Annotated in this window: 45 protein-coding genes; 24 read left to right on the top strand and 21 right to left on the bottom strand. The window is 33.2% G+C overall.

The window, feature by feature from the left end; all coding sequences use genetic code 11:
* Positions 1-42: 42 nt before the first annotated feature.
* From SD960_RS22605 to SD960_RS22640, 8 genes are all read right to left on the bottom strand, one after another.
* Entirely contained in the window at positions 43-780 is a 738-nt protein-coding gene (locus SD960_RS22605) for a DUF2490 domain-containing protein (RefSeq protein ID WP_318806128.1), read from the bottom strand.
* Positions 781-951: 171 nt separating this feature from the next.
* Entirely contained in the window at positions 952-3,501 is a 2,550-nt protein-coding gene (locus SD960_RS22610; protein WP_318806129.1) for a TonB-dependent receptor, read from the bottom strand.
* 244 nt (positions 3,502-3,745) lie between these two features.
* On the bottom strand, positions 3,746-4,159 hold the full coding sequence (locus SD960_RS22615) for an RrF2 family transcriptional regulator (protein WP_042563962.1): 414 nt from the start codon (positions 4,157-4,159) through the stop codon (positions 3,746-3,748).
* 109 nt (positions 4,160-4,268) lie between these two features.
* Positions 4,269-5,105: a TPM domain-containing protein gene (locus SD960_RS22620; RefSeq protein WP_318806180.1), complete on the bottom strand. Its 837-nt coding sequence runs from the start codon at positions 5,103-5,105 to the stop codon at positions 4,269-4,271.
* A gap of 3 nt (positions 5,106-5,108) precedes the next feature.
* A complete protein-coding gene (locus SD960_RS22625; protein ID WP_318806131.1) occupies positions 5,109-5,546 on the bottom strand; it encodes a TPM domain-containing protein in 438 nt (145 codons plus the stop codon).
* A gap of 86 nt (positions 5,547-5,632) precedes the next feature.
* Positions 5,633-6,214: a LemA family protein gene (locus SD960_RS22630; RefSeq protein WP_318806132.1), complete on the bottom strand. Its 582-nt coding sequence runs from the start codon at positions 6,212-6,214 to the stop codon at positions 5,633-5,635.
* A 45-nt stretch (positions 6,215-6,259) separates the two neighbouring features.
* Complete coding sequence (locus SD960_RS22635; protein WP_042563965.1) at positions 6,260-6,592, bottom strand: MerR family transcriptional regulator; 333 nt, start codon at positions 6,590-6,592, stop codon at positions 6,260-6,262.
* A 47-nt stretch (positions 6,593-6,639) separates the two neighbouring features.
* Entirely contained in the window at positions 6,640-7,617 is a 978-nt protein-coding gene (locus tag SD960_RS22640) for a M23 family metallopeptidase (protein ID WP_318806133.1), read from the bottom strand.
* A 246-nt stretch (positions 7,618-7,863) separates the two neighbouring features.
* On the opposite strand from SD960_RS22640, the gene alaS reads away from it, so the two are divergent.
* Both alaS and SD960_RS22650 read left to right on the top strand, forming a co-directional pair.
* Positions 7,864-10,500: an alanine--tRNA ligase gene (gene alaS, locus SD960_RS22645; RefSeq protein WP_318806134.1), complete on the top strand. Its 2,637-nt coding sequence runs from the start codon at positions 7,864-7,866 to the stop codon at positions 10,498-10,500.
* 261 nt (positions 10,501-10,761) lie between these two features.
* Positions 10,762-11,139, top strand: coding sequence for a GxxExxY protein (locus tag SD960_RS22650; protein WP_318806135.1), 378 nt, complete (start codon positions 10,762-10,764; stop codon positions 11,137-11,139).
* A 67-nt stretch (positions 11,140-11,206) separates the two neighbouring features.
* Here the strand turns inward: SD960_RS22650 and SD960_RS22655 are convergent, their stop codons facing one another.
* On the bottom strand, positions 11,207-12,952 hold the full coding sequence (locus SD960_RS22655) for an ABC transporter ATP-binding protein (protein WP_318806136.1): 1,746 nt from the start codon (positions 12,950-12,952) through the stop codon (positions 11,207-11,209).
* A gap of 149 nt (positions 12,953-13,101) precedes the next feature.
* Here SD960_RS22655 and SD960_RS22660 point away from each other — a divergent pair, with 149 nt between their 5' ends.
* From SD960_RS22660 to SD960_RS22680, 5 genes are all read left to right on the top strand, one after another.
* Positions 13,102-13,905, top strand: a complete 804-nt coding sequence (locus tag SD960_RS22660) for a hypothetical protein (RefSeq protein WP_318806137.1) — start codon at positions 13,102-13,104, stop codon at positions 13,903-13,905.
* Between the two features lie 94 nt (positions 13,906-13,999).
* Complete coding sequence (locus tag SD960_RS22665) at positions 14,000-14,959, top strand: GSCFA domain-containing protein (protein WP_318806138.1); 960 nt, start codon at positions 14,000-14,002, stop codon at positions 14,957-14,959.
* 172 nt (positions 14,960-15,131) lie between these two features.
* The gene (locus SD960_RS22670) at positions 15,132-20,234 is read left to right on the top strand and encodes a translocation/assembly module TamB domain-containing protein (RefSeq protein WP_318806139.1); all 5,103 of its coding nucleotides are present in this window, start codon (positions 15,132-15,134) and stop codon (positions 20,232-20,234) included.
* Positions 20,218-22,533, top strand: a complete 2,316-nt coding sequence (locus SD960_RS22675; protein WP_318806141.1) for a BamA/TamA family outer membrane protein — start codon at positions 20,218-20,220, stop codon at positions 22,531-22,533. The genes SD960_RS22670 and SD960_RS22675 overlap by 17 nt, the downstream gene beginning before the upstream one ends.
* Before the next feature lie 179 nt (positions 22,534-22,712).
* On the top strand, positions 22,713-23,342 hold the full coding sequence (locus SD960_RS22680; protein ID WP_318806143.1) for a DUF4230 domain-containing protein: 630 nt from the start codon (positions 22,713-22,715) through the stop codon (positions 23,340-23,342).
* 219 nt (positions 23,343-23,561) lie between these two features.
* On the opposite strand, the gene SD960_RS22685 is transcribed toward SD960_RS22680, so the two are convergent.
* The 3 genes from SD960_RS22685 to SD960_RS22695 form a co-directional block, all read right to left on the bottom strand.
* Positions 23,562-25,328, bottom strand: a complete 1,767-nt coding sequence (locus SD960_RS22685; protein ID WP_318806144.1) for an aromatic amino acid hydroxylase — start codon at positions 25,326-25,328, stop codon at positions 23,562-23,564.
* A gap of 129 nt (positions 25,329-25,457) precedes the next feature.
* The gene (locus tag SD960_RS22690) at positions 25,458-25,901 is read right to left on the bottom strand and encodes a hypothetical protein (protein WP_318806145.1); all 444 of its coding nucleotides are present in this window, start codon (positions 25,899-25,901) and stop codon (positions 25,458-25,460) included.
* Positions 25,902-25,991: 90 nt separating this feature from the next.
* Entirely contained in the window at positions 25,992-26,387 is a 396-nt protein-coding gene (locus tag SD960_RS22695; protein ID WP_318806146.1) for a group III truncated hemoglobin, read from the bottom strand.
* A 394-nt stretch (positions 26,388-26,781) separates the two neighbouring features.
* On the opposite strand from SD960_RS22695, the gene SD960_RS22700 reads away from it, so the two are divergent.
* Positions 26,782-28,920 carry an RICIN domain-containing protein gene (locus tag SD960_RS22700; protein ID WP_318806147.1) on the top strand — a complete coding sequence of 713 codons (2,139 nt, stop codon included), beginning with the start codon at positions 26,782-26,784 and terminating at the stop codon, positions 28,918-28,920.
* A gap of 83 nt (positions 28,921-29,003) precedes the next feature.
* Here SD960_RS22700 and ilvA read toward each other — a convergent pair whose 3' ends face one another.
* The 4 genes from ilvA to SD960_RS22720 form a co-directional block, all read right to left on the bottom strand.
* Positions 29,004-30,248: a threonine ammonia-lyase IlvA gene (ilvA, locus tag SD960_RS22705; RefSeq protein WP_318806148.1), complete on the bottom strand. Its 1,245-nt coding sequence runs from the start codon at positions 30,246-30,248 to the stop codon at positions 29,004-29,006.
* Positions 30,249-30,607: 359 nt separating this feature from the next.
* On the bottom strand, positions 30,608-31,147 hold the full coding sequence (locus SD960_RS22710; protein WP_318806149.1) for a DUF4136 domain-containing protein: 540 nt from the start codon (positions 31,145-31,147) through the stop codon (positions 30,608-30,610).
* Positions 31,148-31,274: 127 nt separating this feature from the next.
* Positions 31,275-33,251 carry a urocanate hydratase gene (locus SD960_RS22715; RefSeq protein ID WP_318806150.1) on the bottom strand — a complete coding sequence of 659 codons (1,977 nt, stop codon included), beginning with the start codon at positions 33,249-33,251 and terminating at the stop codon, positions 31,275-31,277.
* Between the two features lie 568 nt (positions 33,252-33,819).
* Positions 33,820-34,002 (bottom strand): DUF5522 domain-containing protein, encoded by a 183-nt coding sequence (locus SD960_RS22720; RefSeq protein ID WP_318806152.1) that lies wholly within the window; start codon positions 34,000-34,002, stop codon positions 33,820-33,822.
* A gap of 112 nt (positions 34,003-34,114) precedes the next feature.
* On the opposite strand from SD960_RS22720, the gene SD960_RS22725 reads away from it, so the two are divergent.
* The 4 genes from SD960_RS22725 to hemL all read left to right on the top strand — a co-directional run bounded on the left by SD960_RS22725 (position 34,115) and on the right by hemL (position 37,620).
* Positions 34,115-34,450: a hypothetical protein gene (locus tag SD960_RS22725; RefSeq protein WP_318806153.1), complete on the top strand. Its 336-nt coding sequence runs from the start codon at positions 34,115-34,117 to the stop codon at positions 34,448-34,450.
* Positions 34,451-34,457: 7 nt separating this feature from the next.
* Positions 34,458-35,354: a 1-aminocyclopropane-1-carboxylate deaminase/D-cysteine desulfhydrase gene (locus SD960_RS22730; protein ID WP_318806154.1), complete on the top strand. Its 897-nt coding sequence runs from the start codon at positions 34,458-34,460 to the stop codon at positions 35,352-35,354.
* Positions 35,347-36,249 (top strand): glucosaminidase domain-containing protein, encoded by a 903-nt coding sequence (locus SD960_RS22735; RefSeq protein WP_318806155.1) that lies wholly within the window; start codon positions 35,347-35,349, stop codon positions 36,247-36,249. Before SD960_RS22730 ends, SD960_RS22735 begins: the two co-directional genes overlap by 8 nt.
* Positions 36,250-36,333: 84 nt before the next feature.
* Positions 36,334-37,620 (top strand): glutamate-1-semialdehyde 2,1-aminomutase, encoded by a 1,287-nt coding sequence (hemL, locus tag SD960_RS22740; RefSeq protein WP_318806157.1) that lies wholly within the window; start codon positions 36,334-36,336, stop codon positions 37,618-37,620.
* Between the two features lie 45 nt (positions 37,621-37,665).
* On the opposite strand, the gene SD960_RS22745 is transcribed toward hemL, so the two are convergent.
* Together SD960_RS22745 and SD960_RS22750 are read right to left on the bottom strand one after the other, a co-directional pair.
* The gene (locus tag SD960_RS22745) at positions 37,666-38,415 is read right to left on the bottom strand and encodes a hypothetical protein (RefSeq protein WP_318806158.1); all 750 of its coding nucleotides are present in this window, start codon (positions 38,413-38,415) and stop codon (positions 37,666-37,668) included.
* Positions 38,416-38,578: 163 nt separating this feature from the next.
* Positions 38,579-39,004, bottom strand: coding sequence for a hypothetical protein (locus SD960_RS22750; protein WP_318806159.1), 426 nt, complete (start codon positions 39,002-39,004; stop codon positions 38,579-38,581).
* A 185-nt stretch (positions 39,005-39,189) separates the two neighbouring features.
* On the opposite strand from SD960_RS22750, the gene SD960_RS22755 reads away from it, so the two are divergent.
* Both SD960_RS22755 and SD960_RS22760 read left to right on the top strand, forming a co-directional pair.
* Positions 39,190-40,215, top strand: a complete 1,026-nt coding sequence (locus tag SD960_RS22755) for a 2-hydroxyacid dehydrogenase (protein WP_318806161.1) — start codon at positions 39,190-39,192, stop codon at positions 40,213-40,215.
* 67 nt (positions 40,216-40,282) lie between these two features.
* The gene (locus SD960_RS22760) at positions 40,283-40,885 is read left to right on the top strand and encodes a hypothetical protein (RefSeq protein WP_318806162.1); all 603 of its coding nucleotides are present in this window, start codon (positions 40,283-40,285) and stop codon (positions 40,883-40,885) included.
* Between the two features lie 8 nt (positions 40,886-40,893).
* Here SD960_RS22760 and SD960_RS22765 read toward each other — a convergent pair whose 3' ends face one another.
* Both SD960_RS22765 and lysS read right to left on the bottom strand, forming a co-directional pair.
* On the bottom strand, positions 40,894-41,322 hold the full coding sequence (locus SD960_RS22765; RefSeq protein WP_318806164.1) for a hypothetical protein: 429 nt from the start codon (positions 41,320-41,322) through the stop codon (positions 40,894-40,896).
* 109 nt (positions 41,323-41,431) lie between these two features.
* Positions 41,432-43,135, bottom strand: a complete 1,704-nt coding sequence (gene lysS / locus SD960_RS22770; protein ID WP_318806165.1) for a lysine--tRNA ligase — start codon at positions 43,133-43,135, stop codon at positions 41,432-41,434.
* Positions 43,136-43,565: 430 nt separating this feature from the next.
* Here lysS and SD960_RS22775 point away from each other — a divergent pair, with 430 nt between their 5' ends.
* From SD960_RS22775 to SD960_RS22800, 6 genes are all read left to right on the top strand, one after another.
* On the top strand, positions 43,566-44,291 hold the full coding sequence (locus SD960_RS22775; RefSeq protein ID WP_318806166.1) for a hypothetical protein: 726 nt from the start codon (positions 43,566-43,568) through the stop codon (positions 44,289-44,291).
* A gap of 67 nt (positions 44,292-44,358) precedes the next feature.
* Positions 44,359-45,111 carry a hypothetical protein gene (locus tag SD960_RS22780; RefSeq protein WP_318806167.1) on the top strand — a complete coding sequence of 251 codons (753 nt, stop codon included), beginning with the start codon at positions 44,359-44,361 and terminating at the stop codon, positions 45,109-45,111.
* 66 nt (positions 45,112-45,177) lie between these two features.
* On the top strand, positions 45,178-45,933 hold the full coding sequence (locus SD960_RS22785) for a hypothetical protein (protein ID WP_318806169.1): 756 nt from the start codon (positions 45,178-45,180) through the stop codon (positions 45,931-45,933).
* A gap of 5 nt (positions 45,934-45,938) precedes the next feature.
* Positions 45,939-46,640, top strand: a complete 702-nt coding sequence (gene lipB, locus SD960_RS22790; protein ID WP_318806170.1) for a lipoyl(octanoyl) transferase LipB — start codon at positions 45,939-45,941, stop codon at positions 46,638-46,640.
* 20 nt (positions 46,641-46,660) lie between these two features.
* Positions 46,661-47,482 (top strand): AraC family transcriptional regulator, encoded by an 822-nt coding sequence (locus SD960_RS22795; protein WP_318806172.1) that lies wholly within the window; start codon positions 46,661-46,663, stop codon positions 47,480-47,482.
* A 77-nt stretch (positions 47,483-47,559) separates the two neighbouring features.
* A complete protein-coding gene (locus tag SD960_RS22800; protein ID WP_318806174.1) occupies positions 47,560-48,141 on the top strand; it encodes an NAD(P)H-dependent oxidoreductase in 582 nt (193 codons plus the stop codon).
* 5 nt (positions 48,142-48,146) lie between these two features.
* On the opposite strand, the gene SD960_RS22805 is transcribed toward SD960_RS22800, so the two are convergent.
* Positions 48,147-48,806 carry a ribonuclease HII gene (locus SD960_RS22805; protein WP_318806175.1) on the bottom strand — a complete coding sequence of 220 codons (660 nt, stop codon included), beginning with the start codon at positions 48,804-48,806 and terminating at the stop codon, positions 48,147-48,149.
* Positions 48,807-48,976: 170 nt separating this feature from the next.
* Between SD960_RS22805 and SD960_RS22810 the strand changes: the two genes are divergently transcribed.
* The 4 genes from SD960_RS22810 (at position 48,977) to SD960_RS22825 (ending at position 54,260) form a co-directional block, all read left to right on the top strand.
* Positions 48,977-50,944 carry a putative porin gene (locus tag SD960_RS22810; protein WP_413230387.1) on the top strand — a complete coding sequence of 656 codons (1,968 nt, stop codon included), beginning with the start codon at positions 48,977-48,979 and terminating at the stop codon, positions 50,942-50,944.
* A gap of 48 nt (positions 50,945-50,992) precedes the next feature.
* Entirely contained in the window at positions 50,993-52,354 is a 1,362-nt protein-coding gene (locus tag SD960_RS22815; RefSeq protein ID WP_318806178.1) for a pyridoxal-phosphate dependent enzyme, read from the top strand.
* A 77-nt stretch (positions 52,355-52,431) separates the two neighbouring features.
* On the top strand, positions 52,432-52,914 hold the full coding sequence (locus SD960_RS22820) for a 3'-5' exonuclease (protein ID WP_318806181.1): 483 nt from the start codon (positions 52,432-52,434) through the stop codon (positions 52,912-52,914).
* 74 nt (positions 52,915-52,988) lie between these two features.
* Positions 52,989-54,260: a DUF2851 family protein gene (locus SD960_RS22825; RefSeq protein ID WP_318806179.1), complete on the top strand. Its 1,272-nt coding sequence runs from the start codon at positions 52,989-52,991 to the stop codon at positions 54,258-54,260.
* The last annotated feature ends 198 nt before the right edge of the window (positions 54,261-54,458 follow it).

The raw sequence follows: 54,458 nt of genomic DNA on the forward strand, positions 1-54,458 counted from the left end.
CTAAAATCTAAAATCTAAAATCTAAAATCTAAAATCTAAAATCTAAAATTTCCTGTCAATTCTATGATAAATAGTAAAACGAATAATATCCCGATCATAAAAATCGACGCCGCTGGCACGTCGTTGAAGACTTTTTAGATATCCCAATTCCAAACCAATATTGGGATTGAAATGATAACGTAGAGCCGTGTAAATTCTGTTTTGATCGAAAGTGTTTCTTTTATTGTCTTTTCCGAAATTGAATAAAACTTCATCAGAAATAGTACCTTTTAAACTTCGTTTTTCTTTTTTCCAAAGATCAAAAGTCGATTGCAATCGGTATCTGAACCTTAAAGCAAAAGAAAAATCATTAAGTAATTCAGTTTTAGTTGCTTTTTGTATAAATCGTTCTTCTAATTGAAAACGATTGTGAAAAGTGATTTTTGCAATATCATTAATTAAAGTAATGTCCTGCTGGGCGCGATATTCAGGAATTGAATAATCAGGATCAACGTGCGGATCTTGAGTATTGACATTAAAATAAGCAAATCCTCCACCCAAATCTACAAGTTTTGTGGCGCGATATCTTCCCTGAACTCTTAAAACAAAAAGATTTTCTTGAACAGGATTTATAAAACTGCGATTATCAAATTCAGAATGCAGCGCCCATTTTTGAGTTAAAGGCAAAATATTATAATACCGAATCCAGGTCAGTGTTTGCTGATCAAAATTTCTTTTGGTTTGAGCAAAACCAATTTGAGAAAAAAGACTTAAAAAGAAAAATATCCTGAGGATCTTCATTTATATAAATTCAGGCTGCGAATATATGTAAATGAGAATTGATTTATGAGGTAACAATTTGATTTTTAAATTGGTTTTCTTTTCAATTTTGTGATTTTGTAAAATTGGAACATAAAAAAAGCGAGATAAATTTAAAATCTATCTCGCTTCAACTATCTAAATTAACTCAATTTATAGTGAATATTTTAAAGTAACACCATACGTTCTCTGGTCACCCAATACCGCTGCGTATTGTCCTGTATTTCCACCTGCTGGTAATAATTGTTCGTAATAATCTTTGTTTAAAAGGTTACGGCCCCAGAAATGAACAGATAATCCCTGCGATGCACGGAAACCTAAACGAGCATTAAAAATAGCATATCCCGGAACTACTAAATATTTTGAAGCAGAAGGGCTTGATGAGAACTCAGAACGGGCATAAGAATCTACTGCTAAGAATACTTTTCCTGCATTCCCAAAGAATTTTGCATTATCAGAAAGTTCGCCACCTAAAGATCCTGCCCATCTTGAAGCACCAGGTAAAGTTGATCCGGATACATCTTTAAAGGATACTGGAGCTCCGGTTTCTTCTAATGGAAGCGGTGCATTGGTAAATTTTACATATTTACCATCTGTATAAGTTGCTGCTCCATTTATCGTTAAATGTTGACTTACAACAAAACTAGCATCAAGTTCAACACCTTGTACACGTACTTTATCAGCATTAGCAAGATATCCACGATTTACACCCAATTCAGCTGCCTGAACGTTGGTTTGGAAATCTTTAATTTCTGTTTGAAAGAATGTTAAGTTGAAAATTGAATTTCTAAAAGGAGAAGTTTTTACACCCACCTCATAATGATTTACTTTTTCTGGTTTGATTACCGCAAGATCAAGCAAAGGTTCTCCTGCAGAATTTGTTGGAAGTCCGGCAACGTTTACACCAACTGGTTTGTAACTTTTTGCATAAGTTGCATAAGCATTAATTTTATCCGATGCTTTGTAAGATACGGTTATGTTTCCTGAAAAATCGGTGTTGTCTGTGCTTGAATCAAAAGCCTGATCAGAGTAAACTTGTTTTTTTAAAGCAAGTAATGCAGGATCTGTAGTTTGTAAACCTCCATAAGTTGTACGGGCATAGTGAGCATCTTTTTTATCAAAATTATATCTCACACCTGGTAAAACGTGTAAACGGTCTGTAATAGCCCAGTCAATCTGACCAAATACTGCGGCACTTGACGCTCTGATATTGGCATCTGTTTTAATTCCGTATCCTTCAAAAAGTCCCGGAGTTTTCCATAACGCACTTGTTGAACTTTGTGCAAATCTCCATTGTGCATCTCCAGACTCTTCAGTACCATCTGTTTGAGAGGTTTGATCGATAAAAAATACACCAGCAACACCACTTATTCTTGAGGTTAACTGACCTGCGTAACGAACTTCCTGTGTAATTTGAGTTTGTCTTGTAGGGTTTTGAGATTTTGCTAATACTTGTAATCCTGTAAAATCCCTGTCGTTTGACGGATCCCAATTCCAGAATCTCCATGCTGTTGTTGAAGTAAGAGTTCCGCCTCCAATTTTGGTATCAATATTAAGAGATATTCCTCCCATGTCCTGATTAGAACGCCATGGGGTATCCTGGTCAATTTTACGATCAAATGCATTTCTGCTTGGCAATTGATAATTCAAATCGGCAATAATAGCGTCAAACTGGCGGTAAGCAGCTCTTTGTGTTGGCGCAACGCCCGCAACTACCTGAGCATATCCGTCAGGGCGTTGTGTCGTAATATCAGCAGCCAATACAATATTTGTATTTACTGTTGGAGTCCAAAGCAATTGTCCTCTAATTCCCTGATTGTTTAATGTATTAGTAGCTCTTCCTGTGGCAACATTATCAATTAAACCATCACGTTGAGTTCCTGAAAAAGATAAACGACCAGCTACTTTTTTACCTAAAGCTCCTGTAACAGATGCTTTGGCCTGAAGGAAAGAGTAGTTTCCATAACTCACTTCAAAATCGGCCCCGGAAGTAAAACTTGGTTTACGGGTTGTAATATTAAATGCTCCCGAAGTAGTGTTTTTTCCAAACAAAGATCCTTGTGGTCCACGCAAAACTTCAATTTGCTCAACATCGATAAAATCAAGTGTTGTTGCCGCCGGACGTGCATAATAAACACCATCTACGTAAAAACCAACACCAGGATCGATTCCGTCATTTGTTAATCCGAAAGGAGATCCAAGACTACGAATGTTAATTCCCGTATTTCTTGGGTTTGAAGAGTATAATTGAACAGAAGGAACTAATTCTTTAATACGGTTTACGTTAAAAGCTCCGGTTTGTTCTGCTTGTTTTCCTGTAATAACAGAAACCGCAATTGGTACGTCCTGAACTTTTTCGATACGACGTCTTGAAGAAACAACCACTTCAATAAGTTCATTTTCTTCACGAATAACTAATTGTAAAGGCGCTGTTGGTAATGCTGTAATTTCTATTTCTGTAGTTTTATAGCCTACGTACTGAACTAAAAGTGTAATAGGAAGTTTTCCTTTTGAATCTATGCTGAATTTTCCGTTTTGATCTGTAGTAGTGCTCGAAGTTGTTCCTTTTATAACAACATTTGCAGCTTCTAGCGGAATGTTTTCGTTTGTGTTAACAATACCTTCAATATTTTGTGCGTAAGATGTTGTGAAGGCGAAAAGTAAAAAAATGCTTGTAAGTGATATTTTATATATAGTTTTCATTTTATATTAAGTATATGTGATTAGTAGAGTTTAAAATAAATTTTTTTTAGCAACACATACACATCATACAAGAAATACTTTTCACCATTGTGAATGAACTATAATTATTTTGCAAAAGATTTTTTGATACATCTGTTGGACTGGAATGTACTTTCATAGGGTTAAAATTTTGGATCGATTTGTTAACTTTTTTTGCAAATATATGTAAATTCTATAGATTTACTAGGAATTAGAAAATATTTTTTTATTTCTTTACTAATGAAGCTATTGTGATCCCTTCCATTGCTTTCAAAGTTTTATCTCTAATAAGCACTAAACCGTGATGTAAGCTGCATTCTGACTCGGTTTTGCAATCAGAACAGGGTTCGTAAAAGTTTAAGGAAGCGCAAGGCAAAAGTGCAATTGCACCATCAAATAAACGGTGAATTTCTGCCAGAGTAATTTCATTTTTTGATTTTATCAGATAATATCCACCAAATTTTCCCTGCTTACTGCTCACAAAACGTCCGCGTTTTAGATCCAATAAAATTTGCTCTAAAAACTTTTTAGGAATGTTAGCTCCCTCAGCAATTTCCACAGTTCTGGAAATGTGATTTTCGTCTTGTTCTGCTAAATAAAGTAAGGCCTTAAGGGCGTATTTTGCTTTATGTGATAACATCTATATTTAGTTATGAATTATAAATTATGAATTATGAATTTTAAACTGAGAGCTAATTTTCAGCATAAAATTTGAAACTTGAAACCTGAAACAAAAGAAACAAAATTAGTTACCAGCTTCCGCTAGAGCCTCCACCAGAGAATCCGCCGCCGCCAAAACCTCCGCCGAAGCCACCGCCTCCGCCGCCAAAACCACCACCTGATGATCCTCCGCCGAAACCGCCAAATCCTCCGCTGCTTCTGCCTAGGCTGCTTAAAAGAATTACATCCATTAAACTAGGTCCGCCGCCGTTATTATTGCCCGAATTTCCTCCTCCGCCTTTATTTCTGAACATCAAAATTAATACAATTACGACAATAACAATAAAAGGAAGTATCGGGAAATTTTTTCCTTTAGAAGCTTGTTTTCTTTCGCCTTTAAATTTTCCTTTAAAAACGTCAATTATAGCATCCGTTCCTTTGTCAAGACCATTGTAAAAGCTCCCGGCTTTAAATTCGGGAATAATAATGTTTCTGATGATTGTTCCTCCAATTCCGGCCGTTAAACGATCTTCAACTCCGTATCCTGGATTAATAGCAATTTTTTTCTCGTTTTTGGCCAATAAAATAATAACACCATTATCATCTTGTTTTGTTCCGCCAATTCCCCAGGTTTGTCCCCATTTTGTGGCTAGCTGGCTTACATCTTCACCTTTTAAACTTTCGATTGTAATAACGACAATTTGAGTTGTGGTAGAATCTGAATAGCGAATTAATTTTTCTTCAAGCTGCGTTTTTTCTGATGCACTTAAAATATTTGCATAATCGTAAACTGAAGTCTGAAAACTTGGTTTTTCGGGAATAGTAAATTGAGCAAAAATACTATTGCAGACAAAAAACGCGATAAATAAAAAAGTAAACTGAAAAATTCCGTTGGAATTTAAAATTGTATTGTTGGAATTTTTCATCATTTAACCTTTTGAAATTTCGTTTGATAATTCGTTTGTGTCACCTTCAGACCACGGGAAGTTCTTTTTTAATTGTTCGCCGGCGTTCAAAATACCGTCGACAATTCCTTGTTTAAAATTTCCTGCTTTAAATTGTTCCACCATTTTATCTTTGGTACAATCCCAAAAATCTGCTGCAACAACATCATTAATGCCTTTATCTCCGCAAATAGCAAAGCTTTTATCTTCGATGGCAAAATAAAATAAAACACCGTTTTGAAGTTGGGTTTCATCCATTTTTAATTCATGAAAAACTTCTAAAGCCCTGTCAAAAGGAACTTTAGAAGTTGTTTTTTCTATATGTACTCTTATTTCGCCAGAAGTATTTTTTTCGGCCACGCGAATAGCTTCAACAATTTCTTGTTCTTCTTCTTTGGATAAAAAATCTTCTACTTTTGACATTGGGAGTATTTTAGAGTTTAGATTTGAGAAATTAGATTTTTAGACTAATCTTAGATTCTAAGAGTCTGATAATCTAAAGTCTAATTTTAAAATTTTACTTCAACTGGTTTATCTGCTCCTGTAGAAGCTTCAAAATATGGTTTTTCTTTATAATCTAAGAACCATTTGTTTGGAATAGAAAGAATGTAACCATTGTATTCCTGAACTGTCTCATTAAAACGAGTTCTTGCAGTCAAAATTTGGTTTTCAGTACTTGCCAATTCATCTTGTAATTTCAAGAAGTTTTCATTTGCTTTTAATGTAGGATATTGCTCTACAGAAACTAACAATCTTGACAAAGATGAAGAAACACCACTTTGTGCCTGGTTAAATTCTTTTAATTGTTCCGGAGTTACATTACTTGGATCAACCGTAACAGAAGTTGCTTTTGCACGAGCTTCGATAACAGCCGTTAAAGTTGATTTCTCAAAATCAGCAGCACCTTTTACTGTATTTACTAAGTTTCCAATAAGATCGTTTCTTCTTTGGTAAGCTGTTTGTACATTTCCCCATTCCTTATTAACGGCCTGATTGTATTTTAATCCGGTATTTTTAATTCCAATTGACCAAAATGCAACAATAGCGATAAGCGCTACAATAATTATTACGGGGATTAACCATTTTTTCATGTTTGTTCTGATTTAAGTTTTTATTTCTAGTTTTTGATATTATTGTTATAATTCGTTTTTAATTTCTGTTAATTGTGTTTTTATGGTCTCTAATTTACGTATTATTTCGAATTTATCTAATGTTTTCTTTTGTCCTTCCTTCAAATGCGTTTTGGCACCTTCAAGCGTAAAACCACGTTCTTTAACCAGATGATAAATCAATTGCAGGTTGGTAACATCTTCTGGCGTAAACATTCTGTTGCCTTTGGCATTTTTTTTAGGTTTCAAAATGTCAAATTCGCTGTCCCAAAAACGTATCAAAGACGCGTTGACATTAAAAGCCTTGGCAACTTCGCCAATGCTGTAATATCTTTTATCTTTAGAAAGTTCAATGTGCATGATTCTTATTTTTCTTATTTATTCCAAAATTACTACTTTTTATAGTATTAATCTAATGACTGGTTTTCCTGATTTGCCATATGGGAAATTGCAACGTATTCAACAGCCGAAATATTTCCGTAATAAAAATTAAGCGGATTCACGACTTTTCCATCTTTATGCACTTCATAATGACAATGTGGACCTTCAGATCTTCCCGTACTTCCCACATATCCAATTACATCGCCTCTTTTTACATGTTGCCCGGCTCTACAATTGTATTTGCTTAAATGCGCATACAAACTTTCATATCCAAAACCATGCCTGATCACAACATGATTTCCAAATCCCGAAGCTGCATCATCGGCTCTTGCTACAACACCATCACCCGTTGCATAGACAGGAGTGCCCGAAGGAGCGGTAAAGTCCATTCCGTTGTGCATTTTTCTCACTTTCGTGAAAGGATCAATTCTATATCCAAAACCTGACGCGACACGTCTTAAATTTTCATTTTGAACTGGCTGAATGGCAGGAATTGCCAGTAACAGGTTTCCTTTTACACTCGCGAGTTTCAAAATTTCGTCTAATGATTTTGACTGAATAGCCAATTGTTTTGAAAGTTTATCAATTCGTTTTGTTGTATTTAACACCAATTGGGAATTGTTGTAGCCTTCTAAATCCTTATATCTGTTAATATCTCTAAAACCCGCTTTTCTAATAGAATCCGGAATTTCAGCTTTATTAAAATAAACTCTGTAAATATTGTTATCCCTGTCTTCAAGCGCCTCGGTGACAGCGTCAATTTCGTCCATTTTTTTATTCAAAATGGCATATTGCAATTTTAAATTTTCAATTTCACGTGCCTGGAAACGATCTTTTGGAGTTTCGAAGTAAGGAGTGTTAATTAAAAGCACAAAAATGAAAAATCCAAACAGCGCCGCAGCCAGCAAAAACAGTAATGCGTAACCGATTTTGATTCTTTTTCTGGTTTTTATTTTCGTATAAGCCAGATTTTCTGAGTCGTAATAATATTTTACTTTCGCCATATTTTAAAATACCCTATTTTTGCAGCTTGTAAAATAGTTTGTCGAACAAATTTAATAAATGTTTCAGTTGTTCACAGCTTTTTTCAAGAATAAAACAATTAGATAATTGATTCAATTAGATAATTAGATAATGAATCAATTGGGTAGTTTATTGTTTGAACCTGTAAGTTTAATTTAAAATTATCTAATTATCTAATTGCCAAATTATCTAATTACCACATTATCAAATTGTCACATTAATAAAATATGAAATCACAAGACGTACGTAAACAATTTCTAGACTTTTTTAAGAGCAACGGACATTTAATTGTTCCTTCTGCTCCAATCGTTCTTAAGGACGATCCAACTCTTATGTTCAATAACTCGGGAATGGCCCAGTTTAAAGAATATTTTTTAGGAAACGGAACGCCAAAAAGTAAAAGAATAGCCGATACGCAAAAATGTCTTCGTGTTTCAGGGAAACATAATGACCTTGAAGATGTAGGTTTTGACACTTATCACCACACCATGTTTGAGATGTTAGGGAACTGGTCTTTTGGAGATTATTTCAAAAAAGAAGCAATCAACTGGGCATGGCAATTATTGACAGAAGTTTATAAAATCCCAAAAGAAAATCTTTACGTTTCTGTTTTTGAAGGAAGTAAAGAAGATAATGTTCCGTTTGATCAGGAAGCCTGGGATATCTGGAAAACTTTAATCGACGAAGACAGAATTATTCTTGGGAACAAAAAAGATAATTTCTGGGAAATGGGAGATCAGGGACCATGCGGACCTTGTTCTGAAATTCACGTTGATTTACGTCCGGAATCTGAAAAAGCATTGGTTACAGGAAAAAGTCTGGTAAATAACGATCACCCGCAAGTAGTTGAAATCTGGAATAATGTATTCATGGAATTCAACCGTAAAGCTGACGGATCATTAGAGAAGCTTCCTGCACAACACGTAGATACAGGAATGGGATTTGAGCGTTTGTGTATGGCTTTGCAAGGAAAAACATCTAATTATGATACTGATGTTTTTACACCGCTTATTGAAAAAGTAGAGCAAATTACAGGTTTGAAATATACCTCTGATGAAGTAAAAAACATATCAGAAGAACAAAACAAAACCAATATTGCAATTCGTGTAGTTGTAGATCACGTTCGTGCGGTTGCCTTTGCAATTGCAGATGGACAGTTGCCATCAAACACGGGAGCAGGTTACGTAATTCGTAGAATTTTGCGTCGTGCTATTCGTTACGGATTTACATTTTTGGGTACGAAAGAACCTTTTATCAATAAATTGGTAGAAGTTCTGGCCAACCAAATGGGAGAATTTTTTCCTGAAATCAAATCGCAGCAACAATTGGTTACCAATGTAATTCGAGAAGAAGAAGCTTCTTTCTTAAGAACTTTGGATCAGGGATTACAATTGTTAGATAATGTAATTGCACAAACTAAAGGTTCTGAAGTTTCGGGCGCAAAAGCTTTTGAATTGTACGATACTTTTGGTTTTCCTAAAGATTTAACAGCTTTGATTTTAAAAGAAAAAGGAATGTCTTTTAATGAAACTGAATTTGATGCTTCGATGCAGGAACAAAAAAATCGTTCGCGTGCAGCATCAGAAGTTTCTACCGAAGACTGGACGGTTTTGATTCCTGGAAATGTTGAAACTTTCGTAGGTTATGATCAAGTAGAAAATGATGTAAAAATTACAAGAATTCGTAAAGTTGATTCTAAAAAAGATGGAATTTTGTATCAAATTGTTTTAGACAATACACCGTTTTACCCGGAAGGTGGAGGACAAGTTGGCGATAAAGGAACTTTGGTTTCTGCAAACGAAACGATCGAAATCATCGACACAAAAAAAGAAAACAATCTGATTTTGCATTTTGCAAAACAATTGCCTGAAAATATTGAAGCTGGTTTTACAGCAAAAGTAAATAACGATTTAAGAGGTTCAACTTCTAAAAATCACTCTGCTACGCATTTAATGCATTTGGCTTTAAGAAACCTTCTTGGAACTCACGTAGAGCAAAAAGGTTCGTTAGTAAACCCGAACTATTTACGTTTTGACTTTTCGCATTTTTCTAAAGTTTCGGATGAAGAATTACGTCAGGTTGAAGCAAGTGTAAATGCGCAAATTGAAGCACAATTGCAGTTGACAGAATACAGAAATATTCCGATTAAAGAAGCATTAGATAAAGGTGCAATGGCTTTATTTGGTGAGAAATACGGAGATAATGTTCGTATGATTGAATTTGGAGATAGTAAAGAACTTTGCGGTGGAATTCACGTGAAAAACACGGCAGAAATCTGGCATTTCAAAATTATTTCTGAAGGTGCAGTAGCGGCTGGAATTCGTCGTATTGAAGCGATTACAGGTGATGCGGTAAAAGACTTTTACAAAAATCAGGAGAATACGTTATCTGAAATAAAAGAAACATTAAAAAATCCACAGGATATTTTAAAATCAGTAGCTTCTTTACAAGATGATAATGCGAAATTGAAAAAGCAAATCGAGCAATTATTAAAAGAAAAAGTTGGTGCTATAAAAACAGAATTGGAGAAAGATTTCCAAGAAGTAAACGGCGTAAATTTCCTTGCCAAACAAGTTGATTTAAGCATGGCTTCAACTAAAGATTTGGCTTCTGCTTTAGGAAGTTCAAAAGCGGATTCGTTTGTATTTTTAGCTTCAATTGAAGATGGATTGCCAAATATTCACTGTTATATCTCTAAAGAATTGGTAGCAAGCAAAAGCTTAAACGCAAATGCTGTCATCAAAGAATTAGGAAAATACATTGACGGAAATGGAGGAGGACAGCCTTTCTTCGCATCCGGAAAAGGAAAGAATGCAAATGGAGTTGCGGAGGCTTTGGCGCATGCCATTGATTTTGTGAAGTAAGATTTTTTAATCGCGCAAAGACGCAGAGTCGCAAAGTTTTTTAAGCTTTGCGACTTTTTTTTGCAGCGTGATTAAAGTAGCGTTTTTTTAATCGCGCAAAGACGCAGAGTCGCAAAGTTTTTTTATAAGCTTGTGATTTTTGTAAGTATATTTTTTTGAATCTCACAAAAGCGCAAAGAAAATTAAAACTAAACTTTGCGTCTTTACATAATTTTTCTTCTTAAAGTAGGTTTTTTCCTTAAATTTGGCTAAAATTTGAAAATGACAGAAAATGAAATTTCAGCTATCGTAGTCGATATCTGTTACAAAATGCACGTGAAACTTGGACCAGGTTTGTTAGAATCAGTATATGAAGCAATTCTATTCTACGAATTGACTAACAAAGGATTATTCGTCGAAAGACAAAAAATACTTCCCGTTGTTTGGGATGAAATTAAACTTGATATAGGTTTTCGAACCGATTTGATAATTGAAAATAAATTAATTTTAGAAATTAAATCAATTGAAAAAATAACAGAAGTTCATGCAAAACAAATTATGACATACTTGAAAATTACAAAAATGAAATTAGGTTTGTTAATAAATTTTAATGTGCCTTTGATTAAATTTGGTATTACAAGAATCGTTAATAATCTTTAAATTGATAAGTAAAAAGATTTCAATCAACAACTTTGCGACTCTGCGTCTTTGCGAGATTAAAAAAAACTTATTTACGTTCCCCGATTTGCTGGCGCCACATTGCATAATACAACCCTTTTTCAACAATCAAGTCATCATGTTTACCTTGCTCGATAATTTTCCCTTGTTCTAAAACAAATATTTTATCGGCGTGCATTACGGTTGATAAACGGTGCGCAATTAAAACGGTAATTCTGTTTTTATCGGATATATTTCTGATTGTTGCGTTGATTTCTTCTTCGGTGATAGAATCTAATGCAGAAGTTGCTTCATCAAAAATCAACAAATTCGGATTTCTTAAAATAGCTCTGGCGATTGACAAACGTTGTTTTTCTCCACCAGAAACTTTGATTCCACCTTCACCGATTGTGGTGTTTAAACCATCTTCGGCACGTTTTAGTAGTTTTTCACAACTTGCTCTTTTTAGCGCATCATACAATTCTTCATCGGTTGCATTTGGTTTTACAAACAATAAATTTTCACGAATTGTTCCCGAGAATAATTGTGCATCCTGAGTTACAAATCCTAATTGTTTTCTTAGATCTAATAAATCAATATCGGTCGAATCGATTTCATTGTAAAGTATTTCACCTTCTGCGGGGGTGTATAAGCCGACTAATAATTTTACTAAAGTTGTTTTCCCGGAACCGGACGGACCAACAAAAGCCACGGTTTGCCCTTGTTTAATTTCAAAATTAATATTTTCAACAGCTTTGAATTTTGCTGTTTTATGCTGAAAACTTACATTAGAAAAAAGTAAAGATTGAATTGCTCCAACATGTTTAGGATTTTTTGGGCGGAATTCTTTTGGGGCACTTAGTAGAATTTTGAAATTTTCCATTGAAACTTTTGTTTCATTCAAGGCAATGATAAAATTTCCTAATTCTTGTAAAGGTCCAAAAATGAAGAAAGTAAAAAATACCATTGTCAACAAATCGCCTACAATAATTTTTCCTCCAAATAAGAAATAGTATAGAGTAAAAACAACACAAGTTCTTAAAAAGTGAACTGTTGTTCCCTGAATAAAACTCAAACTTCGGATAAAACGGATTTTTTGCAGTTCAAGCTGGAGGATTTTAAACGTATTTAAATTCAAACGTTTTTCTTCCTGATACGTTAAGCCAAGACTTTTTACAAGTTCGATATTTCGTAAACTTTCGGTTGTAGAGCCCGCCAAAGCGTTCGTTTGATTGACGATTTTTTTAGATACAATTTTAATTTTCTTACCTAAATACGAACTAACTAAGGCAATAATTGGAGCTGTTACCAAAAAGATAAGCGAAATACGATAATCAATTCGCGCAACATAAAGAATTACAAATATAAATCCGATAACAGTTTGAAAGATCAAAGAAATAGAAAGCGTAATTAATTTTTCAGAATCAATACGCACTTTGGTCAATTTGCTTAAAGTTTCACCACTTCGCTGATCTTCGAATTCTGCATACGGTAAATCGAGTGATTTTTTAATTCCGTCAGTATACATTTGCGCGCCTGTACGCTGGATAACGACATTGGTAAAATAATCCTGGAAGTTTTTGGTAATTCTGGAAATCATTGCAGCACCAAGCGAAAGTCCTAACCAAAAGGACAAGGATTTAATGAATCCAATTTCGTTTCCTTTGTATTTATGCAGTCCAACACCGCAATCCTGCATTAATTTACCGGTAATAATAGAATCTGATAAGCTGAAACAAATGTTAATGGCAGCCATAATCAAAGCAAAAAACAGGAGCATTTTATGTTTGATTATATAAGAATATAATAATTTCATATATGAATTTAGATTTATGGAAGATGCAAAAGTAGTGAATAGTTTTGCTTTGTAAAGTTGATTTTTAGTTTAAAAAACTATTAAATATTTTCATGTTTTTGATTTTCGATTATATTTGCTCAATTGATACTATATAACCTACTAAAAAAATGAAAAAACTTCTATCTCTTTTTTTTGCTCTTGCATTGGTACTGACATCTTGTTCAAATGATGAAAATTCTTCTCCGGATGATTCTTCTTCGGAAGATAATTCTGTACTACCTAAAACCATTTCTTATACTTATCCTGATATATTTTTGGGTACAAATAGTATTAGTACAAATACCTATAATGGCAACAAAATCATAAGCAGCATTAAAAATGATTCAAAAACAGTATTTACTTATGATGGTGACAAAATCATGAAACAAGAGCAATTTGATATTGATGAATTAGGAAAGGAAATTAAAAGTGCAGAAGTTCAATACACTTATGAAAATGGTAAATTAAAGACCAGAATTTTTAAGGAGGATATTAGTACAGCGTATCCTGATGGAGAGTATATAGAAAAAATAGTTTATGTACATTCTTCAAATCTTATTTCATATATTAATTATAATGTAAATAAAAATACAAAAGAAGAAGTTAAAAACAGTGAAGGAACATTGACTTATAAAGATGGAAATCTTGTCAAAGAAGTTCAAATTTCAGGATCATCAACAAGAACAAGAACATACGAATACGATGCAAAACATAATCCTCTAAAAAACATTTTAGGATTTGACTTATTATTAAATGAGATTAGTGAATTTGGAAAAAATAATGTTATTAAAACAACAAGCATATTAAGTGATTTTCCAACGCCGGCAAACTATATTAGTAATTACATTTATAATGATAATGGCTATCCAACCAAACAAACCTCTTTGAGTGGAGGTGGATCAGTAGAATATGAAATAGAATACACTTACTAATCAAAAAAGTTTATTTCCTACAAGCCGGAAACATTTTGTTTCTGGCTTTTTTTATTGGTAAAAATTGGTGAAATTCGTCTTTAAATAAAAAGCCATGCAATTCAGAACTCAAATCCCGCTTTCTACAACCAATAATCCAATCGATTATAATTCGAAAGTACTTTCTTTTGGTTCTTGTTTTGCCGAAAATATGGCTGATAAATTTGATTATTTTAAATTTCAAAATGAAACAAATCCATTCGGGATTATTTTTAATCCGGTTTCGATAGAAAAAATAATCGAAAGAGCTGTTCTGGAAAAAGTATTTACAGAAAAAGATGTTTTCTTTCACAATGAACGCTGGCATTCTTTTGAGGTGCATTCTGATTTAAGCAATCCAGACCGACAAGAATTACTGGAAACATTAAATAAAGCAATTTCAGAAACGCATAAACAATTAAAAGTAGCGACACATATTATTTTTACTTACGGAACGTCATGGATTTATAGAAACCTGGAAAATGAAGAAATCGTTGCGAATTGTCTTAAAGTCCCTCAAAAACAGTTTTCAAAAGAATTATTATCCGTTGATACAATCGAAAAAAGTATTCAAAACACAATCAATTTAATTCAGAAAATAAATCCAAATATAAACTTCATTTTTACCATCTCACCCGTCCGTCATATTAAAGACGGTTTTGCCGAAAATCAATTAAGTAAATCACATCTGTTTGCAGGACTTCATCAAGTTCTAAAAACTCATAACTCAAAACTCATAACTGCGAACTATTTTCCTTCGTATGAAATTATGATGGACGAACTTCGCGATTATCGTTTTTATGGAGAAGATATGCTGCATCCCAATCAAGTTGCAATTGATTATATCTGGCATAAATTCAGTGAAAACTACATCGCCGAAAAAGCGATTTCGATCATGAATGAAATAGAAGAAATTCAAAAAAGCCTTCGCCACAGAAGCTTTAATCCGGAATCAGAACAGCATCAGAAATTCTTAGCCAAGCTTCAGCAAAGAATAAATGTTCTTGGAGAAAAATTACCACACATTAAATTTTAAGGCCTTCGTGGCAAAATCTAAAAGTAAGAAATTAACTATTTGCCCGTATAATTTTAGAATAATTGCGCATAATTATGTAAATTGTTAAGAATTAAAATTTACAATTTTGTAAGCTGTAGAAATACAATTTTCATGTTAATGCCAATTTTAATCTAAACGTGTTTTACTACGTATGAATAAGAAACCCATTCATTTTCTTAAAAAAACACTACGTGTACTACTCTGGTGCGTGGGCTCTATAGTCGCACTTTTACTTCTTCTTACTATTTTAATCCAACTCCCGTCAATTCAGAATTACGCCAAGGATAAAGCCATAACATATCTGCATGATAAAATAAAAACCAAAGTTTCGTTAGACAGAATTTTAATTAAATTTCCCAAAGATGTAGTTGTGGAAGGGTTTTATTTTGAAGATCAAAAAAAGAAAGTTCTGCTTGCCGGAAAACGATTAGAAGTTGATGTCGATTTATTTAAACTGATAAGCAGCGAATTAGAAATAAATTCTGTTTCATTAGAAAACACAACCGCAAATATTTCGAGAGATAAAAATGGTGTTTTTAATTTCGATTATATCATAAAAGCATTCGAATCGAAAGAACCAAAAGTGGAAGATCCGGATAGCAAACCTTTTAAAATATCGGTTGTAGATGTAAATTTGGATAATATCAATTTTAATTTTAAAGATGATTTCGCCAAAAATGATGTAAAAGTAAAACTGACACATTTTGATACCAAATTCAATAAATTCGAATTGGATAAAATGAATTTTGATATCCCGAATATTAATTTAAACGGATTAAAATTGGTTTTAGATCAGGATGCCGTGGAGAAAATTGCTGAAGTTTCTGTTGAAACGGTTGATACTATTTCGAAGAGAAAAGATTTCAAATTAAAATTAGATAAAATCAGTTTATCAAAAATTGATGTTTCTTATGATAATAAAGACTCAAAATTAGATTCTGGAATTAAACTTGGAAATTTAGATTTAACCGTAAACGAAATTGATTTAAATAAACAGCTTTTAGATTTTAATTCTTTTGAATTAAAAAATCTAAAAGGAAATCTTCGATTAGGCGTAAAAGACAAACAAATGAAAGCGCCGAGTTTAGATTCAACTTCCATCAAGCAAACGGGTTGGAAAGTAAAACTAAACGATGTTGACATACAAAATATCGTTTTCAAATTTGATGATATGCAATCAAAACCAACTCAAAAAGGAATTGATTACAGTCATTTGGATTTGAGTAAATTTAATCTGAAAGGAGAAAAACTTTATTATGGAAACGGTGTAATTTCCGGAAATATAAAATCACTTTCTGCCAATGAAAAAAGAGGTTTGGAGATTCAATCTTTAAAAACTAATTTCTTTTACGGACCAAAAAATGCGTTTTTAGAAAATTTATATGTAAGAACGCCACAAACACTTTTACAAAATAAAATCAAAATAAAATATGCCTCGCTTGACGCCTTAAAAAAGGATTTAGGAAACCTGAGTTTAGATGCTAATTTGAATCAATCGAAAATCGGTTTTAAAGACATTCTGCTTTTTGCGCCCGATTTGCTAAAAACAAATCCGTTTAAAAGTAATCCAAATGCTGTTTTGTATTTGAATACACGTTTGAGCGGAAAAATAAAAGATCTTGATATTCCGCAATTTGAAATGAGCGGAATCGGCACGACAAAAGTTTCCCTTTCGGGGAAAATCACCGGTTTGCCAGATGCTCAAAAAGCCTATTATGATTTGAATATTAAAAAACTTTCAAGCACTTCAAAAGACGTTTATGGTTTTATTCCGGCAGGAACAATTCCGAAAAATATTCAATTGCCATCGCAATTTAATTTGCAGGGAAAATTTAAGGGTTCGGTTCAAAACTTCAAAACCAATCTGGCTTTAAACAGCAGTTTCGGAAATGCAAAGGTCGATGCATTATTTGATCAAAGAATTAAAAAACAAGAGAAATATGATGCAACCGTTTATTTACTGGATTTTGATTTAGGCCAATTAATTAAAAACGATTCGATTGGAAAAATTACGCTTAAAGCGAAAGTAAAAGGCAAAGGTTTGGACCCAAAAACGGCTCAGGCAGAATTGGATGGTTTGGTTCAGAAAGCGGTTTTCAATAAATATACATACAGAGATTTAGCTTTAAAAGGAAATATTCAAAACGGTTCTTTTAATGTGAAATCAGGAATGAACGACCCGAATTTGAACTTTAATTTGGCGGCAAGCGGAAATACGAAAGACAAATATCCATCGATTCAATTAAAATTAAATCTGGATATTGCCGATCTAGAAAAATTGAATCTGCACGCCGGACCAATGAAACTGCGCGGAAATATTGATGCTGACATTGCCAACAGCAACCCGGATTTTTTAAATGGAAAAGTGTTTCTTTCGAACGTTCAGATTTTGCAGGAAGCAGAACCAATCGTTTTGGATTCTGTTCGCATCATTGCTTTTTCAGACGAAAGTCGAAATAATATCAAGATTTCATCACAATTTTTAAAAGCAGAAGTTGACGGAAAATACAAACTGACAACTTTAGCGGCAGCCGTAAAAAAGTCACTTTCAAAATATCTTGATTTACAAAATCCGAAAGTAAACGGAGAATCAGACGAACAAAGATTAGCTTTTACATTAACGGTAGATAACGATCCACTGATTTTTAAATTAATTCCTAAATTAACGGGTTTAGAGCCAATTAAAATTACAGGAAAATACAACAACGTAACCGATTCTTTAGAAATAAAAGGAACGATTCCAAGAATTGTGTACAACAATAACACCATCGCCGACGGGAAAATAAATATTGAAGCCAAAGAAAATGCTTTAGAATATCAAATTTCTGTCGCAACAATTGAAAGCGGTTCGATGAAAATTCCGTTTACTAGCTTATCGGGAAATGTTCAGAATAACATTTTGACTTATGCACTTGAAGTTCAGGACGCAAAAGAAAAACAACAGTACTATATTGCCGGAAATTTAAATCGCGATGATAGTAAAAACATTTTTAAAATTGATGCTGAAAATTTCGTTTTAAATTATGATAAATGGAATATCGATCCTGAAAATGCAGTTGAATTTGGAGGAAAACGTCTTTATATAGATAAATTTTATTTGGATAATGCCGGAAACGAATTAAAAATCCAATCACAGGGAACGCAGGATAATGCGCCATTGCAGGTCGATTTTGTAAACTTCAAAATCGAAACCATTTTAAATATGGTGAAAAAAGATGAAATGTTAATGCAGGGATTGATCAACGGAAATGCCGTTGTTGAAAACGTAATGACAAGTCCAACTTTTACTTCGGATATAAAAATTACTGATTTTGCTTTTAAAGAGGAACCTGTGGGAGATCTTGAAATAAAAGTTGACAATAAAACCAGTAATATTCTGGCTGCAAATGTCAATTTAACGGGACAGGACAATGATCTGAAACTGACAGGAAATTATACAATAAACGACGGGAATTTAGATTTTAACGTGGATATGAATAAACTGAATATCAAAAGTATTCAGGGATTCACAATGGGAAATATCACTGAAGGAAAAGGCTATTTATCAGGAAATTTTAAAATTACAGGAAATGCTTCTGCTCCTAAAATTGGTGGAGAATTAAACTTTAACGATACCGCTTTTAGAGTTACGCAGCTAAACTCTTATTTCAAAACAGATCAGGAAAAGATCACTTTTTCAAATGATGTGATTTCGTTTGATAAGTTTACGCTTATTGATGAAAATGACAACGAATTATCATTAGACGGAACAATTCAATCGCCTGATTTTAGAAAATACAATTTCGGTTTAACCGTTGTTGCCAACGATTTTAGAGCGATTCACTCAAAAGCGGCAGACAATGATTTGTTTTACGGCGATTTATTTTTAGATACCAAATTAAATGTAAAAGGAACGCTTGAAAGCCCTGTGATTAATGGAAATATAAAGATCAATAAAGAAACAAAATTCTCTGTTGTTTTACCGCAATCAGATCCTTCAATTGCTGACAGAGAAGGAATTGTAGAATTTGTTAATGAAGATAATCTCTATCTCAAACAAACCGCAGAAATGCAGGAAAAACTCAACCAGTCTGAGTTAAAAGGAATGGATGTAAGCGTTGATATTACGATCGATAAAGAAGCTGAATTGACTTTGGTAATTGATAAAGGAAACGGAGATTATTTAAATCTTAAAGGTGAAGCACAACTTACAGGCGGTATTGATCCATCTGGAAAAACAACTTTAACAGGGAAATATGAATTTACAGACGGAGCGTATGAAATGAATTTCAATATGATCCGTAGAAAATTTAATATTCAAAAAGGAAGTTCGATAACCTGGAATGGCGAACCAACAATGGCAACTTTAAATATCACGGCGATCTATAAAGTAGAAACCGCTCCAATTGATTTGCTTGGAAACCAATTAGGATCAGTTAGTTCAACAGTTAAAAACACCTACAAACAGAAAATTCCGTTTGAGACACATTTAAAAATGAAAGGCGAATTATTGAAACCCGAAATTAGTTTTGATATTGTTCTGCCAGACGGAAATTATGATGTTTCATCTGATATTGTTTCGGCTTCTCAGGCAAAACTGGAACAGCTTAGACAAGAACCGGCAGAACTAAACAAACAGGTTTTTGCACTTTTATTATTGAACCGATTTATTGGCGAAAATCCATTTGCCAGCGAAAGTGGAGGAACAAGTGCCGAATCTTTGGCGAGACAAAGTGTGAGCAAAATTCTTTCGCAACAATTAAATGATCTTGCCGGTGAATTAATTAAAGGTGTTGAATTAGAATTTGACCTTGAATCTACAGACGATTACACTACCGGAACAAGAGAAAACAGAACTGATTTGAACGTTGGAGTTTCTAAAAAGCTTTTGGATGACCGATTAAAAGTGACCGTAGGAAGCAGTTTTGGAGTCGAAGGCCAGGAACGCGCGAACGAAGAAAGTACCAATATTGCGGGAGATGTCGCATTAGATTATCAGCTTACAAAAGACGGACGATACATGGTTCGTGCGTATCGAAAAAATGAATATCAGGTTGCCGTAGAAGGGCAGGTTATAGAAACCGGAGTTGCTTTTATTATCACAATGAGTTATAATAAATTTCGCGAACTTTTTCATCGTTCTGCAGAAGAAAAGGAAATGATTAAAGAAGAGAAACTTCGTAAAGAAAAAAAGAAACAGAAGGAAAAAGAAGAAAAAGAGAAAGAAGAGAATCAGGAGAATGACCAAATTGAAGGAAATGAGCAAAAAACATAGTCATATTAAATATATAAAATATTTGATGCTGCTGGTATCCTTGTTTTTTGTTTTTGGATGCAGCAACACAAAATATTTGCCCGAAGGTGATTTATTATACACAGGAGCTTCTGTTGAGGTAAAGGATTCTGTGATTAAAAAGAAACAAAGAAAAGAACTTGAAAAAGAGTTAGAAGATTTATTACGCCCGAAACCCAACAAGCAATTTTTAGGATTAAGACCTAAATTATGGATTTATAATATTGCAGGAGAACCTAAAAAAGACAAAGGAATACGCTATTGGCTGCGAAATAAAGTGGGAGAAGAGCCGGTACTTTTCAGTAAAGTCGATTTAGATTATAATGCGTCAGTATTAAGAAATTATACCGAAAACCGTGGCTATTTTAAAACACGAGTAAGTGCAGATTCTACAGCTAAAAATAAAAGAGCAACAGCAGAATATACTGTTATACCCAAAAAACAGTATATCATTAAAAGTGTGACTTTTCCGGATGATTCCTTAAAAATGTCAAAAATAATTGGAAGATCAAGCCGAAGAAGTTTATTAAAAGTAGGCAGGCCCTATGATTTAGACGTCATTAAATCTGAACGCGAGCGTATCGATGCCAGACTAAAAGAAAAAGGATATTATTACTTTAATCCCGATTATATTTTGGCTCAGGTTGACAGCAGTAAAGGCGATCACGAGGTGAAAATTAAACTGGTAATAAAACCCGATGCCCCGCCAAAAGCACTTACAGCGTATAAAATTGGTAAAATTGTGGTGTATCCCAATTTTTCAATTTCAAAAGACAGTATAAAATACACTCAAAAAGACATAACGCAATACAATGATTTTACAATAATTGATACGGCAAACACTTTCAATCCGAGGGTTTTTGACAGAACTATTTATTTTAAAAAAGGGGATCTTTATAACAGAAAAGACCATAATTTAACCTTAAACCGATTTGTAAATCTGGGAACATTTAATTTTGTAAAAAATGAATTCAGGCAATCAGATAGTTTGCCAAATACGTTAGATTCGTATTACTATTTAACGCTTTTGCCTAAAAAGTTTATTCGTGTTGAGGTTTTAGGAAAAACAAATTCGGCCAGTTATACCGGAACAGAAGTCAACGTAAACTGGAATAACAGGAACTTATTTCGAGGTGCAGAATTGCTTACGGTTTCTGTTTTTGGAGGTGCCGACTTTCAGCTTTCAGGAGCCAACAACGGAAAAAATATCTATAAACTCGGAGCAGAAACCAGTTTAACGTGGCCAAGATTTATTGTGCCTTTTAAGAAAATTGCCGGTTCAAGTGAATTTGTGCCAAGAACCAAAGCGACACTTCGATACGAATTTCAAAACAGAACACAGCTTTATGCACTCAATTCTTTTAATGCTTCTTTTGGTTATTTATGGAAAGAAAATGTTAGAAAAGAACACCAATTAAATGTTTTGGATGTTACATATGTAAGTCCGAATAATGTTACGGACGAATATTTACAGGATATTGAAGAAGATCCTGCACTTGGAAAAGTGATCGAAAAACAATTAATTTTTGGTCCAACTTATCAATATACATACACCAATACGATGCAAAAACGTAAAAAAAATACGTTTTATTTTAACGGAGAATTAGATCTGGCGGGAAACGTAACAGGTTTGGTAACCGGAGCTAATGTCAAAGAAGGAAATCAGAAGAATATTTTTGATGTTCCGTTTAGCCAATATGTAAAAATCCGTGCTGATTTCAGGCATTATTTGAAATTAAGTAAAGAAAGCGAATGGGCAAGCAGAATTATTGTTGGTCTGGGAATTCCGTATGGAAATTCTCTTTCATTGCCAACATCAAAACAGTTTGTCGTGGGAGGAACAAATAGTATTCGTGCGTTCAGGGCAAGATCGCTTGGACCGGGAAGTTATATGAACGTACCAACTGTAAATGATTATCTGCCGGATCAATCTGGAGATTTAAAATTAGAATTCAGTACAGAATATCGCGCGAAACTTTTTAGCATCGTGCGAGGCGCATTGTTTGTTGATGCCGGAAATATTTGGCTGATGAATGAAGACTCCAATAAACCCGGAGCTAAATTTTCTAAAGATTTCATGAAGGAAATTGCCGTTGGAGCAGGAGCAGGATTGCGCTTCGATTTGTCGTTCCTGATTTTAAGAACCGATTTGGCATTTCCGTTAAGAAAACCATATTTACCAGAAAATGAGCGTTGGGTAATAAAAGATATTGACTTTGGAAGCGGTTCGTGGAGAAAAGAAAACCTGATTTTGAATATTGCGATTGGATATCCGTTTTAGCCACGAATTTCACGAATTGGCACGAATTAATATGAGTTTAAATTACTTTCACTAATTTCAAAATTTGAATTTAATATGCACAAACTATAATTAGTGAAAATTTGTGGCAAACTTAAATTATTGCAATTCGTGGCAAACTTTACTTCACATTTTGTAAATTGCTCTAATAAATTAATGGAATGCAAAATATACTCAAAAGGATTTTACTTATAGCTTTAATTGTATTGGCAATTGCGCTTGCTTTTAAATATTGTGAATTCAAAAAAGAAGACGATTCTACAATTGATTACAATACCAATCTAATTCAGCAGCAAATTCTTAACGTTGGAAAATTGGTTGTTACCGAAGGACATTTCTCTGAAGTTATCACCTATAAAAATCAACAGAAGTATTTAATGGATATGGTTTCCTTTGAAAAAAAGGCTCTTGTTGTGGTAAATGCAAATGTAACTGTAGCCTACGATTTGCATAAAATGAAATACGATATCGACGAAAAAAATAAAACCATTACGATTTTAAATATTCCCAAAGAAGAAATTACGATCAATCCCGATATTCAGTTTTATGATGTTGAGCAAAGCAAACTGAATCCTTTTACGGGAGATGATTACAACAAAATCAATAAATCGGTAAAAGCGAATTTGAAGAAAAAAATCGATAAATCATCCCTAAAAACAAACGCCCAAAACAGATTAATCAGCGAATTATCTAAAATACTGATTTTGACAAACTCTATGGGTTGGAAATTACAATATAACGGAAAAGCAATAGAATCTGACACGGATTTTAATGAAGATTTGAAATTGTAGAGAAAAGGTTCAAAGGTTCAAAGGATCAGAGGGGCAAAGGGGCAAAGGCTCTAGTAATGTAATTTAATCGTACTGTCATTTCGACGGAGGAGAAATCTCCGTAAGTAACTCTGTTCCTATTTTTGCCAATCTTTGTCGAGTTTCTTGCGGAGATTTCTCCTCCGTCGAAATGACAAGATTGTAGAAAAACTTTGCGCCTTAGTGCCTTCGCGGCAAAAATTAGTGCCTTTGCGGCAAAGAACTATCAAAAATCAAATCCAATCCGCCAGCAATTAAATGTGCGACTTCAGGACGTTTTTCTTTTAGTTGATCCAAATAAACCAAGACTTCCTGCAAAAGTTGTTTTTCTTCAGAATCTTTTAAAAGTTCCGCAATTTCGACAGAAAGCAACCAATCATTGTGGTGATTACTTTTTAGTTTTTCAAAAACAGATTTCAGTTCAGATTTAGAATCTTTGTTTTCTCTAATCATTCGAACCGTTTGATACAAAACTTCTAAATCATCACGTTCGTCTGTATGTTTGGCTTTAATAGTAGTTGTTTTTGGAACAGAATTAATCAAATCAAAACTATTCACATCGGCTGGACCGGAAAAAGCCGAAACCACCTTTTTACCAATCGCCATATCATAATTTCCCCATTCTGGCTGAAACAAAATAGTGTCGCCATGCGTTACGGTACAATTTCTAAAACTGATTAAGATAATTTCTCCGTGTAAGTTTCTGGAACCTGTAATAATTTCACCTTCAACAATAATATTGCCTTCAAATTCTAACTTTACAGTTTCGTTTTCGACAATACTGTAAGCCTGTAAATCCTTCGGGCTCATATCTTCAATTGCTAAATTGAATCCTTTTAATTTTCCAATCGGACTTCCAAATCCTTCTGGATGCGTTAAAGTTCCGTGACCAACTAGTTCTTTTTCACGGTAAGATAAAGCAGTTTTTCCAGTTGTCTGAATGTAAACCGGTTTTCCTTCTTCTTCCAAAACATTGGTAAAAACACCCGAAATTTGCAAACCGGTACTCAATTCAATTGTTCCTAAAGCATTTGAGTGAATCAGTTTTTTAATTCCAGAAATTCCTCCCGTTCGTAAAGCCATTTTATTGGCAAATTCTTCCAGAATCAAACTCAAATAAGAGAAATTCGGCGTCACATAAAGTTGAGGTTGCAGTTGCGTGATATCAAAATTTTGATTTGCAGCCGAAATATCATAAGGGATTTTCTTCACATTATCTGTCATACACCAGGCACTTTCTCCGATAGACGAAAGCAATCCGGCTCCATATATTTTTGGATTTTCGACAGTTCCAATCAAACCATATTCTACTGTCCACCAATGTAAATTACGAATTTGGGCCATTTCAGATAATTCGCCCATATTATTTTGCAAATCGGCAACTGCTTTTTCGGCTTCGTCGATTTTGTCTTGTGGAGTATCTTCGGCTTCTTTCAAAATAGAAAGCAAACGAATCGCTTCATACATTTGATAATCTTTGTGAGATGAAATTGCTTTGCATCCAATTTCACCAAAACGGCGCAAATATTCTGCATATTCAGGATTTGCAATAATAGGAGCGTGGCCGGCACCTTCGTGAATAATATCCGGTGCAGGTGTATATTCAATATGTTCTAATTGACGAATATCTGAAGCAATAACCAAAACGTTATAAGCCTGAAATTCCATGAATGCATTTGGTGGAATAAATCCATCAACAGCAACTGCAGCCCAGCCTATTTCGGTCAGGATTCTGTTCATGCCGTACATGCTTGGAATAGAATCAATTTCGATTCCGGTTTTTTTCAAACCATCCAAATAAGAATGATGGGCAACTTTCGATAAATAATCTACGTTTTTGCGCATTACATAGCGCCAAACTGCCTGATTAATTGGCGTATAATCGCTATAATCCTGCGGTTTGATGAATTGCTTTAAATGTTTTGGCAATCTTTCTAATAACGGATTTGTTTCTATAGATGCATTCATTTTCGAAAACGTTGTAGATTAAGAATGTAAAATTACGAATTTAGCTCGCTAATTTTTGCTGTTTATCACAATATTTTTATTCGAATGTAACTTTTATTGCATTTTTATTGATTTTGAAGACAAATGAAATTAGCAGTCATTATTTTCATAATTCACTTTCTCTAGTGTTTTTTCATATTTTTCGATTTCCTTTTTTGTCATCGAAGCTTCTTTTACATCAATTTTCAATTGTTTTTTTGTGTCGGGACTAATCCATAAACCAGTAAAAGTATTTCCGGTTTTCTTTAAAATCATTACACCGCTAAAACCGTGTTCGACAAAAACGAATTGATTTTCGATTTTGACATTCTGAGTAATGTTTAACTGAATCCAGCTTCCTGATTTGTCATAACGATACATGGCAGTATACATTAGATCTGCCGTGCAAGGATTTTCTTCTGTTTTAATATAAAATGTTACAGGAATTTTTGCGTCAACAGTACCTTTGTACAAATTAAAAATAGGGGCTGTTTGTGCATTTAAATGATTTAAAAAGGAAAAGCAGATTATAAAAAACAAAATTGTCTTTTTCATGATTAAGAATTGGGTTTGTTTTGATTTTTAACAGCAATTTGCTAATCAAATTTATTTAATAAAAACGGTAATCCAAATCTAATTTTTGATTTACTTTTTTAACTCATTTTCGGCATTTCTGAAATAATCGATTTTGTGATTGAACATATAAGCCATATTTGTTGCTCTCATTTTGGCTTCTTCTGTAATTGGTCCGGAAAATTGAGAATCAATTGTAGTATTAAAAATTTGAATCCAGCGGTCAAAATGTGTTTTATCTACCGGTAATTGCTTATGTGGCGGGAAAGGAGTTCCTGAATAAGCGCGAACATCAAATAAAATCGTTTGCCAAAAACCATACATTTTTTGCAAATGTACAGGCCACCGATCTTGTAATCTATCATTAAAAATGGGTCCCAAAAGTTCATCCTTTCTAATGTTATCATAAAAGGAATCGACCATTAATTTTATGTCTTCTATGTTTGAAATATCTTTAAGAGTTGCCATGTTTTCTATTATAAAATGAACTACAAAAATACGATATCTACTGATTTATAATTTCTGATATTTATCATTTGCATAATATTATTTTGTCAAACACAAGATAAAATAATGATTGGCAGCTTAGAAAATATAGAGTTTTTACGATGATTTTATCATTTTATGATTATTTGAATTCTAAAAGTAAGGTTTTTTATGCTTTTATTTTAATTAAAGTATTTAAAATCAATTATTTGTAAAATTTACAGATAAGTTTTTGTAAGGTTTGAATTTCAAAATGATGTGTATTTGTAATGTAGGAAAAATATCATTTTAATTAAAAATATCATAATATTGATATGAATTAATAAAATTAATCTTAAAAAATAAGAAAAATTTAATTATCTAAAACCTCAAAACTATGAACAAAATTACCCAAAAACCACAAAACCGAATGAATTTGATGCTCTTGTTTTGCATTATTATGACTTCGATAATTAGTATGCACGCACAGACCGTTACGCCGTGGATCACTTCAGGCGACCAAACGAAATTATTACAACAACAATCTACTGTAAGTTTCGGAACAAATTCAGGCTCAAATCCTTCAACGGTTACTGTAAATCCATCAACAACTTATCAAATTATGGATGGGTTTGGTTACACACTTACTGAAGGAAGCTGTGAAGTAATTAGTGGAATGGCAGCCACACAGCAAAATCAATTATTAAATGATTTGTATAATCCCACTACAGGATTAAACGCAAGCGTAGTTCGTATTAGTATAGGAGCTTCAGATTTAAGCAGTTCTTCTTATAGTTACAACGAAACTTCGGGCGATGTAAATATGAATAATTTTAGTCTTAACGGACCGGATTTAACGTATTTGGTTCCCATTATAAAAAAGATAAAATTAATTAATCCGAACATTAAAATACTAGCAACTCCGTGGTCGGCTCCGCGTTGGATGAAAACCAATAATTCCTGGGTTGGAGGAAGTCTGCAAACACAATATTATGCAGCGTATGCCAGATATTTTGTAAAATATTTTGATGCAATGCAGGCGCAGGGAATTTCAATTTGGGGAATTACGCCTCAAAACGAACCTGAAAATCCAAATAACGAACCAAGTATGCTGATGAATTCTACAGAACAAAAGAATTTTATTAATCAACAACTTGGTCCGCAAATGGCAGCGGCTGGTTACGGAAACATAAAAATTATTGCTTTTGATCATAATTGTGACAATACAGCTTATCCTATTGATGTATTAAATAATAGCGGTTATGTTGATGGAGCGGCATTTCATTTATATTTAGGAAATATTTCGGCAATGTCAACAGTACGAAATGCAACCAATAAAAACGTATATTTTACAGAGCAATACACAGGATCGGGAGGAAGTTTTAGCGGAGATTTTGGCTGGCACATGCAAAATGTTGTGATTGGAAGTACAAACAATTGGTCAAAAACAGTTTTGGAATGGAATGCAGCAAATAACTCAGCATTGGGACCAAGAACTCCGGGTGGATGTTCAACTTGTTTAGGTGCAATTACAGTAAACAATAGTACAAGTTATACTAAAAATGTAGCGTATTATATTATTGGTCAAATTTCAAAATTTGTAAAACCGGGCGCTTTACGAATTAATTCTTCAAGTACAAATAGTAGTATTTTTTCGGTTGGATTTAAAAATCCTGACGGATCAATTTCACTTGTCGTTTATAATTCAGGTGGATCAAATACAATAAAAGTGGTTTCAGGATCATCTGCATTTAATTATACTGTTCCAGCTTCATCAGCAGTTACATTCAATTGGGGCGCAGGAACACCGCCTGTTACAGGTTTGCCTGGCTATTACAATATTATTTCAAGAAATAGTAATAAAGGTTTAGATGTTGCCGATAATGCCACAACAAGCGGAAGCCGCATTCAGCAATATGATATTACAAATGGCGGAGGAAATAATCAGCGTTGGAAATTTGTTCCTGACGGAAGCGGAAATTATTACATCATTGTAAAATCTACAGGACTGTATCTTGCAGTTGAAAATAACGGAACTGCAGACGGATTAAAAGTACAGCAAAGAAGTGCGTCAACTTCTAATGAGTTTAAATGGACAGTTACAAGTCTTGGAGGAGGTTATTACAAAATCATCAATTTAAATAGCGGAAAATCTCTTGATGTAGAAAATGTTTCTACTGCCAACGGAGCCAATATTCAGGTTTGGAGTTATACTGGCGGATTAAACCAACAATGGCAATTGGTGCAGGTGGAATCTACGGCTAAAATGTCTGCTATTGAAGAAGTTAATTCTCAATCTGATTTGTCTATTTACATCAATTCGACGAATGATTATTTAAAAATAAACACACCAAATTCTGGTTCTGGCGCGGTTGAGATTTATTCAGTTACAGGTCAAAATCTTTTAAAAAGAAATGTTGATTTTGTAAATGGAAATGAGGCTGAAATTGAAATTTCAAAATTACCAAAAGGACTTTACATTGTAAAAGTGACTGACAGTAAAGGTTCTTATTCTAAAAAAGTTGTAAAACAATAATTTTTAAATTTCTGAATTCAATTAGTAATTTTATATTGAGTTTAAAGGCTGTCTGATAGTAATTTCAGGCAGCCTTTTGTTTTTTACCCAATTAATTGTGTAAACAAATCCTGATTGTCATTCAAATATTGAAATTCAAATCCGTTTTTGGTCATATTTAGTTTAATATTGAGAATGTCTTTTTTCTTTTTTAATTCTAAACCAACAACTACAGAACCTACTTCGCGATTGTTTTTTTTATGAAATTGAAAATAAGTAATGTCGTCATCAGGACCTAAAATGTTGTTTACAAATTCTTTCAAAGCGCCCGGACGTTGCGGAAACTGAATCATAAAATAATGCATTAAACCTTCGTAAAGTAAAGAGCGCTCTTTTATTTCGGCAGTTCTTTCAATATCATTATTACTTCCGCTTACCACGCAAACTACTGTTTTTCCTTTTATCTTATCCTTATAAAAGTCTAAGGCAGCAATTGTTAAAGCTCCTGCAGGTTCTACCACCATTGCTTCTTCATTATACAAACGTAAAATTGTCGTGCACACTTTTCCTTCGGGAACCAAAACAATGTCGTCTAAATTATCACGGCAAATTTCAAAAGTCAGGTCGCCCACTTGTTTTACAGCAGCACCATCCACAAATTTATCGATTGTAATTAAAGGTGTATTTTTATTTTCTTCAATAGAAGTTTTCATTGAAGGAGCACCTTGTGGCTCAACTCCGATAATTTTTGTATTCGGACTAAAATGTTTGAAAACTTCAGATAAACCAGAAGCAAGTCCGCCACCGCCTATCGGAACAAAAACATAGTCGATAGGATCTTTGTATGTTTCCAAAATTTCTAAACCAACCGTTCCCTGACCCGCAATAACTTTTAGATCATCAAAAGGATGAATAAATGTTTTATGATTTTTAATAGCATCTGCCGTTGCCGAAGCATAAGCGTCATCAAAAGTATCTCCGATAAGCACAATTTCTACAAACGACTTTCCGAATAATTGTACCTGTTTTACTTTTTGTTTGGAAGTAGTTTTTGGCATGTAAATTTTGCCTTTTATCTGCAGTAAATTACAGGAATAAGCAACGCCCTGCGCGTGATTTCCTGCACTGGCACAAACAATTCCGGTTGCTTTTTCGGAATCTTTTAACGAAGAAATTTTGTTGTAAGCACCCCGAATTTTATACGAACGAACAATTTGCAAATCTTCTCTTTTTAATAAAATAGTTGATTTAAATTCGTCTGAAAGATTTAAATTTTGAGTGAGTGGAGTAGCGGCAATTACATTTTCTAGCTGCTTTTTCGCATTGAGTACTTCGTTAAATAGATTCATATTGCTTTGTTTTTTTGCCACGAATTCCACGAATTTTCTCTAATTTTTATCAGCCGGAAGCTAAAATATTAATTCGTGCTAATTCGTGAAATTCGTGGCCATTTTAAAATCATTAAATAAAAAAACCTCCCGATTGGGAGGTTTCATAAATTGTATTTGTTTACTTTTTTTATGTAACACCTCGCCATCATTGCTGAATTGCAATAATGCTGATAATAGCGATAATAATGTTACTAAAGTTTGTCATTTTTGTTTTGTCTGAATAACAAATGTATTAATTATTTTTTGAAATTGACTCAATCTCAATTTTTAGTTTAGTAAAATCTGAAAACTAAAACTGAAAACTGCGACTTAAAAACTTACTTCTTAACAGGTGGATATTGAGCCAAAACCTTGCTTACAATTTCTTGTATTCTGGCATCTTTTTTATCAATGTTTTTAGTTAAGGTCCCAATTCCTTCACCTTGCCAGATCATTTCTTTCTTTTTGGCATCGATTAAATCGATAAATAAGGTTCCTTCTGTAGAGGTAGAAACTGTAGTTTGGTTTCCTCCATACATCATGTAAGGATTCCAACCCCAGCCCCAGCCGTAACCCCAGCCAGCGCTAAACTGGTTTACATTTACTTGCTCTCTTGATTTAGTAAAAATATTTACTAATAAATCAGGGTTCTCGCTTTTGGTAAAACCTTTTGCCTGCATTTCAGTATCTATTGCGTGGAGAATTCGTCTTTTATCCAAATCAGAAATTTCAACCTTGTCAATTCCGGGCTTAAAAAAAGCATACGTTTTATAAGGTGCAAAATCTACGTTTTTGTCGTAATCAGAATAAACACTAACAGTGCTGCAGGAGGCTAATATTAAAAGCAAAAAAACGGGTACTAATTTGAATGTTTTCATATTTATAAAAATTTATTTGTTCTCAATTTTCTCTTCTTAAAAGTACACTTTAAATTGTCAGGCTGAGCGAAGTCGAAGCCTTTTCCCCCATGGTGTCTTCGACTTCTCTCAGGATGACATTAATTATCTAAAATAAACTTTCGTCTACGATATTAGGCAAAGTTACTTTTAATAAAGGCTGAACATCCATCGCTCTTTTTATAGCAAAAATAGCTTCGTCATTTCGTGCCCAGCTTCGTCTTGAAATTCCGTTATTAACATCCCAGAAAAGCATTGATGCTAAACGCTTTGAAGCCTCTTTAGAACCATCAAGAACCATACCAAATCCGCCGTTTATAACCTCTCCCCAGCCAACTCCGCCACCGTTATGAATCGATACCCAGGTTGCACCTCTAAAGCTGTCGCCAATCACATTTTGAATCGCCATATCGGCCGTAAAACGAGAACCGTCATAAATGTTAGAAGTCTCTCTGTAAGGAGAATCTGTTCCGGAAACGTCGTGGTGATCGCGGCCTAAAACAACAGTTCCGATTTCGCCTTTTGCAATCGCCTGATTAAAAGCTTCGGCAATTTTAATTCTTCCTTCAGCATCAGCATACAGAATTCTGGCTTGAGAACCCACAACCAATTTATTTTCCTGAGCGCCTTTGATCCATTTAATGTTATCCTGCATTTGCTGCTGAATTTCATTTGGAGCTGTTTTCGCTAATTCTTCTAAAACCTGACTTGCAATAGTATCCGTTTTTTGTAAATCTTCTGGTTTTCCAGAAGTACAAACCCATCTAAAAGGTCCAAAACCATAATCAAAACACATTGGTCCCATAATATCCTGAACGTAACTCGGATATTTAAAATCGATATTATTCTCTGCCATTACATCAGCACCGGCGCGAGAAGCTTCTAATAAAAAGGCATTTCCATAATCAAAAAAGTACGTTCCTTTTGCGGTATGTTTGTTGATTGCTTTCGCTTGACGACGCAACGATTCCTGAACTTTTTCTTTGAATAAATCAGGATTATTGGCCATCATTTCATTGGCTTCTTCAAAAGAAATTCCAACAGGATAATAACCTCCGGCCCATGGATTATGAAGTGAAGTCTGATCTGAGCCCAAATCAATTTTGATATTTTCTTTATCAAAACATTCCCAAACATCAACCACATTTCCTAAATAAGCAATCGAAACGACTTCTTTATTGGCTTTCGCCGAATTTACTCTTTTGACTAATTCTTCTGTTGAAGTTACGATTTCATTGATCCAGCCTTGTTCGTGACGAATTTTGGTAATCTTCGGATTTACTTCGGCGCAGACCGTAATACAACCCGCAATATTTCCAGCTTTTGGCTGAGCGCCAGACATTCCGCCAAGACCAGAAGTCACAAAAAGATTTCCTTCAGGATTTAGTTTTATTTTTCTGAAACCATTCAAAACCGTAATCGTAGTTCCGTGTACAATTCCCTGTGGGCCAATGTACATATAACTTCCCGCGGTCATTTGTCCGTATTGTGAAACGCCCAAAGCATTCATTTTTTCCCAATCATCCGGTTTTGAATAATTTGGAATCACCATTCCGTTTGTAACTACAACTCTTGGCGCTTCAGTGTGCGAAGGAAATAATCCCATCGGATGTCCTGAATACATGGTTAAAGTCTGCTCGTCTGTCATTTCAGACAAATATTGCATCGTCAATATATATTGTGCCCAGTTCTGGAAAACAGCTCCATTTCCGCCATATGTAATTAACTCGTGTGGATGCTGCGCCACGGCATAATCCAGATTGTTCTGAATCATGTGCATAATCGCTTTTGCCTGTAACGATTTCCCCGGATATTCGTCAATTGGTCTTGCATACATTCTGTAATCAGGGCGAAGGCGATACATATAGATACGTCCGTATTTTTCTAATTCTTCTGAAAATTCTTTGATTAATTCAGCGTGATGTTTGGCTTCAAAATAACGTAAAGCATTTTTTAAAGCCAGTTTTTTTTCTTCTGCCGAAAGAATTTCTTTTCGTTTTGGAGCATGATTAATCGCTAAGTCGTATTCTTTTTTTGGAGGTAATATCGATGGAATTCCCTGTTGTATTTGTTCTTTGAAAGTCATTTTTTTAGATGCTGAGTTGCTAAGGTTCTAAGTTGCTAAGATATTTTAGCTAGATTAACAACAGATTAATTTTTTGTTTTTTAAATTATGTTTCCTCGCTGGGGCTTAAATTTTAGATTTTAGATTTTAGATTTTTGTAAAACGTAAAATTCAACATCTGAAATTATTATGTTTAATTATATCGCTCCGCTGGAGCTCAAAATCGTGAGAATGTTTTATTCTATAAATATGCCACTCCTAACGGAGTTTTTCAGCCTTGGAAAGGCGTTATATTTATAGAAAATAAATATATGAGTTACAAAAGCTCCATCGGAGCGAAATATCTATAATGTAAATTCAATCTGAAATAATTATCTAATTATCAAATTGGCACATTCTCTAATTAAAAAGCTAGGGATAACGAATATCCGACCTGTGATAGGATTTGTGGATTTTAATCCTAAATTTTCGTGAGCGAATATCCATGTATAATTTTAGATTTTAGATTTGTGATTTTAGATTGTAATTTGGAATTTTTAAAAATTGGAATTTTATTTGTAATTATCTAATTATCACATTGACACATTTTCTAATTAGACTTCCTGATTTGTCCTGTATTTTTATCAAACCCGTACGGACAATGTCGACAACCACTTTTGCAGCAATAACCTCGTTTTAAATGGTGTTTTTCGGTAAAGCATTTGTAACCTTCGGGGGTATAGTAAAAATCTTCGCCTTCGATTAATTTATTTTCATTACTTTGCTCTTTCATAATCTGCTTCGGTCGTATTTTTATTTCTTCAAAAATCAAAAATAAATAATTGATTGTGATTTTAATGAAATCTCATAATTTTATATCCACAAATTTATAAACTTTACAGCTAATGTTTCTGATTGTTGCTAAATATTTAATTCCGAAAGGATATCGCGGAATGGCTGTGTTTCCGTTTGTATTGATGAAATATGATTTGGATAAAGTAAATAAGATTTTTGTGAACCATGAAAAGATTCATTTAAAACAACAAAAAGAAATGCTGATTCTGCCTTTTTTCATTTGGTATTTCCTGGAATATTTATTCCGTTTAATTCAGTATAAAAATAGGGATTTGGCTTACCGAAATATTAGTTTTGAAAGAGAAGCTTACGCGAAAGAAACCGATTTTGACTATTTGAAAAACCGATCTTTTTTTCAGTTTCTAAAATATATCAAATTAAAATAAATCCATTTTGAACCAAAATATCAATATCAATTTTCCTAACGATATTTCTTTGACAATAAAGCGCGAAGACTTAAATCATCCGTTTATTTCGGGGAATAAATTGCGAAAACTAAAATACAATTTACTTCAGGCGAAAGCCGAAAATAAAACCACTTTACTGACTTTTGGCGGTGCTTTTTCGAATCATATTGCGGCTGTTGCGTATGCGGGAAAAGAGCAGGGTTTTAAAACTATCGGAGTTATTCGCGGAGATGAACTTTTGGACAAAATAGAAGAAAATCCAACCCTGAAATTTGCTCAGGAAAACGGAATGAAATTTGAGTTTGTTTCCAGAGAAGATTATCGAAATAAAAGTGAAATTTCTTTTATAGAAAAATTAAAAGAGAAGTTTGGCGATTTTTATTTAGTTCCCGAAGGTGGAACAAATGAACTCGCTGTAAAAGGCTGTGAAGAGATTTTGACAGCTGAAGATGCAGCTTTTAATTATGTTTGCTGCGCGGTTGGAACGGGCGGAACAATTTCGGGATTAATAAATAGTGCATTGCCAAATCAGAAAATTTTAGGGTTTCCGGCGTTAAAAGGTGACTTTTTAATCGATGAAATTCGTATTTTTGCAAAAAAAGATAACTGGGAATTAATTTCTGACTATCATTTTGGAGGTTATGGCAAGATAAATTTAGAATTAATTGAATTTATTAATGCTTTTTTTGATGAAAATAAAGTGCCCTTAGATCCAATTTATACAGGAAAGATGTTTTTTGGCGTTATAGATTTAATCTCTAAAAAATATTTTCCTCCGCATTCAAAAATTTTACTCATTCATACAGGCGGATTGCAGGGAATTGAAGGTATGAATTTAAAATTGAAGCAGAAGAAATTACCAATACTCAAAACGAATGTTTAAAAAAATTATAATACTCTTCATCATTGCGACTTTGGCAAGTTGTTCGTCGAGCAAACCGGCGATTGCAACAACTAAAAAAGCAGCGGCAGTGCAGAAACCGAGAGTCGCGACGACTAAAAAAACGACCAATTCTAGACCAACTGTAAAAAAATATCCATCAACAAACAATACAACTGAGGTTATTCAGTCTACTTCAAAAACAGTTGTAACCAGCAATGTAATTACAGATTATGTTTTGCAATACAAAGATATTGCAATGGGAAATATGCAGAAATACGGCATTCCGGCAAGTATTATTCTGGCACAGGGAATTTTAGAATCGGGAGCCGGGAAAGGCGATTTAGCTATGGAAGCGAATAACCATTTCGGAATAAAATGCCATAAAGACTGGCTAGGAGAAAGTGTTCGACATGATGATGATTCGTCTCAGGAATGTTTCAGGAAATATACAGAAGCTTCAGAATCTTATAAAGACCATGCTTTGTTTTTGGTTGGCAAAAACAGGTACGCCACTTTATTTACTTACGAAAAAGACGATTACAAAGCCTGGGCAAAAGGTTTAAGAGCCGCAGGTTACGCAACAGATCCCAATTATCCGGACAAATTAATAAGTTATATCGAGCGATATAATCTGCATCAATACGATTGTCTGGTAACAGGAAAAGCCTACACAGCGATTAATAAATCAAATCCTGTTAGAAGTTCATCTTCTGTTTCGAATTCTGACCCAAAAATAAATATGAACTCATACGATCCCAATTTATATGAAGTTCAAAAAGGAGATACGTTGTATTCCATTTCAAAAAAATTCAACTTATTGGTTGATGATTTAAAGCAAAAGAATAATTTAACAGATAATGCAATTTCGATAGGGCAAAGGTTGAAGGTTAAGTAAATTTTCAGGCTAGTTTTGAAATAATCTAAAATCAAAAATAAGTTTTCAGTTTACAATCTAAACTCTAAAATCAAAAATAAAAAAATGATCTATAAAAGAAGTAGTCAGCTTTTTGCTGAAGCAGAAAAAGTAATTCCGGGAGGAGTAAATTCGCCAGTTCGTGCTTTTAAAGCGGTTGGAGGAACACCTATTTTTGTAAAAAGTGCCAAAGGTGCTTATTTATATGACGAAGACGGAAATAAATTAATAGATTACATCAATTCTTGGGGACCAATGGTTTTGGGCCACGCGTATCAGCCGGTTGTTGATGCTGTAATCGAAAAAGCAAAACTGGGAACTTCATTTGGAATGCCAACAGAATTAGAAACTCAAATTGCTGCTTTGGCTGTTTCTATGGTTCCGAATATTGATAAAATAAGATTTGTAAATTCAGGTACAGAAGCTTGTATGAGCGCGATTCGTCTGGCCCGTGGATTTACAAAAAGAGATAAAATCATCAAATTTGCAGGTTGTTATCACGGACATTCAGACTCATTTTTGATTCAGGCGGGAAGTGGAGCTGTAACTTTTGGATCGCCAAATAGTCCGGGCGTTACAGAAGGAACTGCAAAAGATACTTTGTTGGCAAAATACAATGATTTAGAGAATGTAAAAACTTTAATTGAAGCCAATAAAAACGAAATTGCTGCAATAATTATTGAGCCGGTTGCCGGAAATATGGGTTGTATTCCACCTCAAAAAGGTTTTTTGCAAGGTTTAAGAGATTTATGTACTGCAAACGGAATTTTATTAATTTTTGATGAGGTAATGACTGGTTTCCGTTTGGCTCGTGGAGGAGTTCAGGAATTGTATAATATCAATGCTGATATTGTTACTTTCGGAAAAGTAATTGGCGGAGGTTTGCCGGTTGGTGCTTTTGCTGCACGCGAGGAAATTATGAATCATCTTGCGCCGCTTGGTCCGGTTTATCAGGCAGGAACATTGTCTGGAAATCCTTTAGCGATGGCTGCAGGATTGGCCATGTTACAATCTTTAGATAACGACCGTGCCATTTTTACCCGTTTAGAAGAAAAAACAGCATATTTAGAAGCAGGAATCGATAGGGTTTTAAAAGCAAATAATGTTGTTTTTACCATCAATAGAGTAGGATCAATGATTTCGGTACATTTTGATGAAAATCCGGTTATTGATTTTCAAACAGCTGCAAAAGGAGACAATGAGACGTTTAAGAAATTCTTCCACGGATTATTAAACGAGGGTGTTTACATTGCACCATCAGCATACGAAACCTGGTTTATAACAGATGCATTAACGTATGAAGATTTAGACTTTACGATAAATGCAATTGATAAAGTTTCAAAGACATTTTAATAAATCAAAAAAGAGGCTTTTAAAGCCTCTTTTTTTTGATCTCAATTACATTTTATCTTTTCGGTGATCTTTCATTTTGTCTTTGTGTTCTTTTTGAATTGCTTCCCATTTTTTGTATTGATCGGCAGTTAAAATAGATTTCATTTTAGCATCATAGGCTTTGTGATCTTCTTTCATTTGTTTTTTCATGGCAGTTTTTTCAGCATCAGTTGGTGCAACACCAGAATCTTTTCTGCTTTTTTTAAGCATTGCCATTTTAGTGCTTCTGTCAGATAAAAGTTCGCTAACCTTTTTTTGTTGATCGGCATTTAAATTTAAATCAGTAGTCAGTTTTTGCAAATGGGCCGCATCACGTTCTTGTGAAGATTTCATATCTCTATGAACTCTATGATCTCCTTTTCCTTTATGATCTTTATGCTCTTTTTTCAAAGCGGTCCATTTTGTGTATTGATCAGCATTTAAAATAGATTTCATTTTAGCATCGTTCGCTGCTTTTTCCGTTTCCATTTGTTTTTTAAAACCTTCTCTTTCTGCATCAATAGGTTTTGTTTTACTGTCTTTTCTGGTAGCCTTAAACTTTTCTGATTTGGCGCTTCTTTCAGCCAACAATTGTTTTACCTGATCTTGTTGTTTTTTATCCAGACTCAATTCAGAGGTCAGTTTTTGTAAATGTTTTTCGTTACGTTGTTCCGGAGTTAAATTTTCTCTTTGATCACGTGTTGATTTCTGATTGATGTCTTGTGCAAAGCTTACTACTCCAACGAATAATAAAGCCGCAATAAATAATTTTTTCATAATTCGTTTTTTTTTAAGATTACAGCATTTAGACTTCAAAGAGTTTGCTAAGTTTAATGCGATTGTCAGATTTATCTTTTAATTAACAAAAACTATTAATGAAAATATAATATATGCCCAGAAATAAAAAAGAGGCTTAATTGCCTCTTTTTAAAACTTATAATTAGTTGTTTTCTTTTTTATATTCTCTCATTTTTTCTCTGGCTTTTTCTTTGTTTTTTTCTTGCAAAGCATGCCATTTTGTATACTGATCGGCAGTTAAAATAGATTTCATTTTAGCATCATTAGCTTCTTTTTCAGCTAGCATTTCTTTTTTAAAAGCCTCTTTTTCTTCAGCAGTTGGTTTTATATCACTGTCTTTTTTTGCCTGACGGGCTTCTTTAATTTTTTCGGCTTTAGCACTTCTCTCAGCCAGTAATTGTTTTACCTGAGATTGTTGATTAGCATCTAAACTCAATTCAGAAGTTAATTTTTGTAATTGTTTTTCGTTACGCTGTTCTGGAGTTAATTTTTCTCTTTTTTGGTCAGTGTCTTGTGCAAAACTTGCTACTCCAATAAGTAACAAAGCTGCAATAAATAATTTTTTCATGATTTGTTTTTTAAGGTTATAGCATTTAGACATTATTAAATTGAATAGGTTTAATCTGATATTCGTAATTGCAAATAATTTAACAAAACGTAAGGTAATTCATTAAAAATAGCTGATTGTTTAATACTAAAGAATTAATTTCTTATTTTTAATAGCAAGAAGTTAAGAAACTTAATCAGCATATTATGAGTCTATATACAGAATCAAATAACAATAAAATTGCTTTTTTTTCGACACAGCCCTACGATAAAACTTTCTTCAATAAATATAATACTGATTTTGGTTTTGAATTGAATTTCTATGAAACGCAATTAAATCCCCAAACAGTTATTTTAATTGAAAATGCAGCTATTGTTTGTGTTTTTGTAAATGATATTGTCAACGAAGCAGTCATTAAGCAGCTGGCAGAAAAAAATGTAAAAATTATTGCGTTGCGTTGCGCCGGTTTTAATAATGTCGATTTAGATGCCGCCAAAAAATACAATTTAAAAGTGTGTCGCGTTCCTGCTTATTCACCTCAGGCAGTTGCAGAACATGCCATGGCTATGATTTTAACCTTAAACCGAAAAACGCACAAAGCCTACAACAGAGTTCGCGAACAAAATTTTTCTTTAAATGGTTTACTGGGTTTTGATTTATTCGGAAAAACAATCGGAATCATCGGAACGGGAAATATCGGAAAAGCTTTTGCAAAAATTGCAACGGGTTTTGGATGCAAAGTTTTGGCGTATGATATTGTAAGAAATCTCGAAATGGAAAAAGACGGAGTAAAATTTGTTGCACTTGAAGAGATTTTCAAAACGAGTGATATTATTTCACTTCATTGTCCGTTAAACGATCAAACCAAACATGTTATTAATAAAAATTCGATCGATTTGATGAAAGACAGCGTTATGATTATCAATACAAGTCGTGGCGGATTAATAGAAACTGCCTGTGTTATTGAAGGTCTAAAAGAAGGTAAAATAGGTTATCTGGGAATCGATGTTTACGAACAGGAAGAAAAACTATTCTTTAGAGATCTTTCTGCCGATATTATTCAGGATGATGCTATTCAGCGTTTAATGAGCTTTCCGAATGTTTTGGTAACGGCGCATCAGGCCTTTTTTACCAACGAAGCTTTAACGCAAATTGCTTTGGTAACTTTTAATAATATAAAATCGCTGTTGACTGAAAATGATATTGAAAATAAAGCAGCTTTATTGATTTAAAAGTACATAAATAATAATTGAATTAGATTGGTAGAAACGTAAAGTTGAGAAACTTAAAAATATAATTATGAGAAATGAAATTTTAATTGCAGTTATAACTATTATAATGGTTTCCTGTCAAAATAAACAAAAACCGGAACAACGAAATATTATTAAAGCAATTGCCGAAGATACGTTAGCAAAAACAGTTGCCGGAACTGCAGATCTAAGCGATCCTCCGGTTAAAGATGATAAAGCAGTTAAAACGATTCAAAAACAGCTGTTGGTTTTACTGAAAAGTGATTTACCGGCAATGACAAAAGAAGATCGGTTTTTTTATTACGAGGCATTTGATTTAAACAATGATAAGAAAAGTGAGTATTTCGTTGGCTTCTCCAATCCTTATTTTTGCGGAAGCGGAGGCTGCTCAGGTTATATTTTGAATAATGATGGAAGTATAATCAATTTGTTTACCGTAACAGATTTTCCGATTTATGTAGCTAAAAGTTCTTCTGAAAAATTTCAGGATTTGATCGTAAGCAGTAAAGGTATTTTTCATTTGATAAAAATGAAAAACGGAAAATATCCATCAAATCCTTCTGTTAAGGAAGTTTGGAAAGGAGAAACTCCTAAAGAAAGTACGAAGGTTTTGGATATTGATGAGAAGAAATTGGAGAAGTATTCGTTTTGAAAACTGGTTTAATAATGCTTTTTGGATGAAATTTTAGTCATTTTATATATAGCCATAATTAAACCGGCTCCGAAAAATAGTAATCCAGAATAGCCAATAATCATTTTAATTAAATTATTCCCTCTTCTAAATTCTTCAGGATATAGAACAAGAAGCAAACTATTCCAGACAAATATTAAGCATCCAAAAAGCATGGTAATATTTGTTCTAAACGTATTCTTGTATGTATCAACTTTCTTTTCTTTTATAAGATAATAGATGTATCCTAAGCCTCCAAAGAAAACAATAGTGTTGATATATTCGAATCTTTTTTTAAGTAAAATAGCTGCGGAAAATTTTAATTCTGGATTTATAAATGAATCGAACAATAGATACAAGCCTAATATTGTGAATAAAATAAATATGGTATAGATAAAATAATTTTTAGTTTTTTCCATTGTGATTGAGCTGAATTCAAATTTAAACAAAAACCCGACAGGTTTTTAAAATCTGTCGGGTTTGAATATCAATATAAAATTGGAATTTCCAATTTTGGAATTTTTCAATTTACTCCACCAATTCCACAAATTTAAACTCACCTTCAACAGCAACTTTAGTCAAGCCGTGTTTAGATAAATTTTTCATAGACGCATCCCATTTTTTACCGCTTAAATTTGCAGTAATTTTTAATTGCTGAAGATCCATTTTATTTTCATTTCCTTTCAATAAATCTACGATAAATTTCTCTTCGTCAGACAATTCAATCTGAGCTTGTTTTTTCTCCGGACGCATTTGAGGAAACAATAAAACTTCCTGGATCGATGCGTTGTTTGTTAAGTACATAATCAAACGGTCCATTCCAATTCCCATTCCGGATGTTGGAGGCATACCATATTCTAATGCTCTTAAGAAATCTTCATCGATAATTCCGTTCGCTTCATCATCACCTTTTTCAGACAAACGCATTTGATCTTCAAAACGCTCACGCTGATCAATTGGGTCGTTCAATTCAGAATAAGCATTTGCAATTTCTTTACCACAAACCATCAATTCAAAACGCTCTGTAAGCTCCGGATTATCGCGGTGTTCTTTACATAAAGGCGACATTTCTTTCGGATAATCCGTAATGAAAGTTGGCTGAATATAATTTCCTTCACATTTAGCGCCAAAAATTTCATCAATCAATTTTCCTTTACCCATTGTTTTATCAACATCGATTCCCATTCCTCTGGCAGCTTCAAACAATTCTTCTTCGCTTTTTCCTGAGATATCAAAACCAGTAAAATGTTTGATAGAATCAGTCATCGTAACGCGTGCATAAGGCGCTTTAAAGTTAATTTGGTGTTCACCAAAAGTAACTTCGCTAGTTCCGTTTACGGCAATTGCACAATGCTCAAGCAAGCCTTCAGCAAATTCCATCATCCAGTTGTAGTCTTTGTAGGCTACATATATTTCCATAGCGGTAAATTCAGGATTATGCGTTCTGTCCATTCCTTCATTTCTAAAGTTTTTAGAGAACTCATAAACACCTTCAAAACCACCAACAATTAATCTTTTTAAATACAATTCGTTTGCAATACGCATGTAAAGCGGAATATCAAGCGAATTATGGTGAGTAATAAACGGACGCGCAGCAGCTCCACCTGCAATTGGCTGTAAAACCGGAGTTTCAACCTCAAGATAACCGGCATCGTTAAAATAACCACGCATTGCGCTAAATAACTTGGTACGTTTAATGAAGTTTTCTTTAACTTGCGGATTCACAGTTAAATCTACATAACGCATTCTGTAACGCAATTCAGGATCATTAAAAGCATCGTGTACGTTTCCTTCTTCATCTACTTTTGGTAAAGGAAGCGGACGTAACGTTTTACTCAAAAAAGTAAATCCGTCAACGCGAATACATTGTGCACCCACTTTTGTAGTAAACAATTCTCCTTCAATACCAATAAAGTCACCTAAATCAGTCAGTTTTTTAAATACGGTGTTGTATAAAGTTTTATCATCACCTTCACACAAAACATCGCGGTTCACGTACAATTGTATACGTCCTTCGCTATCCTGCAATTCAGCAAAACAAGCTTTTCCCTGATCTCTCACGCTCATCAAACGACCCGCAACGATAACCTTCTTACCTTCTTCAAACGACTCCTTTATCTGCTTCGAAGTATGATTTACAGGAAAAAGATTAGCCGGATAAGGATTGATTCCTAAGTTGCGCAAGTTTTGAAGTTTTTCTCTTCTGATGATTTCTTGTTCTGATAATGCCATTTTGTGCTCTTTTTTTAAGTGTGCAAAGATAAAGAAAAGAAAGTAGATTTCAGAATGCAGTTTTTAGATTTTTTGCAGCAGAAATTTATTGTATTTCAATCACCTTCAGTCCCGCTATCCGCTATATCTTTTTTGCAGAAAAAGCAAAAAAGGATGCCGCTTCTATCGGGGCTATATTAGAGTTTTTTGTTTTTAGGAGACTTTTTAGTTGGGGTGTTTTTTTATTTATGGAAAAAGGGACAAAAAAATATTCTTATGAAAACGATTGCCCTAGCCCCGATAGAAGTGGAAATCCTTTTGTGGCGGGGTTCGCCACAAAAGATTGAAACGGATAGCGGGATTAGCTCCTGAAAAAAATATTCTTAGCATAGAAAACCGAAAAGAAACCTCAGTATCTTAGCATCTCAGAACTCAGAACCTTTCAGAAAAAATGAAATTCATAAAAGCCTTTGTAACTCTATTTCTGGTAACAAGTTGCCAAGTCACAGAAACGATCACAATTAATCCAGACGGGAGCGGAAATATTGAAGTAGTTCAGCTTCGTGATGAAAATAGTTATATGCAATTAGCGGGCGAAAGTTATTCTCGTGAAGAAACTTTTAAAGATACAATCTATGTTTTTAAGGAATATATTGAAAAGTACAAAGAGAATTTTTTAAAATATACGCCCGAAGAGCAAAAGCTATTTCAAAAATATTCGAATGTAAAAGTGCATATTAAAGAAAGCTCTTTCGAAAAAGAATTCAAAAATGTTTTTTCGTTTGATTTTAATAAAGTTTCGGAAATTCCGGATTTGTATAAAACAGAAAATTATGCGGGTGATATAAAATACAATTATGCCTTGACTGCCGAAAGTCATTATTATAAGGTAGAGTATACTTTTGATGGAAAAGTTTTTAAGCGTCTGGTTTCTGTTACAGATCCAGTTGAGCTTCAAAAAACAAAAGATGAGTTTAAGAAAACAGGCTCTAAATATGCCTCTTTAAAACTGACGCAAACTTATACGCTTCGCTATCATTTTCTTGGAAAAATAAAATCCGTTTCAAATGAAAAAGCCATTATTAGTCCGGATAAAAAAGCTTTAACTGTCGAATTTCCACTTTTAGATTGTTTACAAAATCCGGAAATGACAAGTTTGGAAGTGGTTTTGGAGTAGTAGTTAATTGTAATAAAATTTAAAAATATAAAAGAAATAAAACATGAAGAAAATTACAATTTGTTTATTGGTTATTTTAGTTATTTCCAGCTGTACAATTAAAGAAAAAATGATAATAAATGAGGATGGTTCAGGATCTTTTTCATATGGATTTGATATGTCAGGAATATTTAAGCTGGGTTTTAAAAGTAAAGATTCCACAAAAAAAAGTAAAGTAATTGACACTGTTTTTACCTTCAAAGAGGTTTTTGAAAAATCAAAAGACAGTATCGCTAAATTACCAGCGGATGAAAGACAAAAATTAAAAATACTTGAAAAATTCCGAGTTAATTTAAAATCAAATGAAGACGAAAAACAATTAGCATTTGATTTAGAGTATAATTTTCCTTCTACAGATAGCCTTAAAGATATGGTTACGCCTTTTGAAAGCTTAGAAGCTATGCCAAGAATAGGACCTGGTAAAAAGTTAGGCAGCTTAAATACACTTCCTAACAAACAAAATAAAAGAACGCTTTTTTCTTATAACTACGATGGAAAAGTTTTCTCGAAAAAGATTGTTAGCCCGGCGGACGCTAAAAAGTCAGACAAGAATAAGAAAAAAGAAAAGCTTGGGGATGATCCTTTTTCAAAAAAAATGGCTGAAATATTGAAAGAATGCAGCTATTCTATGGAATACCATTTCCCGAAAAAAATAAAAACAGTTTCTTTAAAAAACGCCGTAATTGCAAAAGACAAAAAAAGTTTTGTTATGAAAATACCAATGCAGGATCTTCCTGAAGATGAAGAAAAATTAGGTTTTATAGTAACTTTTGAAAATTAATTGTAACTCACAAAAGCAATAATTCTTTAAAATAGTCTTCGTATATTTGATAAAAAATTAACCACGATGAAATTATATAAATTACTTAGTTTTTCTTTTTTATTAGCAATCTTAACAAGCTGCACTTTCACAGAAAATATTTATGTAAGCGATAACGGAACCGGAAAATTTGCTCTTGATATGGATGGTTCTGCGTTAATGGAAATGGCAGGAGATCAGATTGGTAGCCAAATGGGTGCCGATGCTAAAAAAAATATCGATTCTACTTTTACCTTCAAACAATTATTGGCAGATAAAAAAGACAGCATCGCAAAATTATCTCCAGAGGTTCAAAACGAAATCAAAAAACTGGAAGATCTTACGGTTAATTTGAAAATGAACGGTGAGAAAAAAGAATTTCTGATGGCATTTTCAAAAGATTTTAAAAACGTAAATGAATTACAGGATGTTTTACAGGCCATGAGTACGCTTCAAAAATTAGAAGGCGGCTCAAATGCTTCAAATCCTTTTGCAGGTGGTTTAGGAAAAAATAATAGTACATTAAGTTATACTTACGATGGAAAGAAATTTACGCGTAAAGCAATAATCGACAAACAAAAATCAACCGAAAAGGCTAAAGATAGTACTGCAGATATGTCAAATATGATTTTTGCATCTTCTAATTATATTTTAAAATATCATTTTCCTAAGCGAATTAAAAAGGTATCAAACCCAAATGCTTTGTTTAGCGATGATAGAAAATCAATTACATTACAATACTCTTTCACGGATTATATGGAGAATCCTGACAAACTTAACTTTGATGTTGAGTTTGAAAAATAATTAAAATGAACAAAAAAATTCAACTTCAGGATTTAGGAAGTAAAGATTATAAATCGACCTGGGAATATCAGGAAGAACTTTTTAAAGACATAGTCGACTTAAAAATTAAAAATAGAAGAGAGGAACTAGAATTAGAAACTCCCAATTATTTATTGTTTGTCGAACATCCGCATGTTTATACTTTAGGTAAAAGCGGAGACCTTGAAAACTTGTTGTTAAACGAAAAACAACTTGAAGCAAAAGGAGCCACTTTTTATAAAATCAATCGTGGCGGCGATATTACCTATCACGGACCGGGGCAAATTGTAGGTTATCCTATTTTAGACTTAGAAAATTTCTTTACAGATATTCATAAATATTTACGTTTTCTGGAAGAAGCTATTATTCTGACTTTAGAAGAATATGGTTTAAAATGCGGCAGAAGCGATGGTGAAACCGGAGTTTGGCTGGATGTAGGAACTCCGTTTGCACGTAAGATATGTGCGCTTGGCGTTCGTGCTTCACGCTGGGTTACGATGCACGGATTTGCTTTAAACGTAAATGTCGATTTAGGCTATTTTGACAATATTATTCCGTGTGGAATTCGCGGAAAAGGCGTTACTTCCTTACAAGTTGAACTTGGCGTAGAAAAAGTTGACGAAGACGAAGTGAAATCGAAAATTGTAAAACATTTGACTGAATTGTTTGAAGCTAAATTTGTTAAATAGTTTCAAAAAATAAATAAAATATGGAAAATGCTGAAGAAAATAACAATTATAGAATTGATGTTCCTTCAGCATTTTCAACTGTTTTTTCTCATTTTTACTTCGCAGAAAATAAAACAGCTTTTCCAATAACAAAAACATTATTGCCCAGTTTTCAGACTATTCTGGTTTTTAACTTCGGAACAAAATCTTTTTTAAAATCAAAACAAAATACCGTTTTAGAAGTAGAAAAATGCATTGTTTTAGGACCAATAAAACAGGCATTCGATTATACTTTAGAATCTGATTCTGAGATTTTAGTAGCAAATTTCAAAGAAGATGCTTTTTACAGATTTTTCGGAAATGCACTTTTAACACATTCTTTGCCCATTCATCCCGATGCTTTAATTGCTCAAAACTGTTTTGATGTTTTGTGGGAAGAATTAAAAATAATTCCAGACACAAAAGACCGCGTCGATTATATTTTAGAGTTTTGTAAACCTTATTTAGGTGAGCAAAATGCGATAACAACACTTTTGGCTGATTTTAAAGAAGAGTCTTTGAATCCGATAAAAGCAATTGCTTCACAGATAAATCAAACGGAAAGAAATATTCAATTGCATCAAAAGAAATTTTTTGGTTATACAATTAAAGAAATTAGTCGATATGAACGTTTTTTGAAAGCGGTTGATCTTATTCAGAAAACGTCAGGTAATGACGGAAAAACAGATTGGCTTTCGATTGTAGAACAATGTGGTTATTACGATCAGAGTCAGCTGATTCATGATTTTAAATATTATATGAATATTTCGCCAACAAAATTCTTAAAATTTCAAAGCGATATCTGCAGCGCAAAAGGCACTTAAGCCGCTTTTCGTTTTCTTACAATTGTACCCAAACATTGCGTTCTACATTTGTCATGTAATCTTAAAAAATAGAAAACATGAAAAATTTAATTGTTTATGCACATCCAAATCCGGCTAGTTTAAATCACTTTTTTAAACAAACTATTGTAGAAAACCTTGAAGAATCGGGACAAGAAGTTATCGTTCGCGATTTAAATGAATTCAATTTTAATCCGGTGCTTTCTTTAGACGATATGAACGGACAAAGAATGGGACAGGTTGCTGATGATGTAAAAATCGAACAGAATTTTATAACCTGGGCAGACCGTATTATTTTTGTTTATCCAATTTGGTGGACAGGAATGCCGGCAGTTATGAAAGGTTATATTGACCGCGTTTTTAGTTACGGATTTGTGTATCGATACGATCAGGGAATTCAAAAAGGATTATTGGCAGGAAAGAAAACAATCATCATCAATTCGCACGGAAAATCAAATGCAGAATATGCCGAAAGTGGTTTGGATAAAGCTTTGGCTTTAACATCTGATACTGGAATTTTTAATTATTGCGGATTCGAAATTCAGCAACATTTTTATTTTGATCAGGCAGATCGTGCTTCTTCAGAAAATATTCTGGAATGGGAAAATCAAATTATATCTTTCTTAAACGAAAATAAATAAGCCCATTAGAATTCCAGTTCTAATTGTTCCGGTAAAAGTCTGAAACTCATTCGGTGGTATTTTGTAGTTCCGTATTTTCTAATAGCGTCCCGGTGTTCTCTGGTAGGATATCCTTTATTTTGTTTCCAGTTGTACATCGGGAATTCTTCATGAATTAGGTCCATATATTCGTCGCGATAGGTTTTAGCTAAAATAGAAGCGGCTGCAATACTTACAAATTTTGCGTCTCCTTGTATAATACTTTGGTTCGGAATTGATTTTAATAAATCTATTTCGTCTTTCGAAAATTGTTTTCCAAAAGTATTCTTTAAACCTAATTTTGCATTAAGCGATCTGTTTCCGTCCACAATAATATATTCCGGACGCTGGTTTAATTTTAAAATACATTCCTGCATTCCTTTCATTGATGCATTCAGAATATTGATTTCATCAATTTCTTCTGCATGAAGATGTGTTACGGAATAGCAAACGGCATGTTTCTCAATAATAGGTTTTAAGTAAAACCTTATTTTTTCAGACAATTGTTTACTGTCATTTAAAAATTCGTGCTCAAAATCTGCCGGCAAAATTATGGCAGCAGCAGTTACCGGACCAGCCAGGCAACCACGGCCAGCTTCATCAGTACCAGTTTCTAAAATAAATCCGGAGAAATTTTTTGCAAGCATTTATTTAAATTTTCAAAACGCAATATTATAAAATTTTCTGCAAAAATTTTCGTTCTTTAACTTATTGAAAAAGCAGTGGTATAAATTGATGTGTTTTTTTATTTATACGTTTTTATCTTTTACCTTTGCCTGACAAATTTTGCCAAAATAATTATATATAAAGCTATCAAATGAGAATATTCTTTTTTCTATATCTATTAGTCGTACCCGCCTTATTGTTTTCTCAAGAAAAAAATGCGTCTAAAAGCAATTTAGATATGAATACAAAATACACCAGTATTACAGATACGCTGAAAAAAAAACAAGCAAAAATTGCTAAGATCGAACAGTATCAAATTTATACTTTAGAGCACGATACTACTTATGCAGATACTTCTTTGACACTAAAGAGCGCTTATAAACAAAATTATCTTCGCAGGGACAATTTTGGGCTTTTGGAATTTCCTAATATTGGACAACCTTATAATACTTTACAATATAGTTTAACTGATTTTTCGCCATATCCTGAAATTGGTTTTAAAGCAAAACACTTTAGTTATCTTGAAGTTAGTGATATTAGATATTATTCGGTCGCGACACCTTTTACAGAGTTGTTTTTTAATACGACTATTAATAAAGGTCAGAACGTAGATTCGTTTATCACCCTGAATACTTCCGAAAATCTAAATTTTTCTATTGCCTATAGAGGTTTACGTTCTGAGGGAAATTATATTAATCAATTGGTAAGTACCGGAAATTTTCGTTTTACAACAAGTTATTTCACTACAGATAAAAGATATATCCTAAATGCTCATGTCACTTTTCAGGACATTTCAAATGAAGAAAATGGCGGTATAACAACACCCGAAGATTTTGAAAGCGGAGATGCTGATTTTAAAAACCGTCAAAGATTACAGGTTTATTTAACCGATGCAAAATCGTTTTTAAAAGGAAAACGATTGTTTTTTGATCATGCTTTTAGAGTAAATCCAACAGCAGGAAATAATAATTTATATGTAACGCATCAATTTAATTATGAAGATAAATTTTTCGAATACAATCAGCCAACCGTTTTTTCTACTGTTGATGGTGCAGAAGTAGCAAGATTTGGAGAAGCGTATGTTGCAAGCGCAATTAACGATCAGACTCGTTTCGAAAAATTGTATAACAAAGCGGGAGTTGCCTATGAAAATTCACTCCTGGGAAAATTCAATTTTTTCATAGATGATTACAGGTCTAATTATGAGTACAATAGAATTATAATGAATGCTGATGGTTCCAGAATTCCAGATAATTTATTTCTTCAGTTTAATAATGTTGGTGGACAATACGAGTACCAAAAAAATAAATGGAATGGTCGATTTTTATATTCAAGATCAATTACAAATGAATCACTTTCTGATTTAGATGCCAAATTAAGATACAATTTAAGCGATAAAATTCAATTTGATTTTAGATATCGAAACATCAATAAATTGCCAAATAATAACTATAATTTATACCAAAGCAGTTTTATACAATATAATTGGTCGAATGATTTTAAAAATGAAAAAATTAATTCTCTTAGTGCCAGCATTTATACACCTTGGTTAAATGCCGAAGCTCAATATACTGTCCTAAATGATCATTTATATTTTGAAAATGTTTCTACAGATGCTCAGATAGCTGCGCAAACCCAAATTGTAAACCCGGCTCAATACGGAAATGCAATTAATTATCTTTCTGTTAAAGCCAACAAGGAATTCAAATTTGGAGCTTTTGGATTTGATAATACATTTTTATATCAAAAAGTTGATCAGTCTGATTTGATTTTAAACGTGCCTGATTTCGTAACCAGAAATACACTTTATTATTCAAGTTATTTTTTCAAAAAAGCATTGTTTATGCAAACAGGATTAACATTTAATTATTTTACCAGTTATTACGGTAATGATTATAATCCTGTTGTTGGAGAATTTTTTGTTCAGACAGATAAAAAAATTGGAGGTTATGCCAACTTTGATTATTATATAAATTTCAGAATCAGACAAACAAGATTTTACTTTAAGGCAGAACATTTTAATGCTGCTTTTTCTGGATATAATTATTATTCAACGCCTAATAATCCATATCGTGATTTCACTATCCGATTTGGTTTAGTTTGGAATTTCTTCCAATAAATTATACTTTTTACTTTACTTAAACCAAATAATTTAAATTCACGAAAAATGGACTTTTCAAATAATATTTTAGAAACAATTGGTAATACACCATTAGTAAAACTCAACAAAATTGTTGCTGAAATTGATGCGTTAGTATTGGCAAAAGTCGAAACTTTTAATCCGGGAAATTCTGTAAAAGACAGAATGGCCGTAAAAATGATTGAAGATGCTGAGGCAGATGGCCGTTTAAAACCCGGGGGAACTATTATTGAAGGAACTTCTGGAAATACCGGAATGGGATTGGCACTTGTAGCCATCATAAAAGGATATAAATTGATTTGTGTAATATCAGACAAACAATCTAAAGAGAAAATGGATATTTTGCGTGCTGTTGGCGCCAAAGTTGTAGTTTGTCCAACAGATGTTGAACCTACAGATCCTCGTTCTTATTATTCAGTTTCAAAACGATTGGCAGAAGAAACACCAAATTCATGGTATGTAAATCAATATGATAATTTATCAAATTCGTTAGCGCATTATGAGCAAACCGGACCAGAAATCTGGAAACAAACCGATGGAAAAATTACTCATTTTGTTGTTGGAGTAGGAACTGGAGGAACGATTTCCGGTGTTGGAAAATATTTGAAAGAGAAAAATCCAAACATCAAAATTTGGGGAATTGATACTTATGGTTCTGTGTTTAAAAAATACCACGAGACCGGAATTTTTGATGAAAATGAAATTTACTCTTATATTACTGAAGGAATTGGAGAAGACATTTTACCAAAAAATGTTGACTTTTCTTTAATTGACGGATTTACAAAAGTAACCGATAAAGATGCTGCTGTTTATACAAGAAAGATAGCAATGGAAGAAGCCATCTTTGTTGGGAACTCTGCCGGAGCTTGTATAAAAGGATTATTACAGCTAAAAGAACATTTTAAGCCAGATGATGTTGTTGTGGTGCTTTTTCACGACTCAGGAAGCCGTTATGTTGGTAAAATGTTTAATGATGACTGGATGCGCGAACGTGGTTTCCTGGAAGAAAACGTGACAAAAGCAGAAGATGTTATCAAAGATCATATTGATAAAGAATTAATTGTTGTGCGTACAGAAGAATTGGTTTCGCACGCGATCGAGCGTATGCGTAAATATAAAATTTCGCAAATTCCGGTAGTAGATATTAACGGATTTGTGGGTTCTGTTGATGAAACGGATCTATTTAGAAGCTATGTTGCCGATAAAAATGTAGCTGAAAAACCAATTAAGGAAGTAATGGGTAAACCTTTCCCAATTGTAAAATTAGGAACTACAATTGAAGAAGTTTCTAAATTATTTACCAAAGAAAATGATGCTGTTTTAGTTGATTTAGGAAATGGAAAACATCACATTATTACAAAATATGATATTATCGGGTCTATAAAATAAGACCTTTTTAATAACTTTATCTATCCATAAATCTGGTTTAATAAATTAGATTTATGGATTTTTTATCTCATTTTATAATGAATTTTACTGCCATAGATTTTGAAACTGCCACAGGTTATCATCCTTGTTCTGTTGGAATTGTTACTGTTGAAAACGGAATAATTACAGATGAGTTTGTGACTTTGATTAAGCCTCCAAATAATGAATATAATCCGTTTACGATTCGCGTTCACGGCATATATCCGCGTGATACAATAAGTGCGAAATCATTTCGCCAGGTTTTTCCTGAAATCGAAAAGCGATTGAAAAATAGAGTGGTGGTGGCACATAATGAAAGTTTTGATCGCAATGTTTTGATGAAAACAATGGCACTTTGTGGCTTGCAATATGAGGATTTAAATATTGCTGAAAAATGGGAATGCACTGTTAAGATTTATAAAGCAAAAGGACTTAAACCAACTAAATTAAGTGATTGCTGTCGCGAAATGAATATTCAGTTAAATCATCATGAAGCACTTTCTGATGCCCGCGCTTGTGCCAAATTATATATGCTGCGATAAACAATATATTTTGTAAGATTAATATTATTTTATTTAATTTTGAGCTTTTGTAAATTTAATATAAAAGCCAATAAATGAAAGAAGATTTTCTTCATTATCTCTGGAAATTCAAGAAGTTTGAAACTCTGAATTTAATAACAACACAGAAAGAACAAATTACTATAATTAAAACCGGAGATTATTTAGAGCTTTCGGGTCCCGATTTTTTTAATGCCCAAATTATAATTGGTAAACAAAAATGGGCGGGAAATGTTGAGATTCATTTAAAATCCTCCGATTGGTATGTTCATGGCCACGAAAAAGACGCTGCTTATGAAAATGTTATTCTGCACGTAGTTTGGGAACATGATACCGAAATCTTTGGAAAAAATAATAGAGAAATTCCTGTTTTGGTTTTAAAAGATTATGTCTCTTCAGAAACTGTAAATAATTATCAGGCATTAATGAGTCCGAAATCGTGGATATCCTGCGAAAAACAAATTGCTCAAATAGATGATTTTGTTTTTAAGAATTGGCAGGAACGATTGTTTTTTGAACGATTAGAACGCAAGTCAAAATTTATTTATGATTTACTCGAAGAAACAAATCAGGATTGGGAATCAGTTTTGTTTTGCCTGTTGGCTAAGAATTTTGGACTCAATACAAATGGAAGTGCATTTTTGCAAATAGCCAAAAAACTTCCGTTTTCAATTATTCGAAAAGAGAGCTTCGAAGTCGAAAATCTGGAGGCTTTACTTTTAGGAACTTCAGGTTTATTAGATGCTGAGAAAGAAGATGTGTATTTTAAAGATTTGAAAATTAGATATTTTTATCTTTTGTATAAATATCAATTAGATAAAGCTTATACAGATCCCGTAGAGTTTTTTAAACATCGTCCTGATAATTTCCCAACCATAAGGCTTTCGCAGTTAGCAAGTTTGTATAACAAACATCAAAATTTATTTTCTAAGATTATTGCTTTAAAATCTGTCAAAAGTATTTATGAATTGTTAAACGTTTCGGCAAGTTTATATTGGCAAAACCATTATCAATTTGATAAAGAAAGCCCGAAGAAATCAAAACCATTGTCAAAGTCATTTATTGATTTGTTGATCATCAATACAATAATTCCGATTCAGTTTGCGTATTCGAACATTATGGGAGAATCGTTTTCAGAAGATTTAATTGCATTATTAAATGAAGTTTTTCCGGAAAAGAATTCTATCATCAAAAAGTTTGAATCTTTCGGCATTTCTGCTAAAAATGCGTTTGATACACAAACTTTGATCCAGCTTAAAAATGAATACTGCAATCAAAAAGCTTGTTTGAGATGTGCAGTAGGGATGGAGTTATTAAGAAATAATTAGATAATGTGACAATTAGATAATTTTGTATTTTTGCATAATACTCCTAAGGGAAGTCATAGTATTTCATTCCGAGCGAAGTCGAGGAATAAATCTAAAATCTAAAATCTAAAATCTAAAATCTAAAATCTAAAATCTAAAATCTAAAATCTAAAATCTAAAATCTAAAATCTAAAATCTAAAATCTAAAATCTAAAATCT

Source organism: Flavobacterium sp. MMLR14_040, from assembly GCF_033657265.1.
GTDB lineage: Bacteria > Bacteroidota > Bacteroidia > Flavobacteriales > Flavobacteriaceae > Flavobacterium.

Excerpts from the sequence above, each read along its gene's own strand:
- SD960_RS22605 (WP_318806128.1), bottom strand. The coding sequence starts at position 780 with ATGAAGATCCTCAGGATATTTTTCTTTTTAAGTCTTTTTTCTCAAATT.
- SD960_RS22610 (WP_318806129.1), bottom strand. The coding sequence starts at position 3,501 with ATGAAAACTATATATAAAATATCACTTACAAGCATTTTTTTACTTTTC.
- SD960_RS22615 (WP_042563962.1), bottom strand. The coding sequence starts at position 4,159 with ATGTTATCACATAAAGCAAAATACGCCCTTAAGGCCTTACTTTATTTA.
- SD960_RS22620 (WP_318806180.1), bottom strand. The coding sequence starts at position 5,105 with ATGAAAAATTCCAACAATACAATTTTAAATTCCAACGGAATTTTTCAG.
- SD960_RS22625 (WP_318806131.1), bottom strand. The coding sequence starts at position 5,546 with ATGTCAAAAGTAGAAGATTTTTTATCCAAAGAAGAAGAACAAGAAATT.
- SD960_RS22630 (WP_318806132.1), bottom strand. The coding sequence starts at position 6,214 with ATGAAAAAATGGTTAATCCCCGTAATAATTATTGTAGCGCTTATCGCT.
- SD960_RS22635 (WP_042563965.1), bottom strand. The coding sequence starts at position 6,592 with ATGCACATTGAACTTTCTAAAGATAAAAGATATTACAGCATTGGCGAA.
- SD960_RS22640 (WP_318806133.1), bottom strand. The coding sequence starts at position 7,617 with ATGGCGAAAGTAAAATATTATTACGACTCAGAAAATCTGGCTTATACG.
- alaS (WP_318806134.1), top strand. The coding sequence starts at position 7,864 with ATGAAATCACAAGACGTACGTAAACAATTTCTAGACTTTTTTAAGAGC.
- SD960_RS22650 (WP_318806135.1), top strand. The coding sequence starts at position 10,762 with ATGACAGAAAATGAAATTTCAGCTATCGTAGTCGATATCTGTTACAAA.
- SD960_RS22655 (WP_318806136.1), bottom strand. The coding sequence starts at position 12,952 with ATGAAATTATTATATTCTTATATAATCAAACATAAAATGCTCCTGTTT.
- SD960_RS22660 (WP_318806137.1), top strand. The coding sequence starts at position 13,102 with ATGAAAAAACTTCTATCTCTTTTTTTTGCTCTTGCATTGGTACTGACA.
- SD960_RS22665 (WP_318806138.1), top strand. The coding sequence starts at position 14,000 with ATGCAATTCAGAACTCAAATCCCGCTTTCTACAACCAATAATCCAATC.
- SD960_RS22670 (WP_318806139.1), top strand. The coding sequence starts at position 15,132 with ATGAATAAGAAACCCATTCATTTTCTTAAAAAAACACTACGTGTACTA.
- SD960_RS22675 (WP_318806141.1), top strand. The coding sequence starts at position 20,218 with ATGAGCAAAAAACATAGTCATATTAAATATATAAAATATTTGATGCTG.
- SD960_RS22680 (WP_318806143.1), top strand. The coding sequence starts at position 22,713 with ATGCAAAATATACTCAAAAGGATTTTACTTATAGCTTTAATTGTATTG.
- SD960_RS22685 (WP_318806144.1), bottom strand. The coding sequence starts at position 25,328 with ATGAATGCATCTATAGAAACAAATCCGTTATTAGAAAGATTGCCAAAA.
- SD960_RS22690 (WP_318806145.1), bottom strand. The coding sequence starts at position 25,901 with ATGAAAAAGACAATTTTGTTTTTTATAATCTGCTTTTCCTTTTTAAAT.
- SD960_RS22695 (WP_318806146.1), bottom strand. The coding sequence starts at position 26,387 with ATGGCAACTCTTAAAGATATTTCAAACATAGAAGACATAAAATTAATG.
- SD960_RS22700 (WP_318806147.1), top strand. The coding sequence starts at position 26,782 with ATGAACAAAATTACCCAAAAACCACAAAACCGAATGAATTTGATGCTC.
- ilvA (WP_318806148.1), bottom strand. The coding sequence starts at position 30,248 with ATGAATCTATTTAACGAAGTACTCAATGCGAAAAAGCAGCTAGAAAAT.
- SD960_RS22710 (WP_318806149.1), bottom strand. The coding sequence starts at position 31,147 with ATGAAAACATTCAAATTAGTACCCGTTTTTTTGCTTTTAATATTAGCC.
- SD960_RS22715 (WP_318806150.1), bottom strand. The coding sequence starts at position 33,251 with ATGACTTTCAAAGAACAAATACAACAGGGAATTCCATCGATATTACCT.
- SD960_RS22720 (WP_318806152.1), bottom strand. The coding sequence starts at position 34,002 with ATGAAAGAGCAAAGTAATGAAAATAAATTAATCGAAGGCGAAGATTTT.
- SD960_RS22725 (WP_318806153.1), top strand. The coding sequence starts at position 34,115 with ATGTTTCTGATTGTTGCTAAATATTTAATTCCGAAAGGATATCGCGGA.
- SD960_RS22735 (WP_318806155.1), top strand. The coding sequence starts at position 35,347 with ATGTTTAAAAAAATTATAATACTCTTCATCATTGCGACTTTGGCAAGT.
- hemL (WP_318806157.1), top strand. The coding sequence starts at position 36,334 with ATGATCTATAAAAGAAGTAGTCAGCTTTTTGCTGAAGCAGAAAAAGTA.
- SD960_RS22745 (WP_318806158.1), bottom strand. The coding sequence starts at position 38,415 with ATGAAAAAATTATTTATTGCGGCTTTATTATTCGTTGGAGTAGTAAGC.
- SD960_RS22750 (WP_318806159.1), bottom strand. The coding sequence starts at position 39,004 with ATGAAAAAATTATTTATTGCAGCTTTGTTACTTATTGGAGTAGCAAGT.
- SD960_RS22755 (WP_318806161.1), top strand. The coding sequence starts at position 39,190 with ATGAGTCTATATACAGAATCAAATAACAATAAAATTGCTTTTTTTTCG.
- SD960_RS22760 (WP_318806162.1), top strand. The coding sequence starts at position 40,283 with ATGAGAAATGAAATTTTAATTGCAGTTATAACTATTATAATGGTTTCC.
- SD960_RS22765 (WP_318806164.1), bottom strand. The coding sequence starts at position 41,322 with ATGGAAAAAACTAAAAATTATTTTATCTATACCATATTTATTTTATTC.
- lysS (WP_318806165.1), bottom strand. The coding sequence starts at position 43,135 with ATGGCATTATCAGAACAAGAAATCATCAGAAGAGAAAAACTTCAAAAC.
- SD960_RS22775 (WP_318806166.1), top strand. The coding sequence starts at position 43,566 with ATGAAATTCATAAAAGCCTTTGTAACTCTATTTCTGGTAACAAGTTGC.
- SD960_RS22785 (WP_318806169.1), top strand. The coding sequence starts at position 45,178 with ATGAAATTATATAAATTACTTAGTTTTTCTTTTTTATTAGCAATCTTA.
- lipB (WP_318806170.1), top strand. The coding sequence starts at position 45,939 with ATGAACAAAAAAATTCAACTTCAGGATTTAGGAAGTAAAGATTATAAA.
- SD960_RS22795 (WP_318806172.1), top strand. The coding sequence starts at position 46,661 with ATGGAAAATGCTGAAGAAAATAACAATTATAGAATTGATGTTCCTTCA.
- SD960_RS22800 (WP_318806174.1), top strand. The coding sequence starts at position 47,560 with ATGAAAAATTTAATTGTTTATGCACATCCAAATCCGGCTAGTTTAAAT.
- SD960_RS22805 (WP_318806175.1), bottom strand. The coding sequence starts at position 48,806 with ATGCTTGCAAAAAATTTCTCCGGATTTATTTTAGAAACTGGTACTGAT.
- SD960_RS22810 (WP_413230387.1), top strand. The coding sequence starts at position 48,977 with ATGAGAATATTCTTTTTTCTATATCTATTAGTCGTACCCGCCTTATTG.
- SD960_RS22815 (WP_318806178.1), top strand. The coding sequence starts at position 50,993 with ATGGACTTTTCAAATAATATTTTAGAAACAATTGGTAATACACCATTA.
- SD960_RS22820 (WP_318806181.1), top strand. The coding sequence starts at position 52,432 with ATGAATTTTACTGCCATAGATTTTGAAACTGCCACAGGTTATCATCCT.
- SD960_RS22825 (WP_318806179.1), top strand. The coding sequence starts at position 52,989 with ATGAAAGAAGATTTTCTTCATTATCTCTGGAAATTCAAGAAGTTTGAA.